The 49,574-nt window shown below is 53.9% G+C and carries 41 protein-coding genes, 2 tRNA genes and 2 pseudogenes; 35 read left to right on the top strand and 10 right to left on the bottom strand.

From position 1 onward, the window contains the following. The 3 genes from DFR77_RS07445 to putP all read right to left on the bottom strand — a co-directional run. Positions 1-597: opacity family porin (locus DFR77_RS07445; protein ID WP_249033552.1), on the bottom strand; the 597-nt coding region annotated here is incomplete at its 3' end. 394 nt (positions 598-991) lie between these two features. Next, positions 992-4,597: a bifunctional proline dehydrogenase/L-glutamate gamma-semialdehyde dehydrogenase PutA gene (gene putA, locus DFR77_RS07440; protein WP_113852084.1), complete on the bottom strand. Its 3,606-nt coding sequence runs from the start codon at positions 4,595-4,597 to the stop codon at positions 992-994. 251 nt (positions 4,598-4,848) lie between these two features. Then, positions 4,849-6,375: a sodium/proline symporter PutP gene (gene putP / locus DFR77_RS07430; protein ID WP_003689473.1), complete on the bottom strand. Its 1,527-nt coding sequence runs from the start codon at positions 6,373-6,375 to the stop codon at positions 4,849-4,851. A gap of 487 nt (positions 6,376-6,862) precedes the next feature. On the opposite strand from putP, the gene DFR77_RS07420 reads away from it, so the two are divergent. From DFR77_RS07420 to DFR77_RS07400, 5 genes are all read left to right on the top strand, one after another. Then, positions 6,863-7,183: an accessory factor UbiK family protein gene (locus DFR77_RS07420; RefSeq protein WP_047924292.1), complete on the top strand. Its 321-nt coding sequence runs from the start codon at positions 6,863-6,865 to the stop codon at positions 7,181-7,183. Positions 7,184-7,196: 13 nt separating this feature from the next. After that, positions 7,197-8,693, top strand: coding sequence for a YifB family Mg chelatase-like AAA ATPase (locus DFR77_RS07415; RefSeq protein WP_003693541.1), 1,497 nt, complete (start codon positions 7,197-7,199; stop codon positions 8,691-8,693). A gap of 105 nt (positions 8,694-8,798) precedes the next feature. Then, positions 8,799-9,662, top strand: a complete 864-nt coding sequence (gene ftsN, locus DFR77_RS07410) for a cell division protein FtsN (protein WP_010360712.1) — start codon at positions 8,799-8,801, stop codon at positions 9,660-9,662. Between the two features lie 2 nt (positions 9,663-9,664). Further along, positions 9,665-10,309, top strand: a complete 645-nt coding sequence (locus tag DFR77_RS07405) for a thiol:disulfide interchange protein DsbA/DsbL (protein WP_003689466.1) — start codon at positions 9,665-9,667, stop codon at positions 10,307-10,309. Between the two features lie 32 nt (positions 10,310-10,341). Next, a complete protein-coding gene (locus tag DFR77_RS07400) occupies positions 10,342-11,163 on the top strand; it encodes an undecaprenyl-diphosphate phosphatase (RefSeq protein WP_003689465.1) in 822 nt (273 codons plus the stop codon). Positions 11,164-11,348: 185 nt separating this feature from the next. Here the strand turns inward: DFR77_RS07400 and DFR77_RS07395 are convergent. The 3 genes from DFR77_RS07395 to DFR77_RS07385 all read right to left on the bottom strand — a co-directional run bounded on the left by DFR77_RS07395 (position 11,349) and on the right by DFR77_RS07385 (position 12,851). Continuing rightward, a tRNA-Ala gene (locus DFR77_RS07395) sits at positions 11,349-11,424 on the bottom strand. Between the two features lie 7 nt (positions 11,425-11,431). Then, a tRNA-Met gene (locus DFR77_RS07390) sits at positions 11,432-11,508 on the bottom strand. 95 nt (positions 11,509-11,603) lie between these two features. Then, complete coding sequence (locus DFR77_RS07385; RefSeq protein WP_010951292.1) at positions 11,604-12,851, bottom strand: class I SAM-dependent methyltransferase; 1,248 nt, start codon at positions 12,849-12,851, stop codon at positions 11,604-11,606. Positions 12,852-13,129: 278 nt separating this feature from the next. Here DFR77_RS07385 and mraZ point away from each other — a divergent pair, with 278 nt between their 5' ends. The 26 genes and pseudogenes from mraZ (at position 13,130) to DFR77_RS07230 (ending at position 44,931) form a co-directional block, all read left to right on the top strand. Then, positions 13,130-13,585, top strand: a complete 456-nt coding sequence (gene mraZ / locus DFR77_RS07380; RefSeq protein WP_003689463.1) for a division/cell wall cluster transcriptional repressor MraZ — start codon at positions 13,130-13,132, stop codon at positions 13,583-13,585. Further along, positions 13,582-14,538, top strand: a complete 957-nt coding sequence (gene rsmH / locus DFR77_RS07375; RefSeq protein WP_003689462.1) for a 16S rRNA (cytosine(1402)-N(4))-methyltransferase RsmH — start codon at positions 13,582-13,584, stop codon at positions 14,536-14,538. The genes mraZ and rsmH overlap by 4 nt, the downstream gene beginning before the upstream one ends. A gap of 26 nt (positions 14,539-14,564) precedes the next feature. Beyond that, positions 14,565-14,828: a cell division protein FtsL gene (gene ftsL / locus DFR77_RS07370; protein WP_003689461.1), complete on the top strand. Its 264-nt coding sequence runs from the start codon at positions 14,565-14,567 to the stop codon at positions 14,826-14,828. Between the two features lie 60 nt (positions 14,829-14,888). Further along, positions 14,889-16,634 (top strand): peptidoglycan D,D-transpeptidase PBP2, encoded by a 1,746-nt coding sequence (gene penA, locus DFR77_RS07365; protein WP_003693546.1) that lies wholly within the window; start codon positions 14,889-14,891, stop codon positions 16,632-16,634. Between the two features lie 24 nt (positions 16,635-16,658). Further along, entirely contained in the window at positions 16,659-18,137 is a 1,479-nt protein-coding gene (locus DFR77_RS07360; protein WP_003693548.1) for a UDP-N-acetylmuramoyl-L-alanyl-D-glutamate--2,6-diaminopimelate ligase, read from the top strand. 22 nt (positions 18,138-18,159) lie between these two features. Then, positions 18,160-19,806, top strand: coding sequence for a phosphoethanolamine transferase family protein (locus DFR77_RS07355; RefSeq protein WP_003693549.1), 1,647 nt, complete (start codon positions 18,160-18,162; stop codon positions 19,804-19,806). 124 nt (positions 19,807-19,930) lie between these two features. After that, a complete protein-coding gene (locus tag DFR77_RS07350) occupies positions 19,931-21,289 on the top strand; it encodes a UDP-N-acetylmuramoyl-tripeptide--D-alanyl-D-alanine ligase (RefSeq protein ID WP_017147009.1) in 1,359 nt (452 codons plus the stop codon). 2 nt (positions 21,290-21,291) lie between these two features. Next, a complete protein-coding gene (locus tag DFR77_RS07345; RefSeq protein ID WP_003689452.1) occupies positions 21,292-21,468 on the top strand; it encodes a hypothetical protein in 177 nt (58 codons plus the stop codon). Between the two features lie 244 nt (positions 21,469-21,712). Further along, positions 21,713-22,795, top strand: a complete 1,083-nt coding sequence (gene mraY / locus DFR77_RS07335) for a phospho-N-acetylmuramoyl-pentapeptide-transferase (protein WP_003689450.1) — start codon at positions 21,713-21,715, stop codon at positions 22,793-22,795. A gap of 124 nt (positions 22,796-22,919) precedes the next feature. Then, positions 22,920-23,300, top strand: a complete 381-nt coding sequence (locus DFR77_RS07330; RefSeq protein WP_003689448.1) for a tetratricopeptide repeat protein — start codon at positions 22,920-22,922, stop codon at positions 23,298-23,300. An 84-nt stretch (positions 23,301-23,384) separates the two neighbouring features. Continuing rightward, positions 23,385-24,722, top strand: a complete 1,338-nt coding sequence (gene murD / locus DFR77_RS07325) for a UDP-N-acetylmuramoyl-L-alanine--D-glutamate ligase (protein ID WP_003689446.1) — start codon at positions 23,385-23,387, stop codon at positions 24,720-24,722. Positions 24,723-24,900: 178 nt separating this feature from the next. Then, positions 24,901-26,172, top strand: a complete 1,272-nt coding sequence (locus tag DFR77_RS07315; protein WP_025455912.1) for an FtsW/RodA/SpoVE family cell cycle protein — start codon at positions 24,901-24,903, stop codon at positions 26,170-26,172. Positions 26,173-26,175: 3 nt separating this feature from the next. Next, positions 26,176-27,243: an undecaprenyldiphospho-muramoylpentapeptide beta-N-acetylglucosaminyltransferase gene (murG, locus tag DFR77_RS07310; RefSeq protein ID WP_003689443.1), complete on the top strand. Its 1,068-nt coding sequence runs from the start codon at positions 26,176-26,178 to the stop codon at positions 27,241-27,243. Positions 27,244-27,397: 154 nt separating this feature from the next. Beyond that, on the top strand, positions 27,398-28,807 hold the full coding sequence (murC, locus tag DFR77_RS07305) for a UDP-N-acetylmuramate--L-alanine ligase (protein ID WP_033908872.1): 1,410 nt from the start codon (positions 27,398-27,400) through the stop codon (positions 28,805-28,807). Between the two features lie 111 nt (positions 28,808-28,918). Next, a complete protein-coding gene (locus DFR77_RS07300) occupies positions 28,919-29,833 on the top strand; it encodes a D-alanine--D-alanine ligase (RefSeq protein ID WP_003689437.1) in 915 nt (304 codons plus the stop codon). Continuing rightward, positions 29,823-30,551 carry a cell division protein FtsQ/DivIB gene (locus DFR77_RS07295; protein WP_003689436.1) on the top strand — a complete coding sequence of 243 codons (729 nt, stop codon included), beginning with the start codon at positions 29,823-29,825 and terminating at the stop codon, positions 30,549-30,551. The genes DFR77_RS07300 and DFR77_RS07295 overlap by 11 nt, the downstream gene beginning before the upstream one ends. Before the next feature lie 85 nt (positions 30,552-30,636). Then, positions 30,637-31,881, top strand: a complete 1,245-nt coding sequence (gene ftsA / locus DFR77_RS07290; protein WP_003689434.1) for a cell division protein FtsA — start codon at positions 30,637-30,639, stop codon at positions 31,879-31,881. 118 nt (positions 31,882-31,999) lie between these two features. Then, complete coding sequence (gene ftsZ, locus DFR77_RS07285) at positions 32,000-33,178, top strand: cell division protein FtsZ (protein WP_003693558.1); 1,179 nt, start codon at positions 32,000-32,002, stop codon at positions 33,176-33,178. A gap of 135 nt (positions 33,179-33,313) precedes the next feature. Continuing rightward, a complete protein-coding gene (locus DFR77_RS07275) occupies positions 33,314-34,624 on the top strand; it encodes an NCS2 family permease (RefSeq protein WP_003689428.1) in 1,311 nt (436 codons plus the stop codon). 619 nt (positions 34,625-35,243) lie between these two features. After that, positions 35,244-36,119: a methylisocitrate lyase gene (prpB, locus tag DFR77_RS07265; RefSeq protein ID WP_025456211.1), complete on the top strand. Its 876-nt coding sequence runs from the start codon at positions 35,244-35,246 to the stop codon at positions 36,117-36,119. Between the two features lie 84 nt (positions 36,120-36,203). Continuing rightward, positions 36,204-37,352, top strand: coding sequence for a bifunctional 2-methylcitrate synthase/citrate synthase (gene prpC / locus DFR77_RS07260; protein WP_113852083.1), 1,149 nt, complete (start codon positions 36,204-36,206; stop codon positions 37,350-37,352). Between the two features lie 151 nt (positions 37,353-37,503). Beyond that, entirely contained in the window at positions 37,504-38,292 is a 789-nt protein-coding gene (locus tag DFR77_RS07255) for a TSUP family transporter (protein WP_113852082.1), read from the top strand. 76 nt (positions 38,293-38,368) lie between these two features. Beyond that, a pseudogene (gene acnD / locus DFR77_RS07250) lies at positions 38,369-40,974 on the top strand (Fe/S-dependent 2-methylisocitrate dehydratase AcnD). 549 nt (positions 40,975-41,523) lie between these two features. Beyond that, positions 41,524-42,689 (top strand): annotated as a pseudogene (gene prpF, locus DFR77_RS07245) (2-methylaconitate cis-trans isomerase PrpF). A 311-nt stretch (positions 42,690-43,000) separates the two neighbouring features. Beyond that, the gene (locus tag DFR77_RS07235) at positions 43,001-44,200 is read left to right on the top strand and encodes an acetate kinase (protein ID WP_113852081.1); all 1,200 of its coding nucleotides are present in this window, start codon (positions 43,001-43,003) and stop codon (positions 44,198-44,200) included. A gap of 110 nt (positions 44,201-44,310) precedes the next feature. Continuing rightward, positions 44,311-44,931 carry an L-threonylcarbamoyladenylate synthase gene (locus DFR77_RS07230; protein ID WP_010358934.1) on the top strand — a complete coding sequence of 207 codons (621 nt, stop codon included), beginning with the start codon at positions 44,311-44,313 and terminating at the stop codon, positions 44,929-44,931. A 23-nt stretch (positions 44,932-44,954) separates the two neighbouring features. Here DFR77_RS07230 and DFR77_RS14390 read toward each other — a convergent pair whose 3' ends face one another. Both DFR77_RS14390 and DFR77_RS07225 read right to left on the bottom strand, forming a co-directional pair. After that, positions 44,955-45,083 carry a hypothetical protein gene (locus DFR77_RS14390; protein WP_010358932.1) on the bottom strand — a complete coding sequence of 43 codons (129 nt, stop codon included), beginning with the start codon at positions 45,081-45,083 and terminating at the stop codon, positions 44,955-44,957. A gap of 9 nt (positions 45,084-45,092) precedes the next feature. Further along, entirely contained in the window at positions 45,093-45,536 is a 444-nt protein-coding gene (locus tag DFR77_RS07225; protein WP_003689406.1) for an Rrf2 family transcriptional regulator, read from the bottom strand. A gap of 173 nt (positions 45,537-45,709) precedes the next feature. Between DFR77_RS07225 and DFR77_RS07215 the strand changes: the two genes are divergently transcribed. Both DFR77_RS07215 and DFR77_RS07210 read left to right on the top strand, forming a co-directional pair. Then, complete coding sequence (locus DFR77_RS07215; protein WP_113852080.1) at positions 45,710-46,078, top strand: hemerythrin domain-containing protein; 369 nt, start codon at positions 45,710-45,712, stop codon at positions 46,076-46,078. 44 nt (positions 46,079-46,122) lie between these two features. Beyond that, positions 46,123-47,277: an NnrS family protein gene (locus tag DFR77_RS07210; protein ID WP_010358927.1), complete on the top strand. Its 1,155-nt coding sequence runs from the start codon at positions 46,123-46,125 to the stop codon at positions 47,275-47,277. 57 nt (positions 47,278-47,334) lie between these two features. Here DFR77_RS07210 and DFR77_RS07205 read toward each other — a convergent pair whose 3' ends face one another. Beyond that, positions 47,335-48,207, bottom strand: coding sequence for a prephenate dehydrogenase (locus DFR77_RS07205; protein WP_033910145.1), 873 nt, complete (start codon positions 48,205-48,207; stop codon positions 47,335-47,337). 84 nt (positions 48,208-48,291) lie between these two features. Here DFR77_RS07205 and DFR77_RS07200 point away from each other — a divergent pair, with 84 nt between their 5' ends. Beyond that, entirely contained in the window at positions 48,292-49,104 is an 813-nt protein-coding gene (locus DFR77_RS07200) for a carbon-nitrogen hydrolase family protein (RefSeq protein ID WP_003689398.1), read from the top strand. Then, positions 49,094-49,216, top strand: coding sequence for a hypothetical protein (locus DFR77_RS14385; protein WP_282957219.1), 123 nt, complete (start codon positions 49,094-49,096; stop codon positions 49,214-49,216). Before DFR77_RS07200 ends, DFR77_RS14385 begins: the two co-directional genes overlap by 11 nt. A 173-nt stretch (positions 49,217-49,389) precedes the next feature. Here the strand turns inward: DFR77_RS14385 and DFR77_RS07190 are convergent. Further along, the coding region (locus DFR77_RS07190; RefSeq protein WP_113852079.1) for an opacity family porin at positions 49,390-49,574 on the bottom strand (185 nt) is incomplete at its 5' end.

The following is a 49,574-nucleotide window of genomic DNA, read 5'->3' as shown; positions in this document are numbered from 1 at the left end:
GTAGCGGTAGCCGGTGTCCAAGGTCAGGTTGGGCGTGATGTCGAAACCGATACCGGCGATGACGCCGAGGCCCACGCGGCGGATGCTGTTGCTTTCTTGATGGGCGTCTTGCGTATTTTTGTAAGGAGAAGAAACCGTAGGTGCTGCGCCACGAGCACCGGCGGTGGTAAGAAACCCTGTTGTTTTTTTGGTCGAATCGATGCTGTGTCTGACGTGTCCGTAGGCGACGCGCGCACCGATATAGGGTTTGAATTTGTCGTTGAGTTTGAAGTCGTAAACGGCGGACAAGCCGAGCGAGGAGGCGGCGTGGAACGTACCGTTTTCCTGATTTTCCGTCTTCTTGTTATACTGGTTTTGCAACTTTTTTATGCTGACGGAATATTTACTGTTGTTCCACTTTCTGTAACGGGCATAATCTGCCGCTATCCTCCAGCCGCCGAAGTCGTAGCCGACCGACACCCTGGGGTGGACGGAATGCGTACGGATGTTTCTGAAATAATCGCTTACCGTGCTTATTGTTGTGCCTTTTTTTTGAGCGGTTGCTTCCGGATAATCGTGGGTAATGTGTTCGTAGGCGTAGGCTAAATCCGCCTGCACATACGGGCCGCGGCCATTGCCTTCACTTGCCGCCTGCGCTGCGGAAGAGAAGAGAAGAGAAGAGAAGAGAAGAGAAGAGAAGAGAAGAGAAGAGAAGAGAAGGTTTTTTGCGGGCTGGATTCATTTTTCGACTCCGAAATTTAATGTTAACTGACTAAAAAGAACGATTTTCACTGATGTTGAAAGGCGGATTATATCAGGTTTGGAGCGATGTGCCAACACATATAGTGAATTGAATTTAAACCAGTACAGCGTTGGCCCGCCTTGCCGTACTATTTGTACTGTCTGCGGCTCGCCGCCTTGTCCTGATTTTTGTTAATCCACTATAAAATGCCGCCTGAAAGGTTTTCAGACGGCATTTGTTCACGGGCCGCGCCCGGGCGGTTTGGCAAAATCAGTCGGCAACCGCCATCAGGCCGGCGTTGCCGCCGGCGGCTGTGGTGTTGATGCTGCAAGAAATTTCTTCAAACACTTGCAGGATGTCCAAGCCTTGTCCGGACGGGAGGATGCGGATGAGTGCGCCGTCGCGGTTTGCCAGTTCCTGCTTGCGGCTGCTGTCCAGTGGGCTTAGGGCGGCGACGTGGTTCACACCGGTGTTTTCGGGTTTGCCGCTGATTTGCAGCAAACCGTCCAAGTCGGCGGTGTAGGAAGCCAGCGGGCTGTCGGGTTCGACCACTGCCTGTACGCCGGAGGCGGCAAGTCCGGTCAGTGCGGCAAAGGCTTGAACCGTGCTGCCGCCGTGTATCCAAACGCGTTTTGGCGCGTGCCATGAGATGCTGTTGCGCTCGCCGGTCGGGCCGGTAAGGACGGTTTCGGCACGGCGCAGGGTGCGGATGCGGGCGTGTCCCAAAGCGGCCGCTGCGGCTTTTTTCTCTTCGGCGTTGAACGGCAGTTTGTGAATCAGGGCTTCGAGGCGTTTGAGCGCGGCTTCGTCTGCCTGTCCGATTTGGCTCAGGGTCGGGGCAACCCATTCGGGGATGCGGGTCAGTTTTTGCAGGTAGAACGAACCTCCTGCTTTGGGGCCTGTGCCGGACAGACCGTGTCCGCCGAAGGGCTGTACGCCGACGACTGCACCGACGATGTTGCGGTTGACGTAAACGTTGCCGGCTTCGATGCGGCTGCGGATGTGGCGTACCGTGCCTTCGATGCGGCTGTGTACGCCGTGGGTCAGGGCGTAGCCTTTGCTGTTGATTTGGTCGATGACGCTGTCGAGTTCGTCGGCGCGGTAGCGGACGACGTGCAGGACGGGGCCGAAGACTTCGCGTTGCAGTTCGTTGAGGTTGTTCAATTCAAACAGGATGGGGCGAACGAACGTGGATTTTTCGGAATCGACATCGGCGGCGGCTTTGACTTCGTGGTAAGACTTGGCAACGCCTTTCATTTTGTTGATGTGGTTCAACAGGTTTTGCTGCGCTTCGGCATCGATGACGGGACCGACATCGGTAGTGAGCTGAATCGGTTTGCCGACGACGAGTTCGTCCATCGCGCCTTTGATCATGTCGAGCATACGGTCGGCAACGTCTTCTTGGACGCATAAGATACGCAGGGCGGAGCAGCGTTGTCCCGCGCTGTCGAAGGCGGAGTTCAATACGTCGGCGCAGACTTGTTCGGCAAGTGCGGTGGAATCGACAATCATGGCGTTTTGTCCGCCGGTTTCGGCAATCAGGACGGGATTGTCGCCGCGTTTGGCAAGGGCTTTGTTGATCAGGCGCGCCACTTCGGTCGAGCCTGTGAAAATCACGCCGCCGATGCTGGCATCGTTGGTCAATGCCGCACCCGTGTCGCCTGCGCCGAGGATGAGTTGCAGGGCGGAAGTCGGGATGCCGGCTTCGTGCATGAGGGAAACGGCATAACCGGCAATCAGGCTGGTTTGTTCGGCAGGTTTGGCGATGACGGTGTTGCCTGCCGCCAGGGCGGACACGACTTCGCCGGTAAAGATGGCGAGCGGGAAGTTCCACGGGCTGATGGCGACAATCGCGCCGACGGCTTTTGCGTCTTGAGGCAGGGTGTGTTCGGCTTCGTTTGCGTAGTAGCGGCAGAAATCGACGGCTTCGCGCACTTCGGCAATGGCGTTGTTCAGCGTTTTGCCCGCTTCGCGCACGGCAAGCATCATCAGCGCGGGGGTGTGCTGTTCGAGCAGGTCGGCGAAACGGCGCAGGCAGGCGGCGCGTTCGGCGGCAGGTGTCGCACTCCATTCGGGGAACGCGGCAACGGCTGCACCAACCGCTTCTTGGGCAAGCGCGGCATCGGCAAAGCTGACCGTACCGACAACATCGCCGTGGTCGGCAGGGTTTTTAATCGGTTGCGCTTCGCCGACATCGCGGGCTTTGCCGTTGACGATGGATGCGGCGTGGAAGTCTTGTGCGGCGGCTTTGTTCATCTGTTCTTGAAGCTGCTGCAATACGTTTTCGTTGCTCAAGTCCACGCCTTGCGAGTTCAGACGGCATTTGCCGTACAAATCGCGCGGCAGCGGCAGGGCGTTGTGCAGGTGGATGCCTTGTTCGGCGATGGTGTCGAACGGGCTCTTAATCAGGCGGTCGATGCTGATGTTTTCATCAACGATTTGGTTGACGAAAGACGAGTTCGCGCCGTTTTCCAACAGGCGGCGCACCAAGTAGGCGAGCAGGGTTTCGTGTGTGCCGACCGGGGCGTACACGCGCACGCGGCGGCCTAAGTTTTGCGGACCGACGACTTGGTCGTACAAGGTTTCGCCCATACCGTGCAGGCATTGGTGTTCAAAATCTTTGCCTTTGCCCATTTGGTAGATTGCGCCCAAGGTGTAGGCGTTGTGGGTGGCGAATTGCGGGAATACCGCGTCTTGCGCGGAAAGCAGTTTGCACGCGCAGGCGAGGTAGGAGATGTCGGTATGGATTTTGCGGGTGTAGGTCGGATAGCCGTTCAAGCCGTCCACTTGCGCCCATTTGATTTCGCTGTCCCAATACGCGCCTTTGACGAGGCGGATCATCAGTTTTTGGTTGTTGCGGCGGGCCAGGTCAATCAGATAGTCGATGACGAACGGGCAGCGTTTTTGGTAGGCTTGAACAACGAAACCGATGCCTTTGTAGCCGGCCAAATCGGGGTCGGAAACGAGTGCCTCCATCAAATCCAAAGACAGCTCCAGACGGTTGGCTTCTTCGGCATCGATGTTGATACCGATATCGTATTTTTTACCCAAAAGGAACAATTCTTTCAGGCGAGGCAACAGTTCGCCCATCACGCGGCCGTGTTGGGCGCGCGAGTAGCGCGGATGGATGGCGGAGAGTTTGACGGAAATGCCGTTGCCTTCGTAAACGCCTTGTCCTGCCGCATCTTTGCCGATGGCGTGGATGGCTTCGACATAGTCGCGGTAGTAGCGGTCGGCATCGGCTTGGGTGTAGGCGGCTTCGCCCAACATATCGAAGGAGAAGCGGTAGCCCATTTTTTCGCGTTCTTTGCCGTTTTGCAGGGCTTCTTCAATGGTCTGTCCGGTGACGAACTGTTTGCCCAGAAGCCGCATGGCGTAATTTACGCCTTGGCGGATGAGCGGTGCGCCGCCTTTGCCGATCAGGCGGCCGAGTGCGGAACTCATTTGTTTGTCGTTTGTGGCGGTCAGCTTGCCGGTAATCAGCAGACCCCAGGCGGCAGCATTGACGAAGAGGGAAGGGCTGTTGTTCAAATGGCTTTTCCAGTTGCCGTCTGAAATCTTGTCGGCAATCAGGCGGTCGCGCGTGGCGTTGTCGGGGATACGCAGCAGGGCTTCTGCCAGACACATCAGCGCGATGCCTTCTTCGCTGGAGAGTGAAAACTCGTGCATCAGCGCATCCACGCCGCCGGCTTTGGTGCGGCCGGCGCGGACTTGGGTAACCAAACGGCGGGCAAGCTCGGAGGCGGCGTTGCGCTCTTCGTCACTCATCTGTGCACGTTGCAACATATCCTGTACGGCTTCGATTTCATTACGGCGGTAGGCATCGGTTATCGCTTGGCGCAGGGCAGTTTGTGCCGGAAATGCAAAATGAAACATTTTTTGGATCCTCCAAAGTTTTTTCGGGGGGTTCAGACGGCATCGGTGCGGCCTGAATACGGTAATATCGTAATAAATCCGCAGATGAAATACAAGGCTTCAAATGCGGGCAGAATCGGTGCTTCCGTTTCTTTGAAAATGAAACGGGTAAAACACAAATAAGGCCTGTATGCAGGCAAGGTTTATTTGTGTTTGGCCCGGAAGCGGGTTCAGACGGCACGAACCGGGATGCCGTGCCGTCTGAAAGGGGTTTATCGGGCGGCGCGGTAATCTGCGTCGGCTTTTTCAAAGCGTTCTTGGATTTCGCGCGAAGGTTCTTTGTTGAACAGGGAAACCAACACGGCAACGATCAAGCAAACAATAAAGCCCGGGACGATTTCGTACATCGTCAACAAGCCGCTTTCGCCTGCCGCTCGAGCCGGTTTTTTTACCCATTCCGCCCACACAACAACGGTTGACGCACCTGCAACCATGCCTGACAACGCGCCGTAGGCAGTGATGCGTTTCCACAATACGGACAGAATCACAATCGGGCCGAATGCCGCACCGAAACCTGCCCACGCGTAAGACACCAGTCCCAATACTTTGCTGTTCGGATCGGAAGCAATCAGGATGGAAATCACGGCAATCGCCAATACCATCAGGCGGCCGACCCATACCAATTCCGACTGTTGCGCGTTTTTACGCAAAAAGCCTTTGTAGAAGTCTTCGGTAATCGCGCTGGAGCAAACCAAAAGCTGGCAGGACAGGGTGGACATCACCGCCGCCAAAATCGCGCTCAAAATGATGCCGGCGATCCAAGGGTTGAACAGCAGGGTGGAAAGCGCGATGAAGATGCGTTCGTGGTTGCCGCTCATAGAAGAAACTTTGTCGGGGTTTGCACCGAAATACGCAATGCCGAAATAACCGACCGCTACCGCGCCCGCAAGGCACAACGCCATCCAAGTCATGCCGATGCGGCGTGCGGATACCAGCGATTTCGCGCTTTCGGCGGCCATAAAGCGCGCCAAAATGTGCGGCTGTCCGAAATAGCCCAAGCCCCAGGCGGCGGTGGAAATGATGCCGATGACGGTCGTACCGGCAAACAGGCTGCCGTATTCTTTGCCCGTGCCTGCGGCGACGCTTTGAATCGCGGCAGACATCTGTTCCGCGCCGCCCAAGCCCAGATAGACCATCACCGGCGTTAAAATCAGGGCGAAAATCATCAAAGAAGCCTGCAGCGTATCCGTCCAGCTGACCGCCAAGAAGCCGCCCAAGAAGGTATAGGCGATGGTCGCGCCCGCGCCCAGCCACATTGCCTGATTGTAAGTCATACCTTCAAACAGGCTTTGGAACAGGGTTGCGCCCGCCACAATGCCCGAGGCGCAATAAATCGTGAAGAAAAACAGGATAATCAGTGCGGAAACCACTTTCATCAAGTGTCCGCCCGCGCCGAAGCGGTGGAAGAAATAATCCGGCAGCGTCAGCGCATTGTTGGCATATTCGGTATGCACGCGCAGGCGGCCCGCCACCAAGAGCCAGTTGAAATACGCGCCGACCAAGAGGCCGATGGCAATCCAAGCCTCATTCAAACCGCTCAAATAAATCGCGCCCGGCAGACCCATCAAAAGCCAGCCGGACATATCGGACGCGCCTGCCGACATCGCCGTAACAAACGGGCCCAGGCTGCGCCCGCCCAAAATATAATCATCGAAATTGCGCGTGGAAAAATAAGCGGCAAGCCCGATGAGAAGGACTGCAACCAAATAGATTGCAAAAGTGATGTACATGGGATTCATGTGCTATTCCTCGTCTAAAACTTCAGAATTACAGGCTTTGAAATTGCAAGCAACTTGCGCCTGAAATGTTTTTCTAATGAAAGTACAACGGAAAATCCGGATACCCGAAAGGGGATTCGGATAAATTATCTTCAATTACAATAAGATATGTAATGAAACTATATGAAATTGTAAATAATCCGTTTCAGCATAACCCAATTTCTGTTGTTTGCAAAGCACTTAATGGCTTAAAAAGCCGAGTTTGAAACGATGCGCATCGGAAAAATCATTTAAAACAGCATATTGTTTTGTAGTGTCTTGTAATGTAATCGGGCGTTGCGCGGAATATGAAATCCGTTTTCAGGCGGCAGGTGTCTCGAAGTGTAATTTTAGCAACCGCAAAGGGGGCGCGGTATGTTTTGACGATTATCCGCCGCCCGTTTTCAGACGGCATTTTTCCTTATACAATAGCCGCTTGAATTTGATATGTTCAGGAAGGATGCAGATTATGTTCGGCAAGCAGCTTTTTGAAGAAGTCGGCTCGAAAATCAGCGAAACCATCGCCAACAGCCCTGCCAAAGATGTGGAAAAAAATATTAAGGCGATGCTGGGCGGCGCGTTCAACCGTATGGATTTGGTTACGCGCGAAGAATTCGACATCCAGCAGCAGGTTTTGATTAAAACCCGTACCAAACTGGCGGCTTTGGAAGCACGTCTGGCGAGACTCGAAGCCGCGCAAAATCCCGAACGGGCAGCATTGGAAGCGGCTGAAGCCGCTGCCGAAGAAGCCGTCGCCGAAATCAGGCAGCAAACCGAAGCCGGCGAATAAGGCCGTCTGAAATATGTCGCTTGCCTTGGTTTACAGCCGCGCCTTGAGCGGTATGAATGCGCCGTTGGTCGAAGTGGAAGCCCACCTTGCCAACGGCCTGCCGCATTTCAACATCGTCGGACTGCCCGATACGGAAGTAAAGGAAAGCCGCGACCGCGTCCGTGCCGCCATTATTCAAAGCGGTTTTGAATTCCCCGCCAAAAAAATCACCGTCAACCTCGCCCCTGCCGACCTGCCCAAAGAGTCGGGGCGTTTCGATTTGCCGATTGCAATCGGCATCCTTGCCGCATCGGGGCAGGTTGCACCCGAAAAGCTGGCGGAATACGAGTTTGCGGGGGAATTGGCACTGTCGGGGTTGTTGCGCCCCGTGCGCGGCGCGTTGGCGATGGCGTGGCAGGGTATGCAGGCAAAACGTGCATTTGTTTTGCCTGAAGAAAACGCAGGACAAGCCGCCGTGATGCGCGGCATTACCGTTTACGGCGCGCGCTCTTTGGGCGAAGTCGCCGCTCATTTGAACGGTATCGAACCTTTGGCGCAAACCGAATGTTCCGTACCGCAAATGCCGTCTGAACATGGCGGACAACCTGATTTGTGTGATGTGAAAGGTCAGCACTCTGCCCGCCTTGCTTTGGAAATCGCCGCCGCAGGCGGACACAGCCTCTTGATGATGGGCCCGCCGGGAACAGGCAAGTCTATGCTCTCCCAACGGCTGCCCGGCATCCTGCCGCCGCTGGCCGAAGACGAATTGGTAGAAGTTTGGGCATTGCGTTCGCTCCTGCCCAACCACCAACAACAACTCGACAGCAACCGTCCTTTCCGCAGTCCGCATCACGGCGCCAGCGCGGCGGCTATGGTCGGCGGCGGCTCGGATCCGCGTCCGGGCGAGATTTCATTGGCGCATCACGGCGTTTTATTTTTGGACGAATTGCCCGAGTTCGACCGCAAAGTTTTGGAGGTTTTGCGCGAACCGTTGGAAAACGGCGAAATCCACATTTCCCGCGCGGCGCGCCAAGCCGTCTATCCCGCCAAATTCCAGCTTGTCGCTGCCATGAACCCGTGTCCGTGCGGTTATCTCGGGCATCCCGTCAAACCCTGCCGCTGCACGCCCGAAAGTGTCGCGCGTTACCGAAGCAAAATTTCCGGTCCGCTGCTCGACCGCATCGATTTGACCATCGAAGTCCCCAGCCTGTCCGCCGCCGAACTGATGCAGCAGGAAGCGGGCGAAAGCAGTGCGTCCGTTTTGGAACGCGTCATCGCCGCCCGCGGCAAACAATACGCACGGCAGGGCAAAGTCAACGCCGCTTTGAGCGTCAGCGAACTCGATTCCCAAGCCCGCATCCAAAAAGAAGCGCAGGAAGCCTTGGGTAGCCTGCTGGAAAAATTGTCTCTTTCCGCCCGCAGCTTCCACCGCATTATGCGCGTGGCGCGTACATTGGCGGATTTGGCGGGCGATGAAGAAGTCGGCAGAAGCCACGTCATGAAAGCCATAGGCTTCCGTCGTGCTTTATAGGAACGGGAATGGAAGCAGGTTTTGCCCAAATATGGCGATATTGTTAGAATATCCGCCCGTAAGCAAACGGCGTTAATGCCGTCTGAAACACATTAAGGTATGTTTATGAACAAATTTTCCCAATCCGGAAAAGGTCTGTCCGGTTTCTTCTTCGGTTTGATACTGGCAACGGTCATTATTGCCGGTATTTTGCTTTATCTGAACCAGGGCGGTCAAAATGCGTTCAAAATCCCGGCTCCGTCGAAGCAGCCTGCAGAAACGGAAATCCTGAAACTGAAAAACCAGCCTAAGGAAGACATCCAACCTGAACCGGCCGATCAAAACGCCTTGTCCGAACCGGATGTTGCGAAAGAGGCAGAGCAGTCGGATGCGGAAAAAGCTGCCGACAAGCAGCCCGTTGCCGACAAAGCCGACGAGGTTGAAGAAAAGGCGGGCGAGCCGGAACGGGAAGAGCCGGACGGACAGGCAGTGCGCAAGAAAGCACTGACGGAAGAGCGTGAACAAACCGTCAGGGAAAAAGCGCAGAAGAAAGATGCCGAAACGGTTAAAAAACAAGCGGTAAAACCGTCTAAAGAAACAGAGAAAAAAGCTTCAAAAGAAGAGAAAAAGGCGGCGAAGGAAAAAGTTGCACCCAAACCGACCCCGGAACAAATCCTCAACAGCGGCAGCATCGAAAAAGCGCGCAGTGCCGCTGCCAAAGAAGTGCAGAAAATGAAAACGTTTGGCAAGGCGGAAGCAACGCATTATCTGCAAATGGGCGCGTATGCCGACCGCCGGAGCGCGGAAGGGCAGCGTGCCAAACTGGCAATCTTGGGCATATCTTCCGAAGTGGTCGGCTATCAGGCGGGACATAAAACGCTTTACCGCGTGCAAAGCGGCAATATGTCTGCCGATGCGGTGAAAAAAATGCAGGACGAGTTGAAAAAGCATGGGGTTGCCAGCCTGATCCGTGCGATTGAAGGCAAATAATTATGAAGTTTAAACATCTGTTGCCGCTGCTGCTGTCGGCAGTGTTGTCCGCGCAGGCATATGCCCTGACGGAAGGGGAAGACTATCTTGTGTTGGATAAACCCATTCCTCAAGAACAGCCGGGAAAAATTGAGGTTTTGGAATTTTTCGGCTATTTTTGCGTACATTGCCATCATTTCGATCCTTTGTTATTGAAACTGGGCAAGGCATTGCCGTCTGATACTTATCTGCGGACGGAGCACGTGGTCTGGCGGCCTGAAATGCTCGGTCTGGCAAGAATGGCTGCTGCGGTCAAGCTGTCGGGTTTGAAATATCAGGCAAACTCTGCTGTGTTTAAAGCAGTTTACGAACAAAAAATCCGTTTGGAAAACAGGGCTGTTGCCGGGAAATGGGCTTTATCTCAAAAAGGTTTTGACGGCAAAAAACTGATGCGCGCCTATGATTCCCCCGAAGCTGCCGCCGTCGCATTAAAAATGCAGAAACTGACGGAACAATACGGTATTGACAGCACGCCGACCGTTATTGTCGGCGGAAAATACCGCGTTATCTTCAATAATGGCTTTGATGGCGGCGTTCATACGATTAAAGAATTGGTTGCCAAAGTCAGGGAAGAACGCAAGCGTCAGACCCCTGCTGTACAGAAATAGCCGAACTCCCGTATCCGAAAGAAGCGCAAGCAATGGATTTTTTGATTGTCCTGAAAGCCCTGATGATGGGCTTGGTAGAAGGTTTTACCGAATTTTTACCGATTTCCAGCACCGGACATTTGATTGTGTTCGGCAATCTGATTGGTTTTCACAGCAATCACAAGGTTTTTGAAATTGCCATCCAGCTCGGTGCGGTTTTGGCGGTAGTGTTTGAATACCGGCAGCGTTTCAGCAATGTGTTGCATGGCGTGGGAAAAGACCGGAAAGCCAACCGTTTCGTCCTCAATCTTGCCATTGCTTTTATACCTGCCGCCGTGATGGGGCTGTTGTTCGACAAACAAATCAAAGAGTATCTGTTTAACCCCTTGAGTGTTGCAGTCATGCTGGTTTTGGGCGGTTTTTTTATTTTGTGGGTGGAGAAACGCCAAAGCCGAGCAGAGCCTAAAATTGCCGATGTTGATGCATTGCGTCCGATTGATGCGTTGATGATCGGTGTTGCCCAAGTGTTTGCACTGGTTCCGGGTACGTCCCGTTCGGGCAGTACGGTTATGGGCGGGATGCTTTGGGGAATCGAGCGGAAAACGGCAACGGAGTTTTCATTTTTCTTGGCCGTTCCGATGATGGTTGCAGCAACGGCTTATGATGTCCTGAAACATTACCGATTTTTCACCCTGCATGATGTCGGTTTGATTTTGATAGGCTTTATTGCCGCTTTTGTTTCCGGTTTGGTAGCGGTTAAAGCACTGCTGAAGTTTGTTTCCAAGAAAAACTATATCCCGTTTGCCTATTACCGCATTGTTTTCGGCATTGTCATCATAATATTGTGGTTGTCGGGCTGGATAAGTTGGGAATGAAACCATAAACCCGACCTGAAGACATTATTCAGGTCGGGTTTGTCTGGCGGGCTGATAAAATCAGGACAGGCGGGGCAATAGGTTTAAAGTCGATTGCCTGTTTTGAAGGCAGTGGTTTATTCTTTATTTTCCGGCAATCAGGCAATAAAAAAGCACATACCTTTTACGGTCTGTGCTTTTTTATCTGGTGGAGGTAAGCGGGATCGAACCGCTGACCTCTTGCATGCCATGCAAGCGCTCTACCAACTGAGCTATACCCCCGAAAATCTGGTAGCGAATCAGGGACTCGAACCCCGGACACAAGGATTATGATTCCTCTGCTCTAACCGACTGAGCTAATTCGCCGTTTCGTGAATTAGCTATTATATGTTTTTTTGTTTTTTTGACAAGCCGTATTTTTTAATTTTGAATTAGTTTCTTGTTTTTAAATGTTAAAAAGTTTATGCCGTCTGAAGCGGATTCAGACGGCACGAGGGTTGGAGTTTGTGGCAGATGTCGCCGAAGCGGAATCCTGCCCAGTCGATGCCGATATTTTTTCCGAATGCGATGACTTTAAACAGTTCGCCCATTTCATGCTGGTCAATCAGTTTTTGAACAGCGGCGGCTTCACGGATATAGGCTGCCGAATCTGTTTTACCCGTCTGTGCCAACAGTTCGGTTATGCCCAGATTCAGCAGAAAATGGGACTGGGGCAGATAGCCTGTCAAATCCAGTCCTGCATCCGTACCGGCTTGGGCAATGTCGGTAAAGTTGACGTGGGCGGTCAGATCTGCCAACCCGATGAAGTCGAAAGGATTGTGGATAACGTGGTGTCGGTAGTGTCCGATCAATGTGCCTTGATTGCGTTGCGGGTGGTAATACTGCGCCGCATCAAAACCGTAGTCGATGAATATCATACCCCCGCGTTCAAGCCTTGAGGCAAGGGTGCGGATAAAGGCATATTGTTGCGGGTGCAGTTCGCTGGTATAGGGATAATCTGTTTGAGGAAAATAGAGGGAAGCCGAGGTGGAAAGCGACGGGTCGTGCAAGGGTCTTGCAGAATAGGCGAAACGGCCGTTATCCGTGCAAACGCCGATGTGCTCGAGTAATCCTCCTTCATTTTTACGGACGATTTCGACAGGTATGGCATCGAGTAATTCGTTGCCGATGATGATGCCGTCAAACGCTTCGGGAAGTGCGGTCAAGTGGACAACTTTTTGAGATGCTTCCGGTGCACGGGCTTGAATCAGGTTTTTCTGACGTGCTGCCAGCTCCGGCGATATTTCAATAATATAGTAACAGTTGATGCTGTCTGAAACGCTGCCCAACAAATCGGCGGCAAGCTGTCCGGTTCCCGCGCCGAATTCATAGATATTGCCCGCCGTTTGGGGCAGGAGTTCTTGAAGTTGGCGTGCCAGTGTCTGTGCAAACAGAGGGGTGAGGGTCGGTGCGGTAATAAAATCCCCGGTATTGCCGATTTTATGGCTGCCGCCGGTGTAGTAGCCGTATTGCGGAGCGTATAAAACCAATTCCATAAAACGTGAAAATGGAATCCAATTGCCGTGTTTGCCGATTTCTTCGGCAATGAGGGTTTGCAGATTGAGCGAGGATTGCCGTGCTTCGGGGGAGGGGAGGAGCATGATAAATGTTAGCTTGTGTAAATTTATTGGATTTCCCGACATATTACACGTTGGTACGGGTGCTGTCATGGCTTTATCTTAATACTATATATTGTGTTTATATTATTAAATTAATCATATATAGTTGTTTATTGGTTCGGTCACTCTGTACTGCACCCGCCGTGCCGTTGTCGTCATTTTTTATCTTATTGTTTTTAAACAGAATAAAAATTTCAGATATGTTAATGAGTTTTCATGCCCTGATTTGACCGAGTGTTTAAAATTTCTTATAGTGTCGATTGGTGGGGAATTGTGGGGCAAAGTGTCTCTTTTACCCTTGTGATTTTGATTTCGGCTTGGGGCATGTCATGTTCGGCGGCGCACACGAATTAAGCATCGACAGTAAGGGGCGGTTGGCTGTTCCTGCCAAATTCCGCGACATTCTGTCGCGCCTCTATACGCCTGCCGTAGTGGCAACGCTCGAGTCGAAACATAAGCTGTTGATGTACCCTGTTGCGGAGTGGGAAAAGGTTGCGGCGCAACTTTTAAACTTAAAAGTGGCGGATAACCCTGTTTTGCGGCGGTTTCAAAATCTTTTGCTGCATAACGCGGAAATTTTGGAATGGGACAGCGCCGGCAGGGTGCTGGTTCCTGCCGGACTGAGGAAAAGGGTGGATTTCGACCGTGAAGTTGTTTTGGTCGGCCGTGCCAACCGTTTGGAGCTTTGGGGTCGCGAGCAGTGGGAGGCTGAGATGGTTCAGGCTTTGGATGACGATCCTGACGAACTTGCCTTCCAGTTGAGTCAGACGGATTTGCAATTGTGAGTGGAGCAGAAAGTTACCGGCATATCACGGTCTTGCTGAATGAGGCGGTGGATGCGCTTGCCGTGCGCGAAGACGGTGTCTATGTGGACGGTACGTTCGGCAGGGGAGGGCATTCCCGGCTGATTTTGTCGCGTTTGGGCGATGCGGGGCGGTTGATTGTTTTCGACAAAGACCCGCAGGCGATTGCTGTGGCAGAAGAGCTGGCGCGTTCGGACAAACGGGTCGGTGTCGTGCATGGCGGTTTTGCTTCGTTTCAGACGGCATTGGATGGTTTGGGTATCGGCAAGGTGGACGGTGCGCTGTTTGATTTGGGGATTTCGTCTCCGCAAATCGATGACGGCAGCCGCGGTTTCAGCTTCCGTTTCGATGCCCCTTTGGATATGCGTATGGATACGACGCGCGGTATGTCTGCCGCAGAGTGGATAGCGGTTGCGTCGGAACAGGATTTGCACGAGGTAATCAAGAATTATGGTGAAGAGCGGTTTAGCCGCCAGATTGTGCGCGCCATTGTCGCGCAACGGGCGGAAAGTCCAATCGATACAACCCGCAAGCTGGCGCAGATCGTGGCACAAAACGTCCGTACTCGCGAGCGGGGGCAGGATCCTGCGACGCGCACCTTCCAGGCAATCCGCATCTTTATTAACCGCGAGCTTGAAGAAGTAGGGGCGGTATTGCCGCAGGTCATGTGCCGTCTGAAAGAGGGCGGGCGTTTGGCGGTCATTGCTTTCCATTCGTTGGAAGACCGCATTGTGAAGCAGTTTGTCAAAAAATATTCGCAACACGAGCCCCTGCCGAGCTGGGCGGCGGTCAGAGAAGCGGATTTGCCCGAGCCGCCCCTGAAAATCGTGGGCAGGGCATTAAAGCCGGGTGAAGCGGAAATTGCCGCCAACCCGAGGGCGAGGAGCGCAGTTTTGCGTGTGGCGGAGCGGACTGCCGGTCCGATACCGGAATAATAACAGAGAAAAACGTCTGAACGGCAATGAACAAATCGAATTTCTTTCTGCTGCTTGCGGTGTGCGTTTCCGCTTTTTCCGTTGTGATGCAGCAAAACCAGTACAGGCTCAACTTCACAGCTTTGGACAAGGCGAAAAAACAGGAAATCGCCTTGGAGCAGGATTATGCGCAAATGAGGCTGCAACAGGCGCGTTTGGCGAATCACGAAGCGATCAGGGCGGCGGCAGAAAAACAAAACCTCCATCCGCCGGTTTCGGGCAATACCTTTATGGTGGAACATCAAAGATAGAAGCAGCCTGTGTGCCGGAATCGGATTCCTGCATCAGGATAATAATAACGAGAAGTAAAAATGTTGATTAAAAGCGAATATAAGCCCCGGATGCTGCCCAAAGAAGAGCAGGTCAAAAAGCCGATGACCAGTAACGGACGGATTAGCTTCGTCCTGATGGCAATGGCGGTCTTGTTTGCCTGTCTGATTGCCCGCGGGCTGTATCTGCAGACGGTAACGTATAACTTTTTGAAAGAACAGGGCGACAACCGGATTGTGCGGACTCAAGCATTGCCGGCTACACGCGGTACGGTTTCGGACCGGAACGGTGCGGTTTTGGCGTTGAGCGCGCCGACGGAGTCCCTGTTTGCCGTGCCTAAAGATATGAAGGAAATGCCGTCTGCCGCCCAATTGGAACGCCTGTCCGAGCTTGTCGATGTGCCGGTCGATGTTTTGAGGAACAAACTCGAACAGAAAGGCAAGTCGTTTATTTGGATCAAGCGGCAGCTCGATCCCAAGGTTGCCGAAGAGGTCAAAGCCTTGGGTTTGGAAAACTTTGTATTTGAAAAAGAATTAAAACGCCATTACCCGATGGGCAACCTGTTTGCACACGTCATCGGATTTACCGATATTGACGGCAAAGGTCAGGAAGGTTTGGAACTTTCGCTTGAAGACAGCCTGTATGGCGAAGACGGCGCGGAAGTTGTTTTGCGGGACCGGCAGGGCAATATTGTGGACAGCTTGGACTCCCCGCGCAATAAAGCACCGCAAAACGGCAAAGACATCATCCTTTCCCTCGATCAGAGGATTCAGACCTTGGCCTATGAAGAGTTGAACAAGGCGGTCGAATACCATCAGGCAAAAGCCGGAACGGTGGTGGTTTTGGATGCCCGCACGGGGGAAATCCTCGCCTTGGCCAATACGCCCGCCTACGATCCCAACAGACCCGGCCGGGCAGACAGCGAACAGCGGCGCAACCGTGCCGTAACCGATATGATCGAACCTGGTTCGGCAATCAAACCGTTCGTGATTGCGAAGGCATTGGATGCGGGCAAAACCGATTTGAACGAACGGCTGAATACGCAGCCTTATAAAATCGGACCGTCTCCCGTGCGCGATACCCATGTTTACCCCTCTTTGGATGTGCGCGGCATTATGCAGAAATCGTCCAACGTCGGCACAAGCAAACTGTCTGCGCGTTTCGGCGCCGAAGAAATGTATGACTTCTATCATGAATTGGGCATCGGTGTGCGTATGCACTCGGGCTTTCCGGGGGAAACTGCAGGTTTGTTGAGAAATTGGCGCAGGTGGCGGCCCATCGAACAGGCGACGATGTCTTTCGGTTACGGTCTGCAATTGAGCCTGCTGCAATTGGCGCGCGCCTATACCGCACTGACGCACGACGGCGTTTTGCTGCCGCTCAGCTTTGAGAAGCAGGCGGTTGCGCCGCAAGGCAAACGCATATTCAAAGAATCGACCGCGCGCGAGGTACGCAATCTGATGGTTTCCGTAACCGAGCCGGGCGGCACCGGTACGGCGGGTGCGGTGGACGGTTTCGATGTCGGCGCTAAAACCGGCACGGCGCGCAAGTTCGTCAACGGGCGTTATGCCGACAACAAACACGTCGCTACCTTTATCGGTTTTGCCCCCGCCAAAAACCCCCGTGTGATTGTGGCGGTAACCATCGACGAACCGACTGCCAACGGCTATTACGGCGGCGTAGTGGCAGGGCCGCCCTTCAAAAAAATTATGGGCGGCAGCCTGAACATCTTGGGCATTTCCCCGACCAAGCCCCTGACTGCCGCAGCCGTCAAAACACCGTCTTAATCCGAGTATCAACGAGATTGTTTTATGTTCAGCAAGTTAAGCCCTTTGGCTGAAACCGGCATCCCGACCCTGTCGTGTGCAAACGCGGCAGGGCATTTGTTGCATTCAGACAGCCGCCAAATCAAACAAGGCGATATTTTCGTTGCCTGTCCGGGCGAATATGCCGACGGACGCAGTTATATCCCCGCCGCCGTTGCCAACGGCGCGGCTTTTGTTTTTTGGGACGACGACGGCAAATTTGCGTGGAATCCCGAATGGAAAGTCCCCAATCAAGGCATCAAAGATTTGAAACACCGTGCCGGCATATTGGCGGCACAGGTTTACGGCAACGTTTCAGACGGTCTCAAAGTCTGGGGCGTAACCGGAACCAACGGCAAAACCTCCATCACGCAATGGCTGGCGCAGGCCGCCGATTTGTTGGGCGAAGAAACCGCCATTATCGGCACGGTCGGCAACGGCTTTTGGGGTGCATTGGAAGAAACCGCGCACACCACCCCCGCCCCCGTCGATGTCCAAACCCTGCTCTACCGTTTCCGTCAACAAGGCGCAACAGCCGCCGCGATGGAAGTTTCCAGCCACGGCCTTGACCAGTCGCGAGTCAACGGCGTGCCGTTCCGCAGCGCAATCTTCACCAACCTCACCCGAGACCACCTCGACTACCACGGCACGATGGAAGCCTACGGTGCTATCAAGTCGCGCCTGTTTTACTGGCACGGCTTGAAACACGCCGTTATCAATACCGATGACGGATACGGCGCGGAACTCGCAGGTCGTCTGAAAAAAGACTGTCCCGATTTAGCCGTTTACAGCTATGGTTTCAGCGAACACGCCGACATCCGCATTACCGACTTTACCGCCTCTTCAGACGGCATGGAAGCCGTATTCCAAACCCCGTGGGGCGAAGGAAAATGCCGCACCCGCCTGCTCGGACGGTTCAACGCGCAAAACCTCGCCGCCTGCATCGCCTTGCTTTGTGCCAACGGTTATCCGCTTGATAAGGTATTGGATGTGCTGGCAAAAATCCGTCCCGCTTCAGGGCGCATGGACTGCATCATGAACAGCGGCAAGCCCTTGGTCGTCGTCGATTACGCCCACACGCCCGACGCATTGGAAAAAGCACTCTCCACTTTGCAGGAAATCAAACCGCAGGGTGCGGCCTTATGGTGCGTATTCGGTTGCGGCGGCAACCGCGATTGCGGCAAACGCCCATTGATGGGCGCGGCAGCCGTACAGGGCGCGGATAAAGTCGTCGTAACCAGCGACAACCCGCGTTTGGAAAATCCGCACGACATCATCAACGACATCCTGCCCGCCGTGCCCGCGCCCGAATGCGTCGAAGCCGACCGCGCCGCCGCCATCCGTTATGCGGTTGAGCAGGCCGCCGCAAACGACATCATCCTGATTGCCGGCAAAGGACACGAAAACTATCAGGATGTACAGGGCGTGAAGCACCGTTTTTCCGATCTTGAAATCGTCGGGCAGGCTTTGTTAACTCGTAAATAATGGGATATTCGGACGGCATCGTATGAAACAATCCGCCCGAATAAAAAATATGGATCAGACATTAAAAAATACATTGGGCATTTGCGCGCTTTTAGCCTTTTGTTTTGGCGCGGCCATCGCATCAGGTTATCACTTGGAATATGAATACGGCTACCGTTATTCTGCCGTGGGCGCTTTGGCTTCGGTTGTATTTTTATTATTATTGGCACGCGGCTTCCCGCGCGTTTCTTCAGTTGTTTTACTGATTTACGTCGGCACAACCGCCCTATATTTGCCGGTCGGCTGGCTGTATGGTGCGCCTTCTTATCAGATAGTCGGTTCGATATTGGAAAGCAATCCTGCCGAGGCGCGTGAATTTGTCGGCAATCTTCCCGGGTCGCTTTATTTTGTGCAGGCATTATTTTTCATTTTTGGCTTGACAGTTTGGAAATATTGTGTATCTGTGGGGGTATTTGCTGACGTAAAAAACTATAAACGCCGCAGCAAAATATGGCTGACCATATTATTGACTTTGATTTTGTCCTGCGCGGTGATGGAGAAAATCGCCGGCGATAAAGATTGGCGAGAACCTGATGCCGGCCTGTTGTTGAATATTTTCGACCTGTATTACGATTTGGCTTCCGCGCCGGCACAATATGCCGCCAAGCGCGCCCACATTTTGGAAGCAGCAAAAAAAGCGTCAACATGGCATATCCGTCATGTTGCGCCCAAGTATAAAAATTATGTTGTGGTTATCGGTGAGAGCGCGCGTTCGGATTATATGAATGTTTACGGTTTCCCATTGCCCGATACGCCTTTTTTGAGTCGGACCAAAGGGCTGTTGATAAACGGTTACCAATCGACCGCCCACGCGACGAATCTTTCGCTGCCGCAGACTTTGGGGCTGCCGGGAGAGCCGAACAATAACATTGTCAGCTTGGCGAAGCAGGCGGGTTTTCGGACGGCGTGGCTGTCTAATCAAGGAATGTTGGGGCATTTTGCCAACGAAATTTCCACCTATGCCCTACGCAGCGATTATCCGTGGTTTACCCAAAGGGGTGATTATGGCAAAAGCGCGGGGTTGAGCGACCGCCTTTTGTTGCCGGCGTTCAAACGGGTTTTGACAGGAAATGCAGGCACGAAGCCTCGGCTGATTGTGATGCACCTGATGGGTTCGCACAGTGATTTTTGCACACGTTTGGATAAGGATGCGCGGCGGTTTCAGTATCAAACTGAAAAAATATCCTGCTATGTTTCCACCATCGCGCAAACCGATAAATTTTTAGAAGATACGGTTAAGATATTGAATGAAAATAAAGAAAGCTGGTCTTTGGTTTACTTTTCCGACCACGGTTTGATGCATGTCGGCAAAGGCGGCGAGCGAACGTTGACACACGGCGAGTGGAAGCGTCAAAGCTACGGCGTGCCGCTGGTTAAAATTTCGTCCGATGACACGCGGCGCGAAATGATTAAAGTGAGGCGCAGCGCGTTTAATTTTTTACGCGGATTCGGCAGTTGGACGGGTATCGAAACCGACGAGTTGCCCGATGACGGCTATGATTTTTGGGGGAATGTCCCCGATGTGCCGGGCGAAGGCAATAACCTTGCATTTATCGACAGACAGTCCGACGACCCCGCGCCGTGGTATGCGGGAAAAGGCAAATCGGCTAAAAATACGTCTAAAAAATGATACGTACAGAAAAAATGCCGAATGAGAATGGGAAAATAATCTGTGTTTTACCACAGCAAAACAGGCGATAAAAAAATCAGCCGCTACCGATGTGTCCGCCGCCCGAATATTAACGAAAGCAAATATGAAACCATTGGACCTAAATTTCATCTGCCAAGCCCTCAAGCTTCCGATGCCGTCTGAAAACAAACCCGTGTCGCGCATCGTAACCGACAGCCGCGATATTCGGGAAGGCGATGTGTTTTTCGCATTGGCGGGCGGGCGGTTTGACGCGCATGATTTTGTTGGAGGCGTATTGTCTGCGGGCGCGGCGGCGGTTGTGGTTTCGCGCGAAGATTGCGCGGCTTTGGGCGGCGCGTTGAAAGTCGATGACACGCTTGCCGCGTTGCAAACGTTGGCGAAGGCGTGGCGCGATAATGTGAACCCGTTTGTGTTCGGCATTACCGGTTCGGGCGGCAAGACGACGGTGAAGGAGATGCTGGCTGCGGTATTGCGCCGCCGTTTCGGCGATGATGCCGTTTCGGCGACGGCAGGCAACTTCAACAACCACATCGGATTGCCGCTGACTTTATTGAAATTAAACGAAAAACACCGCTATGCCGTGATTGAAATGGGCATGAACCATTTTGGCGAACTGGCGGTTTTAACGCAAATCGCCAAACCCGATGCCGCTTTGGTCAACAACGCCCTGCGCGCCCATGTCGGATGCGGTTTCGACGGAGTGGGCGATATTGCCAAAGCGAAAAGCGAGATTTATGCAGGCTTATGTTCAGACGGCATGGCACTGATTCCTCAAGAAGATGCCAATATTGCTGTCTTCAAAACGGCAACGTTTAATTTGAATACGTGCACTTTCGGCGTCGATAGCGGCGATGTCCGCGCGGAAAATATCGTGCTGAAACCTTTGTCGTGCGAATTTGATTTGGTGTGCGGCGACGAGCGCACTGCCGTGGTGCTGCCTGTTCCCGGCCGCCACAATGTCCACAACGCCGCCGCTGCCGCCGCGCTGGCTTTGGCTGCCGGTTTGAGTTTGAACGATGTGGCGGAAGGTTTGCAAGGCTTCAGCAACATCAAAGGCCGTCTGAACGTCAAAGCCGGCATCAAGGGCGCAACCCTGATTGACGATACTTATAATGCGAATCCCGACAGTATGAAAGCCGCGGTTGACGTGTTGGCGCGTATGCCTGCGCCGCGCATTTTCGTGATGGGCGATATGGGCGAACTGGGCGAGGACGAAGCCGCCGCCATGCACGCCGAAGTCGGCGCGTACGCCCGCGACCAAGGCATCGAAGCGGCTTATTTTGTCGGCGACAACAGCGTCGAAGCGGCGGAAAAATTTGGCGCGGACGGTTTGTGGTTCGCCGCCAAAGACCCGTTGATTCAAGTGTTGAGCCACGATTTGCCCGAACGCGCCACCGTGTTGGTGAAAGGTTCGCGCTTTATGCAGATGGAAGAAGTGGTCGAGGCATTGGAGGATAAGTGAAAATGAAAAGCCGACGTTTTTTTAAAGCCTTATTGCTGATTGCCGCGCTGGTCGGCGCGTTTTATGCCGGAATGCGGACGCAGGCGTATCTTTATGAAGATTTATGTTTAGACTTGGGCGGCGGCAAAAATCCGGGGAGCTACCCGATTTGCGTGATTGGGAAAGTCCCTGCACGTTAATCTGCAAAAGCCGTCCGAAACCTTGCCGGACAGCAAGCAAACCTCAAGCGGGCGCAAGCCCGATGTATAGCGGATTAACAAAAATCAGGACAAGGCGGCGGGCCGCAGACAGTACGGATAGTACGGAACCGATCCGCCCGGTGCTTGGGCGCCTTAGGGAACCGTTCCCTTTGAGCCGGGGCGGGGCAACGACGTACCGGTTTTTGTTAATCCGCTATAACGACAAAACAAAAAAGGAAGCCCCATGTTTTTATGGCTCGCACATTTCAGCAACTGGTTAACCGGTCTGAATATTTTTCAATACACCACATTCCGCGCCGTTATGGCGGCGTTGACCGCCTTGGCGTTTTCCCTGATGTTCGGCCCGTGGACGATACGCAGGCTGACCGCGCTCAAATGCGGGCAGGCAGTGCGTACCGACGGCCCGCAAACCCACCTCGTCAAAAACGGCACGCCGACGATGGGCGGTTCGCTGATTCTGACCGCCATTACCGTGTCCACCCTGTTGTGGGGCAACTGGGCGAACCCGTATATCTGGATTCTCTTGGGCGTACTGCTTGCCACCGGTGCGCTCGGTTTTTACGACGACTGGCGCAAAGTCGTTTATAAAGACCCCAACGGCGTGTCCGCCAAATTCAAAATGGTGTGGCAGTCAAGCGTTGCCGTTATCGCCGGTTTGGCATTGTTTTACCTTGCCGCCAATTCCGCCAACAATATTTTGATTGTCCCGTTTTTCAAACAAATCGCCCTGCCGCTGGGCGTGGTCGGCTTTTTGGTGTTGTCTTACCTGACCATCGTCGGCACATCCAACGCCGTCAACCTCACCGACGGCTTGGACGGCCTTGCCGCCTTCCCCGTCGTCCTCGTTGCCGCCGGGCTCGCCATTTTCGCCTACGTCAGCGGACACTACCAATTTTCCCAATACCTCCAGCTTCCCTATGTCGCCGGCGCGAACGAAGTCGCTATATTCTGCACCGCCATGTGCGGCGCGTGCCTCGGATTTTTGTGGTTCAACGCCTATCCCGCGCAAGTCTTTATGGGTGATGTCGGCGCGCTGGCATTGGGTGCCGCGCTCGGTACCGTTGCCGTCATCGTCCGCCAAGAATTTGTCCTCGTCATTATGGGCGGTCTGTTCGTCGTAGAAGCCGTGTCCGTTATGCTTCAGGTCGGCTGGTACAAGAAAACCAAAAAACGCATCTTCCTGATGGCGCCGATTCATCACCATTACGAACAAAAAGGCTGGAAAGAAACCCAAGTCGTCGTCCGTTTCTGGATTATTACCATCGTCTTGGTATTGATCGGTTTGAGTACCCTCAAAATTCGCTGAACCTATGCCGTCCGAACACCTTTCAGACGGCATTTGAACGCGCAATAAACCTGCGGCGGCAATCCGCCCCGTCCTATCGTTAACGGCGGCTGAAACCCGCCTTATACTAAAACAGGAAAAAACCATGAAACAGACAGTCAAATGGCTTGCCGCCGCCCTGATTGCCTTGGGCTTGAACCAAGCGGTGTGGGCGGGTGACGTATCGGATTTTCGGGAAAACTTGCAGGCGGCAGAACAGGGAAATGCAGCAGCCCAATTCAATTTGGGCGTGATGTATGAAAATGGACAAGGAGTTCGTCAAGATTATGTACAGGCAGTGCAGTGGTATCGCAAGGCTTCAGAACAAGGGGATGCCCAAGCCCAATACAATTTGGGCTTGATGTATTACGATGGACGCGGCGTGCGCCAAGACCTTGCGCTCGCTCAACAATGGCTTGGCAAGGCTTGTCAAAACGGAGACCAAAACAGCTGCGACAATGACCAACGCCTGAAGGCGGGTTATTAATCGGCTCGCGATGCCGTCTGAAAGCGGCTTGGGCAAGGGCGGACGTCTCCTGCCCAATATGATTTGTTTTAGGACAAAACCAAAATGACTTTCCAAAACAAAAAAATCCTCGTCGCCGGACTTGGCGGCACGGGTATTTCCATGATTGCCTATCTGCGCAAAAACGGCGCGGAGGTTGCCGCTTATGATGCGGAGCTGAAAGCCGAGCGCGTGGCGCAAATCGGTAAGATGTTTGACGGGCTGGTGTTTTACACGGGTCGTCTGAAAGATGCGTTGGACAACGGTTTCGATATTCTGGCGCTCAGTCCCGGCATCAGCGAGCGGCAGTCGGATATCGAGGCGTTCAAGCAAAACGGCGGGCGCGTGCTAGGCGACATCGAATTGCTGGCGGACATTGTGAACCGCCGCGGCGACAAGGTGATTGCGATTACCGGCAGCAACGGCAAAACCACGGTAACGAGCCTGGTCGGCTATCTCTGCATCAAGTGCGGGCTGGATACCGTCATTGCGGGCAATATCGGTACGCCGGTTTTGGAGGCAGAATTGCAGCGCGAAGGCAAAAAGGCGGACGTGTGGGTGTTGGAGCTTTCCAGCTTCCAACTGGAAAACACCGAAAGCCTGCGCCCGACTGCGGCGACGGTGATGAACATTTCCGAAGACCATCTCGACCGCTACGACGATTTGCTCGACTACGCGCATACCAAAGCCAAGATTTTCCGTGGCGATGGAGTGCAGGTTTTGAATGCGGACGACGTGTTCTGCCGCGCCATGAAACGGGCAGGGCGTGAAGTGAAACGGTTTTCCTTGGAACACGAAGCCGATTTTTGGTTGGAACGCGGGACGGGCTGTTTAAAACAAGGCAATGAAGATTTGATTTCTACGCAAGACATCCCGCTGCAAGGTTTGCACAACGCCGCCAACGTTATGGCTGCCGTGGCTTTGTGCGAGGCCGTCGGTTTGCCGCGCGAAGCATTGCTGGAACACGTCAAAACCTTCCAAGGCTTGCCGCACCGTGTGGAAAAAATCGGCGAGAAAAACGGCGTGGTATTCATCGACGACAGCAAAGGCACGAATGTCGGCGCGACCGCCGCCGCGATTGCCGGTTTGCAAAACCCGCTCTTCGTGATTTTGGGCGGCATGGGCAAAGGGCAGGACTTCACGCCCCTGCGCGACGCGTTGAAAGATAAGGCAAAAGGCGTGTTCCTGATCGGCGTCGATGCGCCGCAAATCCGCCGCGATTTGGACGGCTGCGGCTTGAACCTGACCGACTGCGTCACTTTGGAAGAGGCGGTTCAGACGGCATACGCCCAAGCCGAAGCGGGCGATATTGTCTTGCTCAGCCCCGCCTGCGCGAGTTTCGATATGTTTAAAGGCTACGCGCACCGTTCGGAAGTGTTTATCGAAGCGTTTAAGGCTTTGTGATGCCGTCCGAAACACAAACGCCGTCATTGTTGGGCGGCAAGTAAAGATTTAGAATACCGATTTGGGATGTATCGTATGTTCGGACGGCATTGTCTGCCGTCTGAAATTTTTGCCCTTTGCGGCAGGTGCAAACAGACTGGCAGGTGGTTTTTTGAAGATTTCGGAAGTATTGGTAAAAGTGGGCGACGGTGTCCACACTCTGCTGCTCGACAGGCCGATTGTGCGCGACGGCAGGAAATTCGACGCGCCGCTTTTGTGGATGGTGGTGCTGATGACGGCGTTCGGCCTGCTGATGATTTATTCGGCTTCTGTGTATTTGGCATCGAAGGAAGGCGGCGATCAGTTTTTCTATTTGACCAGGCAGGCGGGGTTCGTCGTTGCCGGCCTTATAGCGAGCGGTTTTTTATGGTTTCTTTGCAGGATGAGGACATGGCGGCGGCTTGTGCCGTGGATTTTTGCCTTATCCGGCCTGTTGCTGGTAGCCGTATTGATTGCCGGGCGCGAAATCAATGGCGCGACCCGTTGGATACCTTTGGGTCCGTTGAATTTCCAGCCGACCGAGCTGTTCAAGCTGGCAGTCATCCTTTATTTGGCAAGCCTGTTCACGCGCCGTGAAGAAGTGTTGCGCAGCATGGAAAGTTTGGGTTGGCAGTCGATTTGGCGGGGGACGGCCAACCTGATTATGTCCGCCACCAATCCGCAGGCACGTCGTGAAACATTAGAAATGTACGGCCGTTTCCGGGCGATCATCCTGCCGATTATGCTGGTGGCGTTCGGTTTGGTGCTGATAATGGTACAGCCGGATTTCGGTTCGTTTGTCGTCATTACCGTCATTACCGTTGGAATGCTGTTTCTGGCAGGATTGCCGTGGAAATATTTTTTTGTCCTGGTAGGCAGCGTCTTGGGTGGGATGGTGCTGATGATTACCGCCGCTCCCTACCGTGTGCAGCGGGTAGTGGCATTTTTGGACCCGTGGAAAGACCCGCAGGGTGCCGGCTACCAGCTTACCCACTCTCTGATGGCAATCGGGCGCGGAGAGTGGTTCGGTATGGGTTTGGGTGCGAGTTTGAGCAAACGCGGCTTTCTGCCGGAAGCGCATACCGATTTTATTTTTGCCATCATCGCTGAAGAATTCGGCTTCTTCGGGATGTGCGTGCTGATATTCTGTTACGGCTGGCTGGTGGTGCGGGCGTTTTCCATCGGCAAGCAGTCGCGCGATTTGGGTTTGACTTTCAACGCCTATATCGCTTCGGGTATCGGCATTTGGATCGGTATCCAAAGTTTCTTCAATATCGGTGTGAACATCGGTGCTTTGCCGACCAAAGGTCTGACGCTGCCGTTGATGTCCTATGGCGGTTCGTCAGTCTTTTTCATGCTGATCAGCATGATGCTGCTGTTGCGTATCGATTATGAAAACCGCCAGAAAATGCGCGGTTACCGGGTGGAGTAAATCATGGGCGGTAAAACCTTTATGCTGATGGCGGGCGGAACGGGCGGACACATTTTCCCAGCTCTGGCTGTGGCGGATTCATTGCGCGTGCGCGGTCATCATGTAATTTGGCTGGGCAGCAAGGATTCGATGGAAGAGCGCATCGTGCCGCAATACGGCATACGCTTGGAAACGCTGGCGATTAAAGGAATACGCGGCAACGGCATCAAACGCAAGCTGATGCTTCCGTTTACTCTGTACAAAACCGTCCGCGAAGCGCAGCGGATTATCCGCAAACACCGTGTCGAGTGCGTCATCGGCTTCGGCGGTTTTGTTACCTTTCCCGGCGGTCTGGCGGCGAAACTCTTGGGCGTGCCGATTGTGATTCACGAGCAAAACGCCGTGGCAGGCTTGTCCAACCGCCACCTGTCGCGCTGGGCGAAACGGGTGTTGTACGCTTTTCCGAAAGCGTTCAGCCACGAAGGCGGTTTGGTCGGCAACCCCGTCCGCGCCGATATTAGCAACCTGCCCGTGCCTGCCGAACGCTTCCAAGGGCGCGAAGGCCGTCTGAAAATTTTGGTGGTCGGCGGCAGTTTGGGTGCGGACGTTTTGAACAAAACCGTACCGCAGGCGTTGGCACTGCTGCCTGAAGAGGTGCGCCCGCAGATGTACCACCAGTCGGGGCGTAACAAGCTGGGCAATCTTCAGGCGGATTATGACGCGTTGGGCGTGAAAGCGGAATGCGTGGAATTTATTACCGACATGGTGTCCGCCTACCGTGATGCCGATTTGGTGATTTGCCGTGCCGGCGCGCTGACGATTGCCGAGTTGACGGCGGCGGGGCTGGGCGCGTTGTTAGTGCCGTATCCTCACGCCGTTGATGACCATCAAACCGCCAACGCGCGTTTCATGGTGCAGGCAGAAGCGGGGCTGCTGTTGCCGCAAACCCAGTTGACGGCGGAAAAACTCGCCGAAATCCTCGGCAGCCTCAACCGCGAAAAATGCCTCAAATGGGCGGAAAACGCCCGTACGTTGGCATTGCCGCACAGCGCGGATGACGTTGCCGAAGCCGCGATTGCGTGTGCGGCGTAAACTGCCGAACCATGCCGTCTGAAAAGCCGTTCAGACGGCATGGATGTTTTTTATTTCAATCCGCTATATATTTGTCAGAAAACTATGGTGCGCAAACGGTCAGACCTTTAAAATAACGCCTTTACGCACTAAAAACCAACCGGAACGCAACATTATGATGAAAAATCGAGTAAGCAACATCCATTTTGTCGGTATCGGCGGCGTCGGCATGAGCGGTATCGCCGAAGTCTTGCACAATTTGGGCTTTAAAGTTTCCGGTTCGGATCAGGCGCGAAATGCCGCTACCGAGCATTTGAGCAGCCTGGGCATTCAAGTTTATCCCGGCCATACCGCAGAACACGTTAACGGTGCGGATGTCGTCGTTGCCTCTACCGCCGTCAAGAAAGAAAATCCCGAAGTTGTCGCTGCGTTGGAGCGGCAAATTCCCGTTATTCCGCGCGCCTTGATGCTGGCAGAGCTGATGCGCTTCCGTGACGGCATCGCCATTGCCGGTACGCACGGCAAAACCACGACCACCAGCCTGACCGCCTCCATCCTCGGCGCGGCAGGACTCGACCCCACTTTCGTTATCGGCGGCAAACTCAACGCCGCAGGCACCAACGCCCGCTTGGGCAAAGGCGAATACATCGTTGCCGAAGCCGACGAATCCGATGCCTCTTTCCTACATCTGACCCCGATTATGTCCGTCGTTACCAATATCGACGAAGACCATATGGATACCTACGGGCACAGCGTCGAAAAACTGCATCAGGCGTTTATCGATTTCATCCACCGTATGCCCTTCTACGGCAAAGCCTTTTTGTGTGTTGACAGCGAACACGTCCGCGCGATTTTGCCCAAAGTGAGCAAACCTTATGCTACTTACGGTTTGGACGATACCGCCGACATCTACGCCACCGACATCGAAAACGTCGGCGCGCAAATGAAATTCACCGTCCATGTTCAAATGAAAGGACATGAGCAGGGGTCGTTTGAAGTCGTGCTGAATATGCCCGGCAGACACAACGTGCTGAACGCATTGGCAGCCATCGGCGTGGCGCTGGAAGTCGGCGCATCGGTTGAAGCGATCCAAAAAGGCTTGCTCGGCTTTGAAGGCGTCGGCCGCCGCTTCCAAAAATACGGCGACATCAAGTTGCCAAACGGCGGGACCGCTTTGCTGGTGGACGATTACGGACACCACCCCGTCGAAATGGCGGCAACCCTTGCCGCTGCACGCGGCGCGTATCCGGAAAAACGTTTGGTGCTCGCCTTCCAGCCGCACCGCTATACCCGCACGCGCGATTTGTTTGAAGACTTTACCAAAGTACTCAATACCGTTGATGCGCTGGTACTGACCGAAGTTTATGCCGCCGGCGAAGAGCCGGTTGCCGCCGCCGACTCCCGCGCCTTGGCGCGTGCTATCCGCGTATTGGGCAAACTTGAGCCGATTTACTGCGAAAACGTCGCCGACCTGCCGCAAATGCTGATGAATGTTTTACAGGATGGCGATGTTGTGTTGAATATGGGTGCGGGAAGCATCAACCGCGTTCCCTCCGCGCTGTTGGAATTGTCGAAACAGATTTGAGATACACCCGCCTGACAGACGGAACATCATATAAAGGTCGTCTGAAACCGCAATCAGGTTTCAGACGACCTCTGACAACAAGCATAAAGCAATTAGGAAAGAACAAAAACAATGCAGAATTTTGGCAAAGTGGCCGTATTGATGGGTGGTTTTTCCAGCGAACGAGAAATCTCGCTGGACAGCGGTACCGCCATTTTGAACGCCTTAAAAAGCAAAGGCATAGACGCATACGCCTTCGACCCTAAGGAAACGCCGTTATCCGAACTGAAGGAGCGGGGCTTTCAGACGGCATTCAACATCCTTCACGGTACTTACGGCGAAGACGGGGCTGTTCAGGGTGCATTGGAACTGTTGGGCATTCCCTATACCGGCAGCGGTGTCGCCGCCTCCGCCATCGGCATGGACAAATACCGCTGCAAACTGATTTGGCAGGCATTGGGATTACCCGTTCCCGAGTTCGCCGTACTGTACGATGATACCGATTTCGATGCCGTCGAAGAAAAATTGGGTCTGCCGATGTTTGTGAAGCCGGCGGCCGAAGGCAGCAGCGTCGGCGTGGTAAAAGTCAAAGAAAAAGGCCGTCTGAAAAGCGTTTACGAAGAATTGAAACACCTTCAGGGCGAAATCATTGCCGAACGTTTTATCGGCGGCGGCGAATATTCCTGCCCCGTCCTGAACGGCAAAGGGCTGCCCGGCATACACATCATCCCCGCAACCGAGTTTTACGACTACGAAGCCAAGTACAACCGAGACGACACCATTTATCAATGTCCTTCGGAAGATTTGACCGAAGCCGAAGAAAGCCTGATGCGCGAACTGGCGGTTCGCGGCGCACAGGCAATCGGTGCGGAAGGCTGCGTGCGCGTCGATTTCCTCAAAGATACCGACGGCAAACTCTATCTGTTGGAAATCAACACCCTGCCCGGTATGACCGGCCATAGTTTAGTACCGAAATCCGCTGCCGTTACGGGCGTGGGTTTTGCCGATTTATGTATTGAAATTTTGAAGGCCGCACATGTGGGATAATGCCGAAGCGATGGAACGGCTGACGCGCTGGCTGCTTGTCATGATGGCGATGCTGCTTGCTGCGTCCGGGCTGGTTTGGTTTTACAATTCGAATCATCTGCCCGTCAAGCAGGTGTCGCTGAAGGGCAACCTGGTTTATTCCGATAAGAAGGCATTGGGCAGTTTGGCGAAAGAATACATCCATGGGAATATTTTGAGGACGGACATCAATGGCGCACAGGAAGCCTACCGCCGGTATCCGTGGATTGCGTCGGTCATGGTGCGCCGCCGTTTTCCCGATACGGTTGAGGTCGTCCTGACCGAGCGCAAGCCGGTTGCACGTTGGGGCGACCATGCCTTGGTGGACGGCGAAGGCAATGTTTTTGAAGCCCGCTTGGACAGACCCGGAATGCCGGTATTCAGAGGCGCGGAAGGAACGTCTGCCGAAATGCTCCGCCGTTATGACGAATTTTCGACTGTTTTGGCAAAACAGGGTTTGGGCATCAAAGAGATGACCTATACGGCACGTTCGGCGTGGAATGTCGTTTTGGACAACGGCATCACCGTCAGGCTCGGACGGGAAAACGAGATGAAACGCCTCCGGCTTTTTACCGAAGCGTGGCAGCATCTGTTGCGTAAGAATAAAAATCGGTTATCCTATGTGGATATGAGGTATAAGGACGGATTTTCAGTCCGCCATGCTCCCGACGGTTTACCCGAAAAAGAATCCGAAGAATAGTGGGAACAGGTATCGGACATATTACGGCCGTGCCGTCTGAAACGGTGCGACGCAAATTTCAATCAGTTTTAAGGGCAGACGAACAATGGAACAGCAGAAAAGATACATCAGCGTACTGGATATCGGTACGTCTAAAGTCCTCGCACTGATCGGGGAAGTTCAAGATGACGACAAAATCAACATCATCGGTTTGGGGCAGGCTCCTTCACGGGGCTTGCGCGCGGGCATGGTAACCAATATCGATGCCACCGTCCAAGCCATCAGGCAGGCGGTCAATGATGCCGAGCTGATGGCGGATACCAAAATTACCCACGTTACCACAGGTATCGCAGGCAACCACATCCGCAGCCTTAATTCGCAAGGTGTGGTTAAAATCAAAGACGGAGAAGTAACACAGGCAGACATCGACCGCGCCATTGAAACGGCAAAGGCAATCAATATCCCGCCCGATCAAAAAATTCTCGATGCCGTGGTTCAAGACTACATTATCGACACCCAACTTGGTGTAAGGGAGCCCATCGGTATGAGCGGTGTGCGTCTGGATACGCGGGTGCACATCATTACCGGTGCAAGTACGGCAGTGCAGAATGTCCAAAAATGTATCGAGCTGTGCGGCTTGAAAAGCGATCAGATCATGCTTCAACCGTTGGCAAGCGGGCAGGCGGTGCTGACTGAAGATGAAAAAGACCTCGGCGTATGCGTCATCGACATTGGTGGCGGAACGACCGATATTGCCGTTTATATGAACGGCGCCATCCGCCATACGTCCGTCATTCCGGCCGGTGGTAATCTGATTACCAAAGATTTGTCCAAATCGTTGAGAACACCTCTCGATGCCGCCGAGTACATTAAAATCCATTATGGCGTGGCATCATGCGATACGGAAGGCTTGGGCGAGATGATTGAAGTTCCGGGCGTGGGTGACCGGACATCGCGTCAGGTTTCCAGTAAGGTTTTGGCAGCAATCATCAGCGCACGTATTCAGGAGATTTTTGGCGTAGTGCTGGGCGAACTGCAAAAATCGGGTTTCCCCAAAGAAGTGCTGAATGCGGGTATCGTTCTGACCGGCGGTGTGTCCATGATGACCGGGATTGTGGAATTTGCCGAAAAAATCTTCGATTTGCCTGTACGCACCGGTGCGCCCCAAGAAATGGGCGGTTTGTCCGACCGTGTCCGCACACCGCGCTTTTCTACCGCTATCGGGCTGCTTCATGCAGCATGCAAGCTGGAAGGAAACTTGCCGCAACCGGAAAACGGTACAGTGCAAGAGAGAGAAGGGGGCGGCGGTTTGTTGGCAAGATTGAAGCGGTGGATTGAAAACAACCTCTGAACAGTTGGATTGCCGTTTGACAGGTGAGAAGTATTTTGCCAGCAGTAAGATACTTCTTATATAATAAATAATAATTTATTTAAACCGTCCTCTGAACGGGGCGATCAGGAGTTTTTGAATGGAATTTGTTTACGACGTGGCAGAATCGGCAGTCAGCCCTGCGGTAATTAAAGTAATCGGCTTGGGCGGCGGCGGTTGCAATGCAATCAATAACATGGTTGCCAACAATGTGCGCAGTGTGGAGTTTATCAGTGCCAATACAGATGCGCAGTCTTTGGCAAAAAACCATGCGGCGAAGAGAATCCAGTTGGGTACGAATCTGACACGCGGTTTGGGCGCGGGTGCGAATCCCGATATCGGCCGTGCGGCAGCACAGGAAGATCGGGAGGCCATTGAAGAAGCCATTCGCGGTGCCAATATGCTGTTTATCACGACCGGTATGGGCGGCGGTACCGGTACCGGTTCCGCGCCGGTTGTTGCTGAGATTGCCAAGTCTTTGGGCATTCTGACCGTTGCCGTAGTTACCCGTCCGTTTTCTTATGAAGGCAAACGCGTCCATGTGGCACAGGCAGGGTTGGAACAGTTGAAAGAACACGTCGATTCGCTGATTATCATCCCGAACGACAAACTGATGACCGCATTGGGTGAAGACGTAACTATGCGCGAAGCCTTCCGCGCGGCGGACAATGTATTGCGCGATGCGGTCGCAGGCATTTCCGAAGTGGTAACTTGCCCGAGCGAAATCATCAACCTCGACTTTGCCGACGTGAAAACCGTGATGAGCAACCGCGGTATCGCTATGATGGGTTCGGGTTATGCCCAAGGTATCGACCGTGCGCGTATGGCGACCGACCAGGCCATTTCCAGTCCGCTGCTGGACGATGTAACTTTGGATGGTGCACGCGGTGTGCTGGTCAATATTACGACTGCTCCGGGTTGCCTGAAAATGTCCGAGTTGTCTGAAGTCATGAAAATCGTCAACCAAAGCGCGCATCCCGATTTGGAATGCAAATTCGGTGCCGCTGAAGACGAGACCATGAGCGAAGATGCCATCCGGATTACCATTATCGCTACCGGTCTGAAAGAAAAAGGAGCGGTCGATCCTACTCCGGCAAGGGAAGTAGAAGCGGTTGCCCCGTCCAAACAGGAGCAAAGCCACAATGTCGAAGGTATGATCCGCACCAATCGCGGTATCCGCACCATGAATCTGACAGCAGCGGATTTCGATAACCAGTCTGTCCTTGACGATTTTGAAATTCCTGCAATTTTGCGTCGTCAACACAATTCAGACAAATAATGTGCCGTCTGCCGTAAACTTATTGCCTCCCGAACCGGTTTTCCCGATTTGGGAGGTATATTTTTCAATATGCCGAATCCTGTGCGGTTTGCGGTGTGCGGGTTCAGATTTTTTACTTGAAACGGACTGCTAGATATGGATATTTCAAAACAAACATTGCTGGATAGGGTTTTTAACCTGAAGGCAAACGGTACGACGGTACGTACCGAGTTGATGGCGGGTTTGACGACCTTTTTGACGATGTGCTACATCGTTATCGTCAATCCCCTGATTTTGGGCGAGACCGGAATGGATATGGGGGCGGTATTCGTCGCCACCTGTATCGCATCCGCCATCGGCTGTTTTGTCATGGGTTTTATCGGCAACTATCCGATTGCGCTTGCCCCGGGGATGGGGCTGAATGCCTATTTCACCTTTGCCGTCGTTAAGGGTATGGGCGTGCCTTGGCAGGTGGCGTTGGGTGCGGTGTTCATTTCCGGTCTGATTTTCATCCTGTTCAGCTTTTTTAAAGTCAGGGAAATGCTGGTCAACGCACTGCCTATGGGTTTGAAAATGTCGATTGCCGCCGGTATCGGTTTGTTTTTGGCACTGATTTCCCTGAAAGGCGCAGGCATTATCGTTGCCAATCCGGCAACCTTGGTCGGCTTGGGCGATATTCATCAGCCCAGCGCACTGTTGGCATTGTTCGGTTTTGTCATGGTGGTCGTATTGGGGTATTTCCGCGTTCAAGGCGCAATCATCATCACCATTCTGACGATTACCGTCATTGCCAGCCTGATGGGTTTGAACGAGTTTCACGGCGTGGTCGGCGAAGTACCGGGCATTGCGCCGACCTTTATGCAGATGGATTTTAAAGGTCTGTTTACCGTCAGCATGGTCAGCGTGATTTTCGTCTTCTTCTTGGTCGATTTGTTTGACAGTACCGGAACGCTGGTCGGCGTATCCCACCGTGCCGGACTGCTGGTGGACGGTAAGCTGCCCCGCCTGAAACGCGCACTGCTTGCAGACTCTACCGCCATTGTGGCAGGTGCGGCTTTGGGTACTTCTTCAACCACGCCTTATGTGGAAAGCGCGGCGGGCGTATCGGCAGGCGGACGGACCGGCCTGACGGCGGTTACCGTCGGCGTATTGATGCTGGCGTGTCTGATGTTCTCCCCATTGGCGAAAAGTGTTCCGGTATTTGCCACCGCGCCCGCACTGCTTTATGTCGGCACGCAGATGCTCCGCAGTGCGAGGGACATTGATTGGGACGATATGACTGAAGCCGCGCCCGCGTTCCTGACCATTGTCTTCATGCCGTTTACCTATTCGATTGCAGACGGCATCGCCTTCGGCTTCATCAGCTATGCCGTGGTCAAACTTTTGTGTCGCCGGACTGGGGACGTGCCGCCTATGGTATGGGTTGTTGCCGTATTGTGGGCATTGAAATTCTGGTATTTGGGCTGATTGATTCGATATTAAAAATGCCGTCTGAAAGGTTTTCAGACGGCATTTTGTTTGCCAGATATATTTAATTTTAAATAAATAATATAAAAATCAAATAGATAATAAACTACATCGGATTACTTGAAAATAATTCATTGTTTTATATATAAAATATTTTATAATTTTTCAGGATTTTGATTATTGAAAATTTTTCTAAATTTCCTATTAATTTTATCGGAAACAAATAAGTTAAAATTAATTTATATTAATCATAATGTTAAAATAAAATAATAAAATTATGTAATTAGTCTCCTTAAAAATGTTTGACATTCCAGTCTTGTGTTTTAGATTACCGAAAAATAAAACTACATAATACTACAAAGGAACATTACTATGAAACCAATTCAGATGTTTTTCCCTTTTCTGAATAATCCCCTTGTTTTCTTCTTGTCTGCGGTTTTGCCGCATAATTCCGAACGGTCTGCTGTTTTTCTTTGATTCGTTTTAAATATCAATAAGATAATTTTTCCCATATATTTTTAATGATTGGGATGCCCGACGCGTCGGATGGCTGTGTTTTGCCGTCCGAATGTGATGGAAGCCTGTCCATACTGAAAAAAGTCTATAAAGGAGAAATATGATGAGTCAACACTCTGCCGGAGCACGTTTCCGCCAAGCTGTGAAAGAATCGAATCCGCTTGCCGTCGCCGGTTGCGTCAATGCTTATTTTGCACGATTGGCCACCCAAAGCGGTTTCAAAACCATCTATCTGTCCGGCGGCGGCGTGGCAGCCTGTTCTTGCGGTATCCCTGATTTGGGCATTACCACAATGGAAGATGTGCTGATCGACGCACGACGCATTACGGACAACGTGGATACGCCTCTGCTGGTGGACATCGATGTGGGTTGGGGCGGTGCATTCAATATTGCCCGTACCATTCGCAACTTTGAACGCGCCGGTGTTGCAGCGGTTCACATCGAAGATCAGGTAGCGCAAAAACGCTGCGGCCACCGTCGGAACAAAGCCATCGTTTCCAAAGATGAAATGGTCGACCGCATCAAAGCTGCCGTAGATGCGCGCGTTGATGAGAACTTCGTGATTATGGCGCGTACCGATGCGCTGGCGGTAGAAGGTTTGGATGCCGCTATCGAACGCGCTCAGGCTTGTGTCGAAGCCGGTGCGGACATGATTTTCCCTGAAGCCATGACCGATTTGAAAATGTACCGTCAATTTGCAGATGCAGTGAAAGTACCAGTATTGGCCAACATTACCGAGTTTGGTGCTACACCGCTTTATACGCAAAGCGAGTTGGCTGAAAACGGCGTGTCACTGGTGCTGTATCCGTTGTCATCATTCCGCGCAGCAAGCAAAGCCGCTTTGAATGCTTACGAAGCGATTATGCGCGATGGCACTCAGGCGGCGGTGGTGGACAGTATGCAAACCCGTGCCGAGCTGTACGAGCATCTGAACTATCATGCCTTCGATCAAAAACTGGATAAATTGTTTCAAAAATGATTTACCGCTTTCAGACGGCCTTTCAACAAATCCGCATCGACCGTCTGAAAAATAAAACCCATAAAAATACAAAGGAGAAATACCATGACTGAAACTACTCAAACCCCGACCTTCAAACCTAAAAAATCCGTTGCGCTTTCAGGTGTTGCGGCCGGTAATACCGCTTTGTGTACCGTTGGCCGTACCGGTAACGATTTGAGCCATCGCGGTTACGACATTCTAAATTTGGCACAAAAATGCGAGTTTGAAGAAGTCGCACACTTGCTGATTCACGGCCATCTGCCCAACAAATTCGAGCTGGCCGCTTATAAAACCAAGCTCAAATCCATGCGCGGCCTGCCTATCCGTGTGATTAAAGTTTTGGAAACCCTGCCTGCACATACCCATCCGATGGACGTGATGCGTACCGGCGTATCCATGCTGGGCTGCGTTCATCCCGAACGCGAAAGCCATCCCGACAGCGAAGCGCGCGACATCGCCGACAAACTGATCGCCAGCCTCGGCAGCATCCTGCTCTACTGGTATCAATATTCGCACAACGGCAAACGTATTGAAGTTGAAAGCGACGAAGAGACCGTCGGCGGTCATTTCCTGCACCTGTTGCACGGCAAACGCCCAAGCGAATCACACATCAAAGCCATGCATGTTTCACTGATTCTGTATGCCGAACACGAGTTCAACGCCTCCACTTTTACTGCCCGCGTGATTGCCGGTACGGGTTCGGATATGTATTCCTGCATCACCGGCGCCATCGGCGCGCTTAAAGGTCCGAAACACGGCGGTGCGAACGAAGTCGCCTACGACATCCAAAAACGCTACCGCAACGCCGACGAAGCCGACATCCGCGAACGCATCGGCCGCAAAGAAATCGTGATCGGTTTCGGTCATCCGGTTTACACCATTTCCGACCCGCGCAACGTCGTGATTAAAGAAGTGGCGCGCGGTTTGAGCCGGGAAGCGGGCGACATGCGCCTCTTCGACATCGCCGAATGCTTGGAGAGCGTGATGTGGGAAGAGAAAAAAATGTTCCCGAATCTGGACTGGTTCTCTGCCGTTTCCTACCAAAAATTGGGCGTACCGACCGCTATGTTCACACCGCTGTTCGTGATTTCCCGTACAACCGGTTGGAGCGCACACGTCCTCGAACAGCGCAAAGACGGCAAAATCATCCGTCCGAGCGCAAACTACGCCGGCCCTGAAGATTTGGCGTTTGTGGAGATTGAAGAACGATAATTGAAGAATGCAATAGCAGTTTGTTCTTTATTTCGGTATGCAAAGCTGAGGATTTCAGACGACCTTGCCTTATTGGAAAGGTTGTCTGAAATAAGTTTAATCTAATAGGAGAAGATAATCCTGTATTGGCGCAAGTAACAGGATAAGAAACATGGAAGATTTATACATAATACTCGCTTTGGGTTTGGTTGCGATGATCGCCGGATTTATCGATGCGATTGCGGGCGGGGGTGGTTTGATTACGCTGCCTGCACTCTTGTTGGCAGGTATTCCTCCCGTGTCGGCAATTGCCACCAACAAGCTGCAAGCAGCCGCTGCTACGTTTTCGGCTACGGTTTCTTTTGCACGCAAAGGTTTGATTGATTGGAAGAAAGGTCTCCCGATTGCCGCAGCATCGTTTGCAGGCGGCGTGGTCGGTGCATTATCGGTCAGCTTGGTTTCCAAAGATATTTTGCTGGCGGTCGTGCCGGTTTTGTTGATATTTATCGCGCTGTATTTTGTGTTTTCGCCCAAGCTCGACGGCAGTAAGGAAGGCAAAGCCAGAATGTCTTTTTTTCTATTCGGGCTGACGGTTGCACTGCTTTTGGGTTTTTACGACGGTGTGTTCGGACCGGGTGTCGGCTCGTTTTTTCTGATTGCCTTTATTGTTTTGCTCGGCTGCAAGCTGTTGAACGCGATGTCTTACACCAAATTGGCGAACGTTGCTTGCAATCTTGGTTCGCTATCGGTATTCCTGCTGCACGGTTCGATTATTTTCCCGATTGTGGCAACGATGGCGGTCGGTGCGTTTGTCGGTGCGAATTTAGGTGCGAGATTTGCCGTCCGCTTCGGTTCGAAGCTGATTAAGCCGCTGCTGATTGTCATCAGCATTTCGATGGCTGTGAAATTGTTGATAGACGAGAGAAATCCGCTGTATCAGATGATTGTTTCGATGTTTTAAACCCTTTCAGACGACTCCTTCAAAACATCGGCTGAAACCCAAACCACAAGAAAAATAGATCCACAGGAGAACCGACATGACTGCCAACCAAAGTTACCGCAAACCGCTGCCCGGTACGGATTTGGAATACTACGACGCGCGTGCGGCGTGTGAGGACATCAAACCCGGCTCTTACGACAAGCTGCCGTACACGAGCCGCATTTTGTCTGAGAACTTGGTCAACCGCGCGGACAAAGTCGATTTGCCGATGCTGCAAAGCTGGCTGGGCCAGTTGATAGAAGGGAAGCAGGAAATCGATTTTCCGTGGTATCCCGCGCGGGTGGTGTGCCACGATATTCTGGGGCAGACCGCGCTGGTGGATTTGGCAGGCTTGCGCGATGCGATTGCCGAAAAAGGCGGCGATCCTGCCAAAGTGAATCCGGTGGTGCAGACGCAGCTTATCGTCGACCACTCTTTGGCGGTGGAGTGCGGCGGTTACGATCCTGATGCCTTCCGCAAAAACCGCGAAATCGAAGACAGACGTAACGAAGACCGTTTCCACTTCATCAACTGGACAAAAACCGCATTTGAAAATGTGGACGTGATTCCGGCGGGCAACGGCATCATGCACCAAATCAATCTGGAAAAAATGTCGCCCGTCGTCCAAGTCAAAAACGGCGTGGCTTTCCCCGATACCTGCGTCGGCACGGACTCGCATACGCCGCACGTTGATGCGCTGGGCGTGATTTCCGTGGCGTGGGCGGTTTGGAAGCGGAAACCGTGATGCTGGGACGCGCGTCCATGATGCGCCTGCCCGATATTGTCGGCGTGGAGCTGACGGGCAAACGGCAGGCGGGCATTACTGCCACAGACATCGTGTTGGCACTGACCGAATTCTTGCGTAAAGAGCGCGTGGTCGGGGCGTTTGTCGAATTTTTCGGCGAGGGCGCGAGAAGCCTGTCTATCGGCGACCGCGCGACCATTTCCAACATGACGCCGGAGTTCGGCGCGACTGCCGCCATGTTCGCCATCGACGCGCAAACTATTGATTATTTGAAACTGACCGGACGTGACGACGCGCAGGTGAAATTGGTGGAAACCTACGCCAAAACCGCAGGCTTATGGGCAGGTGGCTTGAAAACCGCCGTTTATCCGCGCGTTTTGAAATTTGATTTGAGCAGCGTAACGCGCAATATGGCAGGCCCGAGCAACCCGCACGCGCGTTTTGCCACCGCCGATTTGGCGGCGAAAGGGCTGGCGAAGCCTTACGAAGAGCCTTCAGACGGCCAAATGCCTGACGGTGCAGTGATTATTGCCGCGATTACTTCGTGTACCAATACTTCCAACCCGCGCAACGTTGTCGCCGCCGCACTGTTGGCACGCAATGCCAACCGCCTCGGCTTGAAACGCAAACCTTGGGTGAAATCTTCGTTTGCCCCGGGTTCAAAAGTAGCCGGAATCTATTTGAAAGAAGCAGGCTTGTTGCCCGAAATGGAAAAACTCGGCTTCGGTATCGTCGCCTTCGCATGTACCACCTGTAACGGCATGAGCGGCGCGCTCGACCCGAAAATCCAACAAGAAATCATCGACCGCGATTTGTACGCCACCGCCGTATTGTCAGGCAACCGCAACTTCGACGGCCGTATCCATCCGTATGCGAAACAGGCTTTCCTCGCTTCGCCTCCTTTGGTCGTTGCCTACGCATTGGCAGGTAGCATCCGTTTCGATATTGAAAACGACGTACTCGGCGTTGCAGACGGCCGCGAAATCCGCCTGAAAGATATCTGGCCGACAGACGAAGAAATCGATGCCATCGTTGCCGAATATGTGAAACCGCAACAATTCCGCGACATTTATATCCCGATGTCCGACACCGGCACAGCGCAAAAAGCACCAAGCCCGCTGTACGACTGGCGACCGATGTCCACCTACATCCGCCGTCCGCCCTATTGGGAAGGCGCACTGGCAGGGGAACGTACATTAAGAGGTATGCGTCCGCCGGCGATTTTGCCCGACAACATCACCACCGACCACATCTCGCCATCCAATGCGATTTTGGCCGGCAGTGCCGCAGGTGAATATTTGGCGAAAATGGGTTTGCCTGAAGAAGACTTCAACTCTTACGCAACCCACCGCGGCGACCACTTGACCGCCCAACGCGCAACCTTCGCCAATCCGAAACTGTTTAACGAAATGGTGAGAAACGAAGACGGCAGCGTACGCCAAGGTTCGTTGGCACGCGTTGAACCAGAAGGCCAAACCATGCGCATGTGGGAAGCCATCGAAACCTATATGAACCGCAAACAGCCGCTTATCATCATTGCCGGTGCGGACTATGGTCAAGGCTCAAGCCGCGACTGGGCGGCGAAGGGCGTGCGGCTGGCGGGTGTGGAAGCCATCGCCGCCGAAGGTTTCGAGCGCATCCACCGCACCAACCTCATCGGCATGGGCGTCTTGCCGCTGCAATTCAAACCCGGCACCAACCGCCATACCCTGCAACTGGACGGTACGGAAACCTACGACGTTGTCGGCGAACGCACACCGCGCTGCGGCCTGACCCTCGTGATTCACCGTAAAAACGGAGAAACCGTCGAAGTTCCGGTTACCTGCCGCCTCGATACTGCAGAAGAAGTATTGGTATATGAAGCCGGCGGCGTGTTGCAACGGTTTGCACAGGACTTTTTGGAAGGGAACGCGGCTTAGAGTTCGTCTGAAAAGCAAGACGTAGCGTGGGTCGGGTTCTCATTCACGTAATTCCCGATATGGCAGGCATTTACTGTAAATCGTCATTCCCGCGCAGGCGGGAATCCAGAAAGTGGAATTGAGGAAACCTTTTTATCCGATGAGTTTCTGTGCGGATAAATCTGGATTTCCGCCTACGCGGGAATGACGGGGTTTAATAATCTACCGTATCACAACACAGCAGCCGTAGATTGGAGCGAACCCCGACAGTTTGCGGAATCAAACGGCTTTGGTCGGAGTGGTAGCCTAATGTACTTCTGGAAAGTGGGTGTAGCGTGGGCTTTGCCCACGAAATAAAGGCTGAATTGACATGGTATAGCGGATTAACAAAAATCAGGACAAGGCGGCGGGCCGCAGGCAGTACGGATAGTACGGAACCGGTTCGCCCGGTGCTTGGGCGCCTTAGGGAATCGTTCCCTTTGAGCCGGGGCGGGGCAACCCGTACCGGTTTAAATTAATCCACTATAAAAATCGTGGGCAGAGCCCACGCTACATAAGGAGAACCCTAAAATGCCGCAAATCAAAATCCCCGCCGTTTACTACCGCGGCGGTACATCTAAAGGCATTTTCTTCAAACGCACCGATCTGCCGGCAGCTGCGCAGGAAGCAGGCGGGGCGCGCGACAAAATCCTCTTGCGCGTACTCGGCAGCCCCGACCCTTACGGCAAACAGATTGACGGTTTGGGCAACGCCAGTTCGTCCACCAGCAAAGCTGTGATTTCGGACAAATCCGAACGCGCCGATCACGATGTCGATTACTTGTTCGGACAAGTTTCCATCGACAAACCATTTGTCGATTGGAGCGGCAACTGCGGCAACCTTACCGCCGCCGTGGGCACATTCGCCATCGAACAGGGCTTGGTCGATAAATCCAAAATCCCTTCAGACGGCATCTGCACGGTCAAAATCTGGCAGAAAAACATCGGCAAAACCATTATTGCCCATGTGCCGATGCAAAACGGAGCAGTGTTGGAAACAGGCGATTTCGAGCTTGACGGCGTAATTTTCCGGCAGCCGAAGTACAAATCGAATTTTTAGATCCAGCCGACGGCGAAGGCAGTATGTTCCCAACCGGCAATTTGGTCGACGAAATTGATGTGCCGAATATAGGTCGTCTGAAAGCCACGCTCATCAACGCGGGCATTCCGACCGTTTTCCTGAACGCCGCCGACTTGGGCTACACGGGCAAAGAGTTGCAGGACGACATCAACAACGATGCCGCCGCGCTGGAAAAATTTGAAACCATCCGCGCATATGGCGCGCTGAAAATGGGTTTGATCAGCGACGTATCCGAAGCCGCCGCCCGCGCGCACACGCCGAAACCCGCCTTCGTCGCGCCCGCCGCCGATTACACCGCCTCCAGCGGCAAAACCGTAAACGCCGCCGACATCGATTTGCCGGTACGCGCCCTGAGCATGGGCAAACTGCACCACGCTATGATGGGCATCGCCTCGGTCGCCATCGCCGCCGCCGCCGTGCTCGGTACGCTGGTCAACCTTGCCGCAGGCGGCGGAACGCGTAAAGAAGTGCGCTTCGGGCATCCGTCAGGTACGCTGCGTGTCGGTGCTGCCGCCGAATGTCAGGACGGACAATGGACGGCCGCCAAAGCGGTCATGAGCCGCAGCGCACGCGTGATTATGGAAGGTTGGGTGCGCGTTCCCGATGATTGTTTTTGAAATCATGTAGGACGCACATTGCTGTCCGCTGTTTCAGACGGCATTTGATTAAGGATTACCATAAAGCCGAATAACCTCACCGCCGTCATTCCCACGCAGGCGGGAATCCGCAGCCGATATTCTGTTTCCTGATTTTTATCAGAGCCTGCGTGTGAGCAAATATGGATTCCCGCCTGCGTGGGAATGACGCTAGGAAATACGGCATACGCTTTGCCCAAAGAGGCCGTCTGAAACACACTCCGCCCAACGCCCATCCTTTTTCAGACGGCCCCGCACCAAAAAAACAACCACAAACTACAAGGAGAAACATCATGTCCGACCAACTCATTCTTGTCCTGAAATGCGTCAGTTCATCGCTCAAAGGCGCCGTTATCGACCGCAAAAGCGGCAGCGTCGTCCTAAGCTGCCTCGGGGAACGCCTGACTACGCCCGAAGCCGTCATTACCTTCAACAAAGACGGCAACAAACGCCAAGTTCCCCTGAGCGGCCGCAACTGCCACGCCGGCGCGGTGGGTATGCTGTTGAACGAACTGGAAAAACACGGACTGCACGACCGCATCAAAGCCATCGGCCGCCGCATCGCCCACGGCGGCGAAAAATATCACGAGTCCGTCCTCATCGACCAAGACGTCCTTGACGAACTGAAAGCCTGCATCCCGTTCGCCCCGCTGCACAACCCCGCCAACATCAGCGGCATCCTCGCCGCGCAGGAACACTTTCCCGGCCTGCCCAACGTCGGCGTGATGGACACCTCGTTCCACCAAACCATGCCGGAGCGGGCCTACACTTATGCCGTGCCGCGCGAATTGCGCAAAAAATACGCCTTCCGCCGCTACGGTTTCCACGGTACCGGTATGCGTTACGTCGCCCCTGAAGCCGCACGCATCTTGGGCAAACCTCTGGAAGACATCCGCATGATTATTGCCCACTTAGGCAACGGCGCATCCATTACCGCCGTCAAAAACGGCAAATCCGTCGATACCGGTATGGGTTTCACGCCGATCGAAGGTTTGGTAATGGGTACACGTTGCGGCGACACCGATCCGGGCGTATACAGCTATCCGACTTTCCACGCAGGGATGGATGTTGCCCAAGTTGATGAAATGCTGAACGAAAAATCAGGTTTCCCCGGTATTTCCGAACTTCCCAACGACTGCCGCACCCTCGAAATCGCCGCCGACGAAGGCCGCGAAGGCGCGCGCCTCGCCCTCGAAGTCATGACCTACCGCCTCGCCAAATACATCGCTTCGATGGCTGTGGCCTGCGGCAGTGTTGACGCACTCGTGTTCACCGGCGGTATCGGCGAAAACTCGCGTAATATCCGTGCCAAAACCGTTTCCTATCTTGATTTCTTGGGTCTGCACATCGACACCAAAGCCAATATGGAAAAACGCTACGGCAATTCGGGCATTATCAGCCCGACCGATTCTTCTCCGGCTGTTTTGGTCGTCCCGACCAATGAAGAACTGATGATTGCCTGCGACACTGCCGAACTTGCCGGCATCTTGTAGCCAAAAAAGGGGGCGAGTCCGCAAAAATGCCGTCTGAAAGGTTTTCAGACGGCATTTTGTTTGGCGTTTGGGCGTACAATACGGAAAACATGACGATAAGGAAACAAACTATGGCACAATTTTTCGCCGTTCATCCCGACAATCCCCAAGAACGCCTCATCAAGCAGGCAGTCGAAATCATCAATCAAGGCGGCGTGGTGGTTTATCCGACCGATTCCTGTTACGCCTTGGGTTGCAAACTCGGCGATAAGGCGGCGATGGAACGCATACTCTCCATCCGAAAAATCGATTTGAAACACCACCTGACCCTGATGTGCGCCGATTTGAGCGAGTTGGGCACATACGCCAAAATCGACAACGTACAGTTTCGTCAGCTTAAAGCCGCCACGCCCGGGCCTTATACCTTTATCTTGCAGGCGACGAAGGATGCGCCGGCGCGCGCCCTGCACCCGAAACGCAAAACCATCGGGCTGCGTATTCCCGATAATGCCGTTGCACAAGCCCTGCTGGAGGAGTTGGGCGGACCGCTTTTAAGCTGCACCCTGATGCTGCCCGAAGACGGCGAACCATTGACCGACCCTTATGAAATCCGCGAGCGTTTGGAACACGCCGTCGATTTGGTGATTGACGGCGGCTGGTGCGGAACCGATCCGACTACCGTCATCGACATGACCGACGGCACGGAACTGGTGCGCCGGGGTTTCGGCGATACGGCGGTGTTCGGTTTGTAGGGAAACCGATGCCGTCTGAAGCATCAGCCGTTCAGACGGCATCGCGCGCCTTGCCGGCGGCAGCCCGAAATGCCGGCGCGTATCGCGCCCGGTCGGAATATCCGTTTGAAACGGCAAACAAAATGCCGTCCGAACGCGGGTTTGGGCGGCATTTTGATGCGTTATCGCACCGCAATCGGGATTTTCGATTCATAAAGCAGGTCGTAGGTCGGCTTGTTGAGCAGGTCTTGCAGCGTGAAACCGTCCAGATACGTGAAAAACGACTTCATTGCACCGCCGAGTATGCCCGTCAGCCGGCAGGACGGCGTAATCAGGCATTCGTTGTTCGGGCCCATACACTCGACCAGCTGCATCGGTTCGAGGTGGCGGACGACCGCGCCGATATTGATGCGTTCGGGCGGCGCGGCCAGCCTCAGCCCGCCGCCTTTCCCGCGTACGCTGTGCAAGAACCCGCCTTTGACCAGCGCGGTAACCACTTTCATCAAATGGCTTTTGGAAATGCCGTAGGTCGAGGCGATGGTGGCGATATTGACCAGCGCGTCGTCGTTGACGGCGGTGTAGATGAGGACGCGCAGCCCGTAGTCGGTATGTTGGGTCAGATACATGATTTTCTCGGTATGGATCGTTATTCTTATCGGTACGGTTTAAGTTTCACGGAAAATACCTTAATGGTTGAAACCCTGTCCGTCGGGGCGGTAGAATGTAGCCTGTCTGCGGCGGTATGCCGTCTGAAACATCCGCGCTACCGTTTGATAATTTGTTATTTTAACCTAAATTTATGAAACCGTTGAAACGACATTCCGCCCTTGTCGGGCTTTCGCGCGAACACCACCACTCGCTTTTCCTGTGCGTGCGTATGTTGCGGACGCCCGGGGCAGACCATCGTGCCGAACTCGAGCTGCATTTTGCCGAACTGGAAACCCATTTTCGCGAAGAAGAAGCCAAGTTTGCCCCAATTTGGCAGAATGTCGCGCCTGAGTTGAAAACCCGTTTTGAAGGCGATCACGCCAAACTGCGGCAGATGATGGCAAGCCCCGAATGCGGTAACGCGGCGTGGAATACCGCTTTTGCCACAACCCTGCGCGACCACGCGCGCTTTGAAGAACGCGAGCTGTTTCCCGCCGTCGAACCGTTTTTGCCGGCATGATTCCGTTTTGCGGCAAATATATTAATGATAAACAAGGAACACACATGAAATTTACCAAACATCCCGTCTGGGCAATGGCGTTCCGCCCGTTTTATTCACTGGCGGCACTGTACGGCGCATTGTCCGTATTGCTGTGGGGTTTCGGCTACACGGGAACGCACGAGCTGTCCGGTTTCTATTGGCACGCGCATGAGATGATTTGGGGTTATGCCGGTCTCGTCGTCATCGCCTTCCTGCTGACCGCCGTCGCCACTTGGACGGGACAGCCGCCCACGAGGGGCGGCGTTCTGGTCGGCTTGACCGCCTTTTGGCTGGCTGCGCGGATTGCCGCCTTTATCCCGGGTTGGGGTGCGGCGGCAAGCGGCATACTCGGTACGCTGTTTTTCTGGTACGGCGCGGTGTGCATGGCTTTGCCCGTTATCCGTTCGCAAAACCGGCGCAACTATGTCGCCGTATTCGCAATATTTGTGCTGGGCGGTACGCATGCGGCGTTCCACGTCCAGCTGCACAACGGCAACCTAGGCGGACTCTTGAGCGGATTGCAGTCGGGCCTGGTTATGGTGTCGGGCTTTATCGGCCTGATTGGGATGAGGATTATTTCGTTTTTTACGTCCAAACGGTTGAACGTGCCGCAGATTCCCAGTCCGAAATGGGTGGCGCAGGCTTCGCTGTGGCTACCCATGCTGACCGCCATACTGATGGCGCACGGCGTGATGCCTTGGCTGTCGGCGGCTTTCGCGTTTGCGGCGGGCGTGATTTTTACCGTACAGGTGTACCGCTGGTGGTATAAACCCGTATTGAAAGAACCGATGCTGTGGATTCTGTTTGCCGGCTATCTGTTTACCGGATTGGGGCTGATTGCGGTCGGCGCGTCTTATTTCAAACCTGCCTTCCTCAATCTGGGCGTACATCTGATCGGGGTCGGCGGTATCGGCGTGCTGACTTTGGGCATGATGGCGCGTACCGCGCTCGGTCATACGGGCAATTCGATTTATCCGCCGCCCAAAGCCGTTCCCGTTGCGTTTTGGCTGATGATGGCGGCAACCGCCGTCCGTATGGTTGCCGTATTTTCTTCCGGCACTGCCTACACGCACAGCATCCGCACGTCTTCGGTTTTGTTTGCACTCGCGCTGCTGGTGTATGCGTGGAAATACATTCCGTGGCTGATCCGTCCGCGTTCGGACGGCAGGCCCGGTTGAGTAAAACCGCCGCAGATTTCGGGTCTGCGGCGGTTTGCTTTTCAGACGGCATGGCGGTCAGTTGCCGTCCAGCCAGCGGTCGCGCGTGGTTTTGGCTTCTTCAAAATAGCGGTACAGGGCTTCGCGGTCGTCGGCGGTCAGGATGTCTGCCAAAACGTCCAACTGTTTGCCCAAGCCTTGAACCAGTTGCAGCAGGCTGTCTTTGTTGGCAAGGCAGATGTCCGCCCACACGGCGGGATGGCCGGAGGCGATGCGGGTGAAGTCCCGAAAGCCCGTGGCGGCGAATTTCAGATATTCCTGTCCGTCGGGGTGGTCGAGAATCTGGTGGACATAGGCGAAGGCGGTCAGGTGGGGCATATGGGAGACGGCGGCGAAAACCGCGTCGTGGTGTTGCGCGTCCATCGTGAAAATGTCCGCACCGACCGCGCGCCACAGGTTTTCTACCAATGCGATGCCGTCTGAATCTTCGCCGCCGTGGGGCGTGATGATGAGTTTTCTGTGGCGGAACAGCCCGAACTGCGCGGCTTGCGCACCGCTTCTGTCCGAACCGGCAATCGGGTGTGCGGCGATGCAGCGGTGCAGGCGGTCGGGCAGGCAGCGGCGGAAGGCTTCGATGACCGAAGATTTGGTGCTGCCGACATCGGAAATCCAAGTGTGTTCCGGCAAAACGGGGCGCAGCGCGGTCAAAACGGCGGGAACGGTGGCGACGGGCGTGGCAATCAGTACCAAGTCCGCACCGCCGATGCTGTCCGCGTCGATGACGACGGACGCACGGTCAATCACGCCGCGTTCCAATGCACGTTCGAGGTTGTCGCGGTCGGTGTCGATACCGGTAACGGTGCGGACGAGTCCCTGCCTTTTGAGGTCGAGAACGAACGAACCGCCGATCAGCCCTACACCGATGAGGGCAATATGGTTCAAAATGGGCATTTGTGTAAACGGTTTTCGCAAAGTGCCGCCATGGTAGCCTATCGGCGGAATATACCGCAAGGTCGGCAGGAAAAAGGAGAAGAAATGGACAAAATCAGAGTTGCCGCCGTGCAGATGGTGTCTGGCGTGTCGCCGGAAACCAACGTCGCCGCCATGAAACGCCTGGTCGCACGGGCGGCGGAGCAGGGTGCGGATTGGGTGCTGCTGCCCGAATATTGGGTGCTGATGGGCGCAAACGATACCGGCAAACTCGCACTTGCCGAGCCTTTGGGCGGCGGACGCTTTCAGACGGCATTGAGCGAAACGGCGAAAGAATGCGGCGTGGTGCTGTTCGGCGGAACCGTGCCGCTGCAAAGCCCCGAAGCGGGCAAGGTCATGAATACTTTATTGGTGTACGGGTGCGACGGCGTAAGGACGGGGCTGTACCACAAAATGCACCTCTTCGGTTTTTCCGGTTTGGGCGAACGCTATGCCGAAGCCGATACCATCCGCGCAGGGCGGGAAGTGCCGCACTTGTCGGCAGAAGGCATGCCGGTGGCGGCAGGTATTTGTTACGATGTCCGCTTTCCCGAATTTTTCCGCCGCCAACTGCCGTTTGACGTATTGATGCTGCCGGCGGCATTTACCCATACGACGGGCAAGGCGCACTGGGAGCTGCTGCTGCGCGCGCGTGCCGTCGAAAACCAATGTTACGTCGTGGCGGCGGCACAGGGCGGTTTGCACGAAAACGGACGGCGCACGTTCGGACACAGTATGATTGTCGATCCGTGGGGCGACGTGTTGGACGTATTACCCGAAGGCGAAGGCATCGTTACGGCAGACATCGATGCCAACCGCCTGAACAGCGTCCGCAACCGCCTGCCCGCCTTGAAACACCGGGTTTTGGATGCCGTCTGAAGGTTCAGACGGCATCGGTGTCGGGGAATCAGCGGCCGTAGCAACCGAACCGTCATTCCCACGGAAGTGGGAATCTAGGACGCGGGGTTTGGGCAACCGTTTTATCCGATAAGTTTCCGTGCGGACAGGTCCGGATTCCCGCCTGCGCGGGAATGACGGGTTTTAAGATTGCGGTGTTGTCGGGAATGACGGTTCGGGTATTTTACTGCGCCCGCCCCGCGCCTGTAAACGGCGGGCGCGTCAAAAATGCCGTCTGAAGGTTCAGACGGCATCGGTATCGGGGAATCAGAAGCGGTAGCGCATGCCCAATGAGGCTTCGTGGGTTTTGAAGCGGGTGTTTTCCAAGCGTCCCCAGTTGTGGTAGCGGTAGCCGGCGTCCAGGGTCAGCTTGGGCGTGATGTCGAAACCGACGCCGGCGATGACGCCGAGACCCACGCGGCGGATGCTGTTGCTTTGGTGATGGGCGTCTT

The organism is Neisseria gonorrhoeae (assembly GCF_003315235.1).
GTDB classification, from domain to species: Bacteria; Pseudomonadota; Gammaproteobacteria; order Burkholderiales; family Neisseriaceae; genus Neisseria; species Neisseria gonorrhoeae.
Note: the sequence above shows the minus strand (reverse complement) of the source record. Positions and strands in the feature narration are given on the sequence as shown.

Bases quoted from the DNA above. Each gene is read 5' to 3' on its own strand.
- putA (WP_113852084.1), bottom strand. From the start codon at position 4,597: ATGTTTCATTTTGCATTTCCGGCACAAACTGCCCTGCGCCAAGCGATA.
- putP (WP_003689473.1), bottom strand. From the start codon at position 6,375: ATGAATCCCATGTACATCACTTTTGCAATCTATTTGGTTGCAGTCCTT.
- DFR77_RS07420 (WP_047924292.1), top strand. From the start codon at position 6,863: ATGTTCGGCAAGCAGCTTTTTGAAGAAGTCGGCTCGAAAATCAGCGAA.
- DFR77_RS07415 (WP_003693541.1), top strand. From the start codon at position 7,197: ATGTCGCTTGCCTTGGTTTACAGCCGCGCCTTGAGCGGTATGAATGCG.
- ftsN (WP_010360712.1), top strand. From the start codon at position 8,799: ATGAACAAATTTTCCCAATCCGGAAAAGGTCTGTCCGGTTTCTTCTTC.
- DFR77_RS07405 (WP_003689466.1), top strand. From the start codon at position 9,665: ATGAAGTTTAAACATCTGTTGCCGCTGCTGCTGTCGGCAGTGTTGTCC.
- DFR77_RS07400 (WP_003689465.1), top strand. From the start codon at position 10,342: ATGGATTTTTTGATTGTCCTGAAAGCCCTGATGATGGGCTTGGTAGAA.
- DFR77_RS07385 (WP_010951292.1), bottom strand. From the start codon at position 12,851: ATGACAGCACCCGTACCAACGTGTAATATGTCGGGAAATCCAATAAAT.
- mraZ (WP_003689463.1), top strand. From the start codon at position 13,130: ATGTTCGGCGGCGCACACGAATTAAGCATCGACAGTAAGGGGCGGTTG.
- ftsL (WP_003689461.1), top strand. From the start codon at position 14,565: ATGAACAAATCGAATTTCTTTCTGCTGCTTGCGGTGTGCGTTTCCGCT.
- penA (WP_003693546.1), top strand. From the start codon at position 14,889: ATGTTGATTAAAAGCGAATATAAGCCCCGGATGCTGCCCAAAGAAGAG.
- DFR77_RS07360 (WP_003693548.1), top strand. From the start codon at position 16,659: ATGTTCAGCAAGTTAAGCCCTTTGGCTGAAACCGGCATCCCGACCCTG.
- DFR77_RS07355 (WP_003693549.1), top strand. From the start codon at position 18,160: ATGAAACAATCCGCCCGAATAAAAAATATGGATCAGACATTAAAAAAT.
- DFR77_RS07350 (WP_017147009.1), top strand. From the start codon at position 19,931: ATGAAACCATTGGACCTAAATTTCATCTGCCAAGCCCTCAAGCTTCCG.
- DFR77_RS07345 (WP_003689452.1), top strand. From the start codon at position 21,292: ATGAAAAGCCGACGTTTTTTTAAAGCCTTATTGCTGATTGCCGCGCTG.
- mraY (WP_003689450.1), top strand. From the start codon at position 21,713: ATGTTTTTATGGCTCGCACATTTCAGCAACTGGTTAACCGGTCTGAAT.
- DFR77_RS07330 (WP_003689448.1), top strand. From the start codon at position 22,920: ATGAAACAGACAGTCAAATGGCTTGCCGCCGCCCTGATTGCCTTGGGC.
- murD (WP_003689446.1), top strand. From the start codon at position 23,385: ATGACTTTCCAAAACAAAAAAATCCTCGTCGCCGGACTTGGCGGCACG.
- murG (WP_003689443.1), top strand. From the start codon at position 26,176: ATGGGCGGTAAAACCTTTATGCTGATGGCGGGCGGAACGGGCGGACAC.
- murC (WP_033908872.1), top strand. From the start codon at position 27,398: ATGATGAAAAATCGAGTAAGCAACATCCATTTTGTCGGTATCGGCGGC.
- DFR77_RS07300 (WP_003689437.1), top strand. From the start codon at position 28,919: ATGCAGAATTTTGGCAAAGTGGCCGTATTGATGGGTGGTTTTTCCAGC.
- DFR77_RS07295 (WP_003689436.1), top strand. From the start codon at position 29,823: ATGTGGGATAATGCCGAAGCGATGGAACGGCTGACGCGCTGGCTGCTT.
- ftsA (WP_003689434.1), top strand. From the start codon at position 30,637: ATGGAACAGCAGAAAAGATACATCAGCGTACTGGATATCGGTACGTCT.
- ftsZ (WP_003693558.1), top strand. From the start codon at position 32,000: ATGGAATTTGTTTACGACGTGGCAGAATCGGCAGTCAGCCCTGCGGTA.
- DFR77_RS07275 (WP_003689428.1), top strand. From the start codon at position 33,314: ATGGATATTTCAAAACAAACATTGCTGGATAGGGTTTTTAACCTGAAG.
- prpB (WP_025456211.1), top strand. From the start codon at position 35,244: ATGAGTCAACACTCTGCCGGAGCACGTTTCCGCCAAGCTGTGAAAGAA.
- prpC (WP_113852083.1), top strand. From the start codon at position 36,204: ATGACTGAAACTACTCAAACCCCGACCTTCAAACCTAAAAAATCCGTT.
- DFR77_RS07255 (WP_113852082.1), top strand. From the start codon at position 37,504: ATGGAAGATTTATACATAATACTCGCTTTGGGTTTGGTTGCGATGATC.
- DFR77_RS07235 (WP_113852081.1), top strand. From the start codon at position 43,001: ATGTCCGACCAACTCATTCTTGTCCTGAAATGCGTCAGTTCATCGCTC.
- DFR77_RS07230 (WP_010358934.1), top strand. From the start codon at position 44,311: ATGGCACAATTTTTCGCCGTTCATCCCGACAATCCCCAAGAACGCCTC.
- DFR77_RS14390 (WP_010358932.1), bottom strand. From the start codon at position 45,083: ATGCCGCCCAAACCCGCGTTCGGACGGCATTTTGTTTGCCGTTTCAAA.
- DFR77_RS07225 (WP_003689406.1), bottom strand. From the start codon at position 45,536: ATGTATCTGACCCAACATACCGACTACGGGCTGCGCGTCCTCATCTAC.
- DFR77_RS07215 (WP_113852080.1), top strand. From the start codon at position 45,710: ATGAAACCGTTGAAACGACATTCCGCCCTTGTCGGGCTTTCGCGCGAA.
- DFR77_RS07210 (WP_010358927.1), top strand. From the start codon at position 46,123: ATGAAATTTACCAAACATCCCGTCTGGGCAATGGCGTTCCGCCCGTTT.
- DFR77_RS07205 (WP_033910145.1), bottom strand. From the start codon at position 48,207: ATGCCCATTTTGAACCATATTGCCCTCATCGGTGTAGGGCTGATCGGC.
- DFR77_RS07200 (WP_003689398.1), top strand. From the start codon at position 48,292: ATGGACAAAATCAGAGTTGCCGCCGTGCAGATGGTGTCTGGCGTGTCG.
- DFR77_RS14385 (WP_282957219.1), top strand. From the start codon at position 49,094: ATGCCGTCTGAAGGTTCAGACGGCATCGGTGTCGGGGAATCAGCGGCC.